Origin of the sequence: Curtobacterium sp. ME26, from assembly GCF_903970945.1 — a bacterium.
GTDB classification, from domain to species: domain Bacteria; phylum Actinomycetota; class Actinomycetes; order Actinomycetales; family Microbacteriaceae; genus Curtobacterium; species Curtobacterium citri.
Genome location: NZ_CAJCKG010000008.1, coordinates 56820 through 110285 on the forward strand (window position 1 = coordinate 56820; position 53466 = coordinate 110285).

General features: G+C 73.2%; 46 protein-coding genes (1 of these 46 cut by a window edge). 15 read left to right on the plus strand and 31 right to left on the minus strand.

Annotated elements, in window-relative coordinates; genetic code table 11:
• Positions 1–3653, minus strand: the 5' portion of a protein-coding gene (locus H7A69_RS05085) for a S8 family serine peptidase (protein WP_182046073.1). 31 nt of this gene lie to the left of the window's left edge; 3653 of the gene's 3684 nt are visible here — the first part of the coding sequence; its start codon is at positions 3651–3653; its stop codon lies beyond the left edge, outside the window.
• 148 nt (positions 3654–3801) lie between these two features.
• Between H7A69_RS05085 and H7A69_RS05090 the strand changes: the two genes are divergently transcribed.
• The 4 genes from H7A69_RS05090 to H7A69_RS05105 all read left to right on the plus strand — a co-directional run bounded on the left by H7A69_RS05090 (position 3802) and on the right by H7A69_RS05105 (position 8490).
• Entirely contained in the window at positions 3802–4479 is a 678-nt protein-coding gene (locus H7A69_RS05090) for a TetR/AcrR family transcriptional regulator (protein ID WP_182046074.1), read from the plus strand.
• Entirely contained in the window at positions 4476–5183 is a 708-nt protein-coding gene (locus H7A69_RS05095; protein WP_182046075.1) for a hypothetical protein, read from the plus strand. The genes H7A69_RS05090 and H7A69_RS05095 overlap by 4 nt, the downstream gene beginning before the upstream one ends.
• A complete protein-coding gene (locus H7A69_RS05100) occupies positions 5180–7249 on the plus strand; it encodes a YhgE/Pip domain-containing protein (RefSeq protein ID WP_182046076.1) in 2070 nt (689 codons plus the stop codon). Before H7A69_RS05095 ends, H7A69_RS05100 begins: the two co-directional genes overlap by 4 nt.
• A gap of 221 nt (positions 7250–7470) precedes the next feature.
• Positions 7471–8490, plus strand: coding sequence for a LacI family DNA-binding transcriptional regulator (locus H7A69_RS05105; protein ID WP_182046077.1), 1020 nt, complete (start codon positions 7471–7473; stop codon positions 8488–8490).
• 117 nt (positions 8491–8607) lie between these two features.
• On the opposite strand, the gene H7A69_RS05110 is transcribed toward H7A69_RS05105, so the two are convergent.
• The 3 genes from H7A69_RS05110 to H7A69_RS05120 form a co-directional block, all read right to left on the minus strand.
• Positions 8608–9288 carry a TrmH family RNA methyltransferase gene (locus H7A69_RS05110; protein WP_220456193.1) on the minus strand — a complete coding sequence of 227 codons (681 nt, stop codon included), beginning with the start codon at positions 9286–9288 and terminating at the stop codon, positions 8608–8610.
• A 116-nt stretch (positions 9289–9404) separates the two neighbouring features.
• The gene (locus H7A69_RS05115; RefSeq protein WP_182046078.1) at positions 9405–10061 is read right to left on the minus strand and encodes a hypothetical protein; all 657 of its coding nucleotides are present in this window, start codon (positions 10059–10061) and stop codon (positions 9405–9407) included.
• 39 nt (positions 10062–10100) lie between these two features.
• Positions 10101–10757: a TetR/AcrR family transcriptional regulator gene (locus tag H7A69_RS05120; RefSeq protein ID WP_182046079.1), complete on the minus strand. Its 657-nt coding sequence runs from the start codon at positions 10755–10757 to the stop codon at positions 10101–10103.
• Positions 10758–10891: 134 nt separating this feature from the next.
• On the opposite strand from H7A69_RS05120, the gene H7A69_RS05125 reads away from it, so the two are divergent.
• Positions 10892–11689 carry an HAD-IIA family hydrolase gene (locus tag H7A69_RS05125; RefSeq protein WP_069712381.1) on the plus strand — a complete coding sequence of 266 codons (798 nt, stop codon included), beginning with the start codon at positions 10892–10894 and terminating at the stop codon, positions 11687–11689.
• Between the two features lie 94 nt (positions 11690–11783).
• Here H7A69_RS05125 and H7A69_RS05130 read toward each other — a convergent pair whose 3' ends face one another.
• Together H7A69_RS05130 and H7A69_RS05135 are read right to left on the minus strand one after the other, a co-directional pair.
• Positions 11784–13595, minus strand: coding sequence for a phosphatase PAP2 family protein (locus H7A69_RS05130; RefSeq protein ID WP_182046080.1), 1812 nt, complete (start codon positions 13593–13595; stop codon positions 11784–11786).
• A gap of 162 nt (positions 13596–13757) precedes the next feature.
• Entirely contained in the window at positions 13758–14639 is an 882-nt protein-coding gene (locus H7A69_RS05135) for a CPBP family intramembrane glutamic endopeptidase (protein ID WP_182046081.1), read from the minus strand.
• Positions 14640–14661: 22 nt separating this feature from the next.
• On the opposite strand from H7A69_RS05135, the gene H7A69_RS05140 reads away from it, so the two are divergent.
• Complete coding sequence (locus H7A69_RS05140; protein WP_182046082.1) at positions 14662–15351, plus strand: metal-dependent transcriptional regulator; 690 nt, start codon at positions 14662–14664, stop codon at positions 15349–15351.
• A gap of 214 nt (positions 15352–15565) precedes the next feature.
• Here H7A69_RS05140 and H7A69_RS05145 read toward each other — a convergent pair whose 3' ends face one another.
• The gene (locus H7A69_RS05145; protein WP_259346092.1) at positions 15566–16843 is read right to left on the minus strand and encodes a sodium:proton exchanger; all 1278 of its coding nucleotides are present in this window, start codon (positions 16841–16843) and stop codon (positions 15566–15568) included.
• A 351-nt stretch (positions 16844–17194) separates the two neighbouring features.
• Positions 17195–17839 carry a HEAT repeat domain-containing protein gene (locus tag H7A69_RS05150; RefSeq protein ID WP_182046083.1) on the minus strand — a complete coding sequence of 215 codons (645 nt, stop codon included), beginning with the start codon at positions 17837–17839 and terminating at the stop codon, positions 17195–17197.
• A gap of 82 nt (positions 17840–17921) precedes the next feature.
• Between H7A69_RS05150 and H7A69_RS05155 the strand changes: the two genes are divergently transcribed.
• Complete coding sequence (locus tag H7A69_RS05155; RefSeq protein WP_182046084.1) at positions 17922–18875, plus strand: aldo/keto reductase; 954 nt, start codon at positions 17922–17924, stop codon at positions 18873–18875.
• 57 nt (positions 18876–18932) lie between these two features.
• Here the strand turns inward: H7A69_RS05155 and H7A69_RS05160 are convergent, their stop codons facing one another.
• Both H7A69_RS05160 and pyrE read right to left on the minus strand, forming a co-directional pair.
• Positions 18933–21056 (minus strand): hypothetical protein, encoded by a 2124-nt coding sequence (locus H7A69_RS05160; protein WP_182046085.1) that lies wholly within the window; start codon positions 21054–21056, stop codon positions 18933–18935.
• Positions 21053–21604 carry an orotate phosphoribosyltransferase gene (gene pyrE, locus H7A69_RS05165; protein WP_069712374.1) on the minus strand — a complete coding sequence of 184 codons (552 nt, stop codon included), beginning with the start codon at positions 21602–21604 and terminating at the stop codon, positions 21053–21055. Before pyrE ends, H7A69_RS05160 begins: the two co-directional genes overlap by 4 nt.
• 96 nt (positions 21605–21700) lie before the next feature.
• Here pyrE and H7A69_RS05170 point away from each other — a divergent pair, with 96 nt between their 5' ends.
• The 3 genes from H7A69_RS05170 (at position 21701) to H7A69_RS05180 (ending at position 25797) form a co-directional block, all read left to right on the plus strand.
• Entirely contained in the window at positions 21701–23377 is a 1677-nt protein-coding gene (locus tag H7A69_RS05170) for a hypothetical protein (RefSeq protein WP_182046086.1), read from the plus strand.
• 73 nt (positions 23378–23450) lie between these two features.
• Complete coding sequence (locus H7A69_RS05175; RefSeq protein WP_182046087.1) at positions 23451–24812, plus strand: peptidoglycan DD-metalloendopeptidase family protein; 1362 nt, start codon at positions 23451–23453, stop codon at positions 24810–24812.
• A gap of 148 nt (positions 24813–24960) precedes the next feature.
• On the plus strand, positions 24961–25797 hold the full coding sequence (locus tag H7A69_RS05180; RefSeq protein WP_069712372.1) for an exodeoxyribonuclease III: 837 nt from the start codon (positions 24961–24963) through the stop codon (positions 25795–25797).
• A 183-nt stretch (positions 25798–25980) separates the two neighbouring features.
• On the opposite strand, the gene H7A69_RS05185 is transcribed toward H7A69_RS05180, so the two are convergent.
• Entirely contained in the window at positions 25981–26904 is a 924-nt protein-coding gene (locus H7A69_RS05185) for an AEC family transporter (RefSeq protein WP_069712371.1), read from the minus strand.
• A gap of 107 nt (positions 26905–27011) precedes the next feature.
• Between H7A69_RS05185 and H7A69_RS05190 the strand changes: the two genes are divergently transcribed.
• Together H7A69_RS05190 and H7A69_RS05195 are read left to right on the plus strand one after the other, a co-directional pair.
• On the plus strand, positions 27012–27596 hold the full coding sequence (locus H7A69_RS05190) for a nitroreductase family protein (RefSeq protein ID WP_259346093.1): 585 nt from the start codon (positions 27012–27014) through the stop codon (positions 27594–27596).
• A 93-nt stretch (positions 27597–27689) separates the two neighbouring features.
• On the plus strand, positions 27690–28448 hold the full coding sequence (locus tag H7A69_RS05195) for an HAD-IIB family hydrolase (RefSeq protein ID WP_182046089.1): 759 nt from the start codon (positions 27690–27692) through the stop codon (positions 28446–28448).
• A 79-nt stretch (positions 28449–28527) separates the two neighbouring features.
• Here the strand turns inward: H7A69_RS05195 and H7A69_RS05200 are convergent, their stop codons facing one another.
• Both H7A69_RS05200 and H7A69_RS05205 read right to left on the minus strand, forming a co-directional pair.
• The gene (locus tag H7A69_RS05200; protein ID WP_182046090.1) at positions 28528–29151 is read right to left on the minus strand and encodes a phosphoribosylanthranilate isomerase; all 624 of its coding nucleotides are present in this window, start codon (positions 29149–29151) and stop codon (positions 28528–28530) included.
• 61 nt (positions 29152–29212) lie between these two features.
• A complete protein-coding gene (locus tag H7A69_RS05205) occupies positions 29213–30265 on the minus strand; it encodes a serine/threonine-protein kinase (protein WP_182046091.1) in 1053 nt (350 codons plus the stop codon).
• 199 nt (positions 30266–30464) lie between these two features.
• On the opposite strand from H7A69_RS05205, the gene H7A69_RS05210 reads away from it, so the two are divergent.
• The gene (locus tag H7A69_RS05210; RefSeq protein WP_069712366.1) at positions 30465–30668 is read left to right on the plus strand and encodes a DUF2945 domain-containing protein; all 204 of its coding nucleotides are present in this window, start codon (positions 30465–30467) and stop codon (positions 30666–30668) included.
• Between the two features lie 3 nt (positions 30669–30671).
• Here the strand turns inward: H7A69_RS05210 and H7A69_RS05215 are convergent, their stop codons facing one another.
• The 15 genes from H7A69_RS05215 to H7A69_RS05280 all read right to left on the minus strand — a co-directional run bounded on the left by H7A69_RS05215 (position 30672) and on the right by H7A69_RS05280 (position 46295).
• The gene (locus H7A69_RS05215) at positions 30672–31430 is read right to left on the minus strand and encodes a DedA family protein (protein ID WP_182046092.1); all 759 of its coding nucleotides are present in this window, start codon (positions 31428–31430) and stop codon (positions 30672–30674) included.
• 309 nt (positions 31431–31739) lie between these two features.
• Positions 31740–33866: a fructose-specific PTS transporter subunit EIIC gene (locus tag H7A69_RS05220; protein ID WP_182046093.1), complete on the minus strand. Its 2127-nt coding sequence runs from the start codon at positions 33864–33866 to the stop codon at positions 31740–31742.
• A gap of 74 nt (positions 33867–33940) precedes the next feature.
• Positions 33941–34966, minus strand: a complete 1026-nt coding sequence (locus H7A69_RS05225; RefSeq protein WP_182046094.1) for a 1-phosphofructokinase family hexose kinase — start codon at positions 34964–34966, stop codon at positions 33941–33943.
• Positions 34963–35751 (minus strand): DeoR/GlpR family DNA-binding transcription regulator, encoded by a 789-nt coding sequence (locus tag H7A69_RS05230; protein ID WP_182046095.1) that lies wholly within the window; start codon positions 35749–35751, stop codon positions 34963–34965. Before H7A69_RS05230 ends, H7A69_RS05225 begins: the two co-directional genes overlap by 4 nt.
• A gap of 140 nt (positions 35752–35891) precedes the next feature.
• Positions 35892–36446 carry a DUF2231 domain-containing protein gene (locus tag H7A69_RS05235; protein WP_069712039.1) on the minus strand — a complete coding sequence of 185 codons (555 nt, stop codon included), beginning with the start codon at positions 36444–36446 and terminating at the stop codon, positions 35892–35894.
• Between the two features lie 93 nt (positions 36447–36539).
• Complete coding sequence (locus tag H7A69_RS05240) at positions 36540–37754, minus strand: ABC transporter permease (protein WP_259346094.1); 1215 nt, start codon at positions 37752–37754, stop codon at positions 36540–36542.
• Positions 37751–38458, minus strand: coding sequence for an ABC transporter ATP-binding protein (locus H7A69_RS05245; RefSeq protein ID WP_182046116.1), 708 nt, complete (start codon positions 38456–38458; stop codon positions 37751–37753). The genes H7A69_RS05240 and H7A69_RS05245 overlap by 4 nt, the downstream gene beginning before the upstream one ends.
• A 77-nt stretch (positions 38459–38535) precedes the next feature.
• Complete coding sequence (locus H7A69_RS05250) at positions 38536–39582, minus strand: efflux RND transporter periplasmic adaptor subunit (RefSeq protein WP_182046096.1); 1047 nt, start codon at positions 39580–39582, stop codon at positions 38536–38538.
• Complete coding sequence (locus tag H7A69_RS05255) at positions 39579–40058, minus strand: hypothetical protein (RefSeq protein WP_182046097.1); 480 nt, start codon at positions 40056–40058, stop codon at positions 39579–39581. The genes H7A69_RS05250 and H7A69_RS05255 overlap by 4 nt, the downstream gene beginning before the upstream one ends.
• A gap of 60 nt (positions 40059–40118) precedes the next feature.
• Positions 40119–40625 (minus strand): hypothetical protein, encoded by a 507-nt coding sequence (locus H7A69_RS05260; RefSeq protein WP_182046098.1) that lies wholly within the window; start codon positions 40623–40625, stop codon positions 40119–40121.
• Between the two features lie 48 nt (positions 40626–40673).
• Positions 40674–41843, minus strand: a complete 1170-nt coding sequence (locus tag H7A69_RS05265; protein WP_182046099.1) for a sensor histidine kinase — start codon at positions 41841–41843, stop codon at positions 40674–40676.
• Positions 41825–42478, minus strand: a complete 654-nt coding sequence (locus H7A69_RS05270) for a response regulator transcription factor (protein WP_220456194.1) — start codon at positions 42476–42478, stop codon at positions 41825–41827. The genes H7A69_RS05265 and H7A69_RS05270 overlap by 19 nt, the downstream gene beginning before the upstream one ends.
• A gap of 23 nt (positions 42479–42501) precedes the next feature.
• Entirely contained in the window at positions 42502–42624 is a 123-nt protein-coding gene (locus H7A69_RS17410; RefSeq protein WP_259346095.1) for a hypothetical protein, read from the minus strand.
• Positions 42625–42678: 54 nt separating this feature from the next.
• Positions 42679–44847, minus strand: a complete 2169-nt coding sequence (locus H7A69_RS05275; RefSeq protein WP_182046101.1) for an ATP-dependent Clp protease ATP-binding subunit — start codon at positions 44845–44847, stop codon at positions 42679–42681.
• 53 nt (positions 44848–44900) lie between these two features.
• Complete coding sequence (locus H7A69_RS05280) at positions 44901–46295, minus strand: MFS transporter (protein WP_182046102.1); 1395 nt, start codon at positions 46293–46295, stop codon at positions 44901–44903.
• A gap of 76 nt (positions 46296–46371) precedes the next feature.
• Between H7A69_RS05280 and H7A69_RS05285 the strand changes: the two genes are divergently transcribed.
• Positions 46372–47589: a heparan-alpha-glucosaminide N-acetyltransferase domain-containing protein gene (locus H7A69_RS05285; protein WP_182046103.1), complete on the plus strand. Its 1218-nt coding sequence runs from the start codon at positions 46372–46374 to the stop codon at positions 47587–47589.
• A 107-nt stretch (positions 47590–47696) separates the two neighbouring features.
• Here H7A69_RS05285 and tatA read toward each other — a convergent pair whose 3' ends face one another.
• From tatA to H7A69_RS05300, 3 genes are all read right to left on the minus strand, one after another.
• Positions 47697–47981 carry a twin-arginine translocase TatA/TatE family subunit gene (gene tatA, locus H7A69_RS05290; protein ID WP_069712031.1) on the minus strand — a complete coding sequence of 95 codons (285 nt, stop codon included), beginning with the start codon at positions 47979–47981 and terminating at the stop codon, positions 47697–47699.
• 220 nt (positions 47982–48201) lie between these two features.
• Positions 48202–49668: a sugar transferase gene (locus H7A69_RS05295; protein WP_182046104.1), complete on the minus strand. Its 1467-nt coding sequence runs from the start codon at positions 49666–49668 to the stop codon at positions 48202–48204.
• A gap of 72 nt (positions 49669–49740) precedes the next feature.
• Entirely contained in the window at positions 49741–52500 is a 2760-nt protein-coding gene (locus H7A69_RS05300) for a glycoside hydrolase family 2 protein (protein ID WP_182046105.1), read from the minus strand.
• A gap of 279 nt (positions 52501–52779) precedes the next feature.
• Here H7A69_RS05300 and H7A69_RS05305 point away from each other — a divergent pair, with 279 nt between their 5' ends.
• On the plus strand, positions 52780–53178 hold the full coding sequence (locus H7A69_RS05305; RefSeq protein ID WP_182046106.1) for a pilus assembly protein CpaE: 399 nt from the start codon (positions 52780–52782) through the stop codon (positions 53176–53178).
• The last annotated feature ends 288 nt before the right edge of the window (positions 53179–53466 follow it).

Consider the following 53466-nt stretch of genomic DNA (forward strand, 5'->3'; position numbering starts at 1 on the left):
GTGACCGAGGTGCTCTCGTACCCCGACTTCTTCGCGGTCACGACGACGGACAGCTTGTGGCCGATGTCCGACTTGGACGTCTTGTAGGTCGCGGCCGTGGAGCCGACCTTCTTGCCGTCACGGAGCCACTGGTACGAGAACGTGATGCCGTCCGTGTTCCAGGTGCCCACGTGCGACCGCAGGTTCGTGCCGACCTTCGTCGAGCCCGTGACCGTGACGTTGCCCGACACCAGCGCGAGCTTCGGGGTCACCGAGGTCGTGCTGAGCACGTCCGCCTGGTCGCCCGGGGCGTTGTGCAGGTGCAGGAGGAGGACCTTCGCGGCCGTCGAGGTCGCCGAGGAGCGGATGACCTTGATCGCCGTGTCCGGGTAGGTCAGGGCCGAGGCCCCGTTCTGCGTGAAGGACACCGCGGGCTGGAAGGCGTTGAACGTCGCCGTCTTCGTGTCGTCCACCACCGAGGAGGCGGCGGTCGGCAGCGTCGGCGAGTAGGCCGACTCGGTCACGACCGCGTAGTCGAAGACGCCCGAGGTCGACTTCGCCGTGTACCCGAGGGCACCGAGCGAGACCGGGAGCACCTTGACGGTGGAGTCGAAGGTGTTCGTGTCGACACCGGCGGCGGCGCCACCGAGGAGCTGCGTGTCGACGAGCTGCTTCTTCGGGTCCGTCTGGTTCAGGTCGATCGTGCGGACGAGGGTCACGTCGGCCGTCGTCGACTTGACGTCGTACGTCAGGAAGTCGGGCTCGCCGTCACGGTTCGTGTCGATGAGCACCTCGACGTTGTTCGAGACGCCGGGGTTCGCGTCCGGGCCGTCCGTCTGGACACCGAAGGACACGAGGCCCTTCGACTTGTCCTTGAGGCCGAGCGCCGTGGAGTTCGCCCCGAAGGCACGGATGTCCGCGGCCGCCAGGGTCTGCTTCGCGGTGCCGTCCGGGAACGACTCCTTCGGGTCGGTGCCGCCGAGCTGGAACGGTGCGACGAGCGCCTGGTACGCGGTCGAGCCGGTCCCCTGCGAGACGCCGGTGCCCTCGGGCGTGATCGTTGCGGTGCGGGCGCTGCCACCGAAGACGACGTCGTCGGCGTGCAGCGTGCTGACCGGCTCCGGTGCGGCGTAGACGCCGAGTCGGAGCGGCGAGACACCCTCGGTGGCCGGGGTGAACGTGACCAGACCGGTGGCCGCCGGCACGAACTCACGCTGCGTGCCGCCCTCGACCGCGGCCTGCGTCGGGTCGATGACCTTCCGGAGGAGCGTCGGGTCGGCGATCGTCATGGTGACGGTGACCGTGGCGGTCCCGCCGGCCGTGACGGTCACGGTGTCCGAGCTGAGGCCGAACACGACACCCGGCTGCGCGATCCGCGACTCGTACGCCACCTTGTAGGTCTGCGTCTGCGCCGTGGTGTTGCGCACCAGGAGCGTGCGCTTCTCGGTCGTCGGGGCGCTGACCTCCACGACACCGAACGAGGCGGTGACGAGCTGGTCGTTCTCCTGGCTGCGGACGGTGGTGCCGTCCTGCACGGCCTGCAGGGCGTCGACACGGCCGGTGCCCTGTCGGAGCTGCGTCGCCAGCTGGTCGCTGCCGGCCTGCTGCTTCACGTCGTGGGTGGCCGTGTTCATGAGCAGGGCCTTGATCTCCGGCGCGCTCCAACCCGGGTGGGTCTCGAACGCCAGGGCGGCGATGCCCGCGGTGTGCGGGGTGGCCATCGACGTGCCGCTGAGCGAGAGGCGACCGTTGCCGGTGCCGTTGTAGGCGGAGATGACGTTGACGCCCGGTGCGGCGATGTCCGGCTTGACGACGTCGCCGTACGCACCGTGGTCGCCGCGGCTGGTGAACGGCGCCAGGGTGTTCGTGGTCTCGGCGTCCGTCGCGAGCTCGACGCCCTTCAGCTCGTTCGCGAAGCGCACGTGCAGGGTCCCGGCGGTGGCAGCGGCCTGGAGGCCCGTCACGCTGTCCCGGGTCAGCTCGGCACCCGGGATGGCCGCGTTCCCGGCGATGCCCGAGTCGAAGGTGTTGACCGTGCCCGCGAGGAGCACGCCGATGCCGCCGGCTGCCTGGACGTTGTTGAACCGGACACCGGAGCCGCACTCGAGCGCGCCGTCCGTCCACTTCAGCCAGGCCACCTTGCCCTTGAGCGCGGCGGCCTCGTCGCCGGTGAACGGCGTGCAGCCGTCCACGTCGACCGTCGGCACGAACACGTCGCCCTCGACCGGGAGCGTGCCCTGGAAGTTCTGCGAGTACTGCGCGCGCCAGTTCTTCGCGACGTCCGCCGGGGCGGTCGCCTCGACGGCGTCGAACAGGCTCTGACCGGTCGACGCGGCGGCGACGGTGAGGGCGCCCTCCGCGTTGCCCGGCGAGCCACCGACGTCGGTGAAGTCGTCGGCGTTGCCCGCGGCGATCACCGGGAGCACCCCGCGTGCCGTGAGCGCGTCGATCTTGGCGTTGTCGGGGTCGTCGGCCGCGCCGTAGTCGGAGCCGAGCGACAGGTTGATGACGTTGATGCTCCTGCCCTCGGTCAGGGACTGCCCGACCCAGTCGAGCGCGGCGCCGGTCAGGTCGGTCGAGCCGCCGCCGTCACCGAACACCTTGAGGGCGTAGAGCCCGGCCTGCGGGGCGCTGCCCGGGCCGACCCACATGTCCTGGACCTGCTGCGGGGTGAGCTTCGTGTAGTCGCCGCGGAAGGTGCTCTTGTCGGCGTTCAGGCCGAACCCGGCGGCGGTGCCGGCCACGTGCGTGCCGTGGTCACCGCCCTTGCCGTCGATCGGGTTCGCGTCCGGCTCGGGGACGGGCTGGTAGGCGTCCGGGTCGCTCGGGTCCGCGTTGTACGTGGGACCGGCGAAGTCGTAGCCGCCGAGGAACTTCGACGGGTCGTACGAGCCCGCGGTGGGCGTCCCGGTGCTGGCGAGGGCGTCCTGGTAGGCGGACGTGGTGCCCGGGCCGCCGAAGTCGGCCTGCGTGTAGTCGAGGCCGGTGTCGATGACGGCGACGTTGATGCCCTTGCCGGTGTGCCCGGTCTGGGTCCAGGCGTCGTAGGCCTTGGTGTAGAGGTCGCTCGCGGCGTTCTTGGGCGCGACGCCGTCGGCACCCGCCTTCGCCAGGCTGGGGTCGACGCCGGAGGGGGCCGCATCGGCCGAGGCGTTCCGCTGCGGCTCGACGACCTTCTTCGGTCGGAGCGGCACGATGCTCTCGACGTCCGAGCGCTTCGCGATCTCGGCGAACGCCGCGGCGTCGGCGACGACCGCGACGCCGGGGACGGTGTACTCGGTCGCGTAGAGCTCGGCGGCCTTGCCGTCGACGCCCTTGACGGCGTTCAGGACCTTCGCGTTGGTCGACCGGATCGTCGCGATCCGGCTCTTCGCGGCGGACGAGGGCGCCTTGGAGCGGTTGAGGTTCCCGCCCTTCGCCTGCGCGTCCACCTCGAGCGCGCCGGCACCGGTCGTCCGGACGAAGGCGCTGACCTTCTTGTCCGGCGAGGCCTTCCGCAACGATGCGGAGAGCTTCGAGTCGGCCGAGGCCGAGGTGCTGGCGGGTGCTGCGGAGGCGGTGCCGCCGACGGCGAGTCCGCCGCAGGCGAGGGCCGCGACGGCGACGATCGAGGTCAGCACGCGCTGGGCGCGGTACCGACGTGGTGGGTTGTTGGGCGGTGTTGCACGGGTCACGCAGCACACTCCTGGCTCGGTCAGACTTCCGGTGAAGTTCTGATGAAGCTATGTGGTCCTTCTCAGGGCACGTAGTCGGCACTTCTGCGGACAGACAGCCTCGCCGTCCGATCTTGCACAGCGGTGTGCAAGTTATTACGATGGTGGCGTGAGCAACTCTGCACCCCCCGTCCGAGCGCCACGACGGGACGCCACCGCCAACCGCGCCGCGCTCGTCGAGGCCGCGAAGACCCTCCTGCAGCGCGACCAAGACGCCTCGCTCGAGGCGATCGCCGCCGCCGCGGGGCTCTCGCGGCGTGCGGTCTACGGACATTTCCCCTCCCGCGACGACCTCGTGCGCGAGGTCGTGACCGCCGGAGCGCAGCGGATCCTCGGCGCGATGCCGAGCACCGCGGACCTCGTCGACCTGCCGCCGGCCTCGCGGCTCGCCGTCATCGCGGTGACGCTGTGGTCGGAGGTCACCCACGTCCGCTCCATGGCGCGCATCGCGGTGCACGAGCCGTTCGTCGCCACCGTCGCCGCCGTGTTCGAACCCCTGCGCGCCCAGGTGCGCGAGGCGTGCGCGCTCGGGATCGCCGACGGGTCGATGCGCGACGACGTCGACGCAGCGACGCTCGGGCGACTCGTCGAGGGGGCCTGCCTGGCCGTGCTCGACGAGGCGACCCGCTCCGGCACGCCCGACGACGCCGGCCACCGCATGGTCGTCGTGTCCGCACTCGGCATGGCCGGCGTGGACTGGCGGACGGCACTGCTCGCCGAGCCCACCGTCACCACCACCGACACTGCTCCCGCGGCGCACCGCACCGGACCGGAGGACCGCGCATGACCCTCGAACTCGACCACGTCGGCATCGGCGAGGAGCCCGGCGCCGCGCTGCCCGTCGTCTCCGCCGTCGCCGCACCGGGACACCCTGGTGTCCTCGCCGTGGAGACCGAACAGGCACCGGTGCTCGCGTCGCTCGTCGCCGGCGGCCGGATGCGGCCCGACACCGGACGGGTGCTGCTCGACGGGCACGAGGACGCCGCGGCGGTCCGCGCGTCCGTCGCGCTCGTGGACACCCCGGGCGTCGCCGAGCCGTTCCCGGTGACGACCGTGCGACGGATCGTGCGCGAGGAGCTCGCGTTCGCCTCGCGCCGGCCCTCCCGTGCCCACGTCGACACCGTGCTCGACGAGCTCGGTCTCCGACAGTGGGCCGACACGGCCGTGCAGCGGGTCCCGACCGACGTGCGGGTCCGACTGCTCGTGGAGCTCGCGCTGCTGCGGGACGGGGTCACGGGCGTCGTGCTCACCTCGCCCGAGCGGCACGGGGGCGCCGTGGGCGACTGGTTCGCGGTGGTGCGCGAGGTCGCCCGACGCGGGGTCACCGTCGTCCTGGTGACGTCGAAGGCCGCCGCCGAGACCGTCGAGCAGCTGCTCGACACCATCCGGACCGAGGGTCCCGAGGACGCGACCCGGACGGACGGCGGCGACCCGCGCCTCCCGTCCGACCCCGAAGCACCAGCAACCGTCCCGACGGAGGCACCCGCATGACCGTCCCCTCGCTCGTCCGCGCCGAACTGGCGCGCCTCACCGCCACGCCGCTCACCCGGCTGGCGTTCATCGCCCTCATGATCGTGCCGCTGCTCTACGGCGGTGCGTACCTCTGGGCGAACCGCGACCCGTACGCCAAGCTCGACCAGGTGCCCGCGGCGATCGTCGACCAGGACGCCGGCGCGACGCTCGACGGCGACCGGGTCGACTACGGCAAGGACGTCGCGAAGGAGGCGATCGACGGCGGCGACTTCGCGTGGAAGGAGACGACCGCCGCCGACGCGCGCTCCGGCGTCCGGAACGGCACCTACGACTTCGTCGTGACCATCCCGCACGACTTCTCCGAGTCGCTCGTCTCGGCGCAGTCGGACGACCCGAAGCGCGCCGAACTCGTCATGACGACCGCGGACACCAACTCGTACCTGGCGTCGACGATCGCCGAGCAGGCGGGCAAGACCATGCGGACCGCGGTCGCCGAGCGGGTCGGCAAGCAGGCCGCGTCGACGCTGCTCCTCGGGCTCGCCGACGTGCGGGACAGCCTCGGCGACGCCGTCGACGGGGCCGGACAGCTGGCGTCGGGGGCGACCTCGGCGGCGGACGGTGCGGCATCGCTCGCCGACGGCACCGCGAAGCTGTCCGCCGGGGCGTCGGAGCTCGCATCGGGTACGGCGTCGCTGCCGTCGCAGACCGCGCAGCTCGACAGCGGCGCGCAGCAGGTCGCGTCCGGGGCGTCGACCCTGGCATCCGGGCTGCAGACGGCACAGCAGCAGACGGCGGCGCTGCCGGAGCAGACGGCGCAGCTGGCCGACGGTGCATCGCGAGTGGCTGCGGGCAACGCCACGATCGCGGGCATCGTCGACTCGGCGAACCAGCAGGCATCGGCCGTGCAGCCGATCGACGCCGCCGCCCTGCTCGCGCAGATCAAGGCGAACCTGCCCGAGGGCGTCACCCTGACGCAGGAACAGCAGGACGCCATCACGGCCGAGGTCGGCAAGGCCAACGCGCTCGGTGCGCAGACGAAGGCCACGCTGGGCGACGCGCAGACGAAGGTCGACGAACTCGCCACCGGGTCGCAGCAGGTCTCCGACGGTGCAGCGCAGCTCGCCGCGGCAGCGCCGACGCTGTCGAACGGCATCGCGTCGGCGTCCACCGGGGCGTCGAAGCTGGCCTCGGGCTCGTCGCAGGTCGCGGCCGGCACGTCGAAGCTCGCCGCGGCAGCGCCCACGCTGTCCTCCGGCGCCGCGTCCCTCGCGGACGGGTCGGCGTCGGCGGCGTCGGGGGCGGCCCGGCTGTCGACCGGGCTCGACGAGGTCGAGGACGGGTCCAAGCAGCTCGCGACGAAGCTCGACCAGGGCCGCACGAAGATCCCGGCGTCCACCGCGTCGCAGCGGAACGACCAGGCGTCCGTCATCTCCGATCCGGTGAAGGTCGGCGACGACAACATCGCCGCGGCCTCGAACTACGGAGCGGGCCTCGCGCCGTTCTTCATCTCGCTGGCGGCCTGGATCGGCATGTACGCGCTGTTCCTCATCCTCAAGCCGATCTCGAAGCGCGCGATCACCGCGGTGCGGAAGCCGCTCCGCGTGGTGCTCGGCGGGTGGCTGACGCCCGCGCTGCTCGGGGTCGTGCAGATGGCGGCGCTGTTCCTGATCGTGCGGTTCGCGCTCGACCTCGACGTCGTGCACGCCGGCTCGACGGTGGCGGTGATGGTGCTCGCGTCGGCGACCTTCGCGGCGATCATCATGGCGCTCAACGTGCTGCTCGGGTCGGTCGGGCAGTTCCTCGGCCTGGTGCTCATGCTCGTTCAGCTCGTCACCGCGGGCGGGACGTTCCCGTGGCAGACGCTGCCGGGACCGTTGGCGGCACTGCACTTCGCGCTCCCGATGACGTACTCGGTCGACGCCCTGCGGCAGACGATGTACGGCGGGTCGTTCGCGGCGGTGTGGTCGGACGCCGGGGTGCTCGCGTGCTGGCTGCTCGGCGCGCTGCTCGTGTCGTACGTCGTCACGTCGCGGCAGACCCGCTCGCGGACGCTGCGCGACCTGCGGCCGAGCCTGATCGGGTAGGGCGGGGCGGCCGGGCGGGCCGGCTGCGTCGCACAACCGAAGGCACGTCGCGCCACGAGAACACGTGGCGCGGCGTGCCTTCGGTTGTTCGCGAGCACGCTGCACCGTCGAACCGCCGCCGGACCGCACCGCCGCCGCGCGCCTCGCACGCGCCACCGCCGACGCGACCGCCAGGCGGGCCGACTACGATCGACGTACGCCACGACAGGTCGAGGGAGATCATGGGGAACGGCACGCCCGCCACCGCCGACGGCAAGCCCGCGACCATCTACGACGTCGCCGCCCGCGCCGGGGTGTCGAAGTCCCTCGTCTCCCTCGTGCTCCAACGCTCACCCAAGGTCAGCGAGCAGCGCCGCGAGGCCGTCCTCCGCGCCATCCAGGAGCTCGACTACCGCCCCTCGACCGCGGCCGTCTCCCTGGCCGGCACCCGCAGCCGCACGATCGGCGTCGTGCTCGACGACTTCCGCAACCAGTGGTTCGTCGACCTGCTGACCGGCCTCCGCGAGGCGCTGCAGGACCAGGGCCACCGCCTCGTCGTCGCCGACCGGTTCCTCAACACCGGCCTCGACGCCTCCCCCGTCGAGGGCTTCCTGTCCATGCGCGTCGAGGGCATCGTCATCGCCGGCGAGCCCGACACCGACCTCGCGATCCCGGCGAGCATGCCCGTCGTCGTCGCGGGCGGGCGCGCCGTGCTCCCCCGCGCCGACACGGTCGCCAACGACGACCGTGCCGGTGGCCGGATGGCGGCCGAGCACCTGCTCGCGCTCGGGCACACCCGCATCGGCTTCGTGGGCGGGCGCTCGGCGGCGTCCGCGGAACGGCTCGCCGGCCTGGAGGCACGGGTCGCCTCCGCCCCGTCGCCCGCCTCGCTCGTCACCCACGTCATGCCCGTGGAGCCCACCGAGGAGGCCGGTGCCGAGGCCGTCGGGCACCTGCTCGACGCCCACCCCGACGTGACGGCGGTGTTCGCCGCGAACGACGTCATGGCGCTCGGCGCGATGTCCGGCCTCGCCGCACGGGGGCTGCGCATCCCCGAGGACGTCTCGGTGATGGGCTACGACGACACCCCGCTCGCCGCGTCGTCGTACGTGGGGCTGACGAGCATCGACGACCGCAGCGTCGACATCGGCCGAGGCGCCGGCGAGCGGCTGCTCGCCCGCATCGCCGATCCCTCGGCCCCGGCCCACGAGACCCTGGTCGAACCACGGCTCGTGACCCGACGGACGACCGCCCCGCGCTGACCCGCGCCCGCGCCCCGTGGCGCGCGAGGCTCGCGCTGGCGGACACTTTCGCGGCTGCTGCCCCGCGAAAGTGTCCGCGGAGCCGAGGCTCGCGCCCGCACCACCGCCCCGGCGGGCTCAGGCGCCCGGCAGCTCCGCGTGCTGCACGACCCACGCGTGCATGACGATCGCTGCGGCGGCCGACGCGTTGATGCTCCGCGTCGACCCGAACTGCGTGATCTCGAGGTGCGCGTCCGCGCCGGCGACGGCCTCGTCGGTGAGCCCGGGTCCCTCCTGCCCGAACAGGAACACGCACCGCTCCGGGATCGCCGCGGTCTCGATCCGCTCGGCACCCGGGGTGTTGTCGACCGCGACGACCGGCCGGCCGTCCTCCCGCATCGCCGCGAGGAACGCGGCGACGTCGGGGTGGTACCGGACGTGCTGGTAGCGGTCGGTGACCATCGCCCCGCGCTTGTTCCACCGCCGCCGACCGATCACGTGCACCGTCCCCGCGAGGAAGGCGTTGGCGCTCCGCACGATCGACCCGATGTTGAGGTCGTGCTGCCAGTTCTCGATCGCGACGTCGAACGCGTGCCGGCGGGTGTCGAGCTCGGCGACGATCGCGTCCATCGACCAGTACCGGAAGCGGTCGACCACGTTGCGGGTGTCCCCGACCGCGAGGAGCTCGGGGTCGAGCCGCGGGTCGTCCGGCCACGGCTCGGGGTGCGGTCCGACGCCGTTCGTGGTGGCCTCGTGGGTCGGTGGCAGGGCCGGAGCGGAGCCGTCCGGCTGCGCCGGCGCGGTGCCGGGCTCGGACACCGGTCGGGCCGCGCCCGGTCCCGACGGCTCGGCCACGGGGTCGGACGGGAGGCGCTCGGTCACGTGACCAGCGTAGGGCGCGTGCCCCGCGCCTCCCGTCCGGAGCACGTGACCGCTCAGCCGAAGGGCAGCTGCCTGGTCGGGTCGGTTTGCGCGAGCACGACGACGGCGGCGGTGACCGCGACGGCGAGCAGCACGGCGACGACCCACCGCCGTCGGAGCAGCACGGGCACGATCGCGAGCACGCCGAGGAACACGACGGCGCCGAGGCCCGCGGCGACCGTGATCTGCGCGGCCTCGTGCGCCCGGCCGCCGGCGAACGCCTCGACCATCGTCACGAGGACGCCGACCGCGAGCCCGACCACGGCGAGGCACCCGACCAGCGCGAGCGCGGGGTCGAACGCCGACGCGATGCGCTCGGCGCGACGACGGCTCCGCTCCCGTGCCGAGGGCAGGAGCGCGACGAGCTCGGCGGGGACGGTGCGCAGCGCGAGGTGACTCCGCAGTGCGCCTTCGCCGTCACTCCGTCGGGCGATGCGGGCGAGGAGCACGCGTTCGCGGTCGGTCAGGACCTCCGGGACCGACGCGCCCCACCGCGCAGCCTGGTCCGGGTGGCCCGCCGCGCGGTAGGTCTCGACGAGCGCGAGCCGGTACGCGGGCTCGTCCGGGTCGCGGACGGCGTGCGTGCGGAGCGAGTCCCACGCAGCGCGACGGTCGCCGCGGGCGGAGGCCGCACGGGCGTCCGCGACGACCTGCTCCGGACTGCGACCCACGGGACGATCATGGCAGCAGTCCGTCGGGGCGCGAGGCCGTCAGCCGCCCGTGCCGCTCGCAACGGCCACCCGGGCCGCGAGTCCGTCGACGATGATGTCGAGGCCGATCGCGAACCGCTCGTCGTAGGAGTGCTCGCCGAGGACGTCGGCGACGACCCGGTGCCGCTCCGGTCGCGCCGCGTCGGAGTCCCCGCGGCCGACCTGCACGCCGGCGTGCCCGACGACGAAGTCGTAGACGACGAAGAACGCGTACATGGCCTCGCGTTCGGGCAGGCCCGCCCGGTGCAGCGCGCCGACGACCTTCGCCACGACCGCGTCCGACTCGGTGGACGTCAGCGGACCCCGCCGGCTGTGCGACTCGAGCACCAGGGGGTGGGTGCGCATGAGGTCACGGAAGGTGCGGGCGAAGACCCGGACGACCGAGCGCCAGTCGTCCGGCCAGACGAAGGTGGCGGTGAACTCGTCGACGGTGCGCCGCACGAGTTCGGCGTGCAGGTCGTCGAGACCACCGATGGTCCGGTGCACGGTCATCGGGGCGACGCCGAGCCGGGCGCCCAGGGCACGGAAGGACAGGCGGTCGAGGCCGTCCTCGTTCGCGATGGTCGTCGCGGCGTCGATGACCTGCTGGCGGTCGAGCACCCGCGGCCGTCCACGACGGCGGGGTGCGGCGGACGGGGTGCCAGGGTCGACGAGCACGGGGAGGCCTCCTTGATCCGGTACGTGTCCCGAAAACCGTAGCCGAATCCCGAGTGTCGTTCGGTGTCCGGTCGGCCAGACCGCCCTGGCCACCCGGCCAGCGGTGCCCCGAGACCCCCCGGTACGCTGTGGCCATGGCGACCCGTGACGACGTCGAGTGCTGGCTGACCGACATGGACGGCGTGCTCGTCCACGAGAACCAGGCGCTACCGGGCGCCCCCGAGCTCATCCAGCAGTGGCTCGACGAGGGCACCGAGTTCCTCGTCCTGACGAACAACTCGATCTTCACGCCGCGTGACCTCAGCGCCCGGCTCCGCGGCTCGGGGCTGCACGTGCCCGAGGAGCGGATCTGGACGTCGGCGCTCGCGACGGCGGACTTCTGCCGCTCGCAGATGCCCGGCGGCTCGGCGTTCGTGATCGGCGAGGCGGGCATGACGACGGCGCTGCACGAGGCCGGGTTCATCATGACCGAGACCGCACCCGACTACGTCGTCGTCGGCGAGACGCGGAACTACTCGTTCGAGGCGATCACGAAGGCCGTCCGGCTGATCCGCGACGGTGCCCGGTTCATCGTGACGAACCCCGACGCGACGGGCCCGAGCGCCGAGGGCGTGCTGCCGGCGACCGGTGCGATCGCCGCGATGATCGAGAAGGCCACGGGCAAGCAGCCGTACGTCGTCGGCAAGCCGAACCCGATGATGTTCCGGTCGGCGATGAACCGCATCGGGGCGCACTCCGAGAACACGGGCATGATCGGCGACCGCATGGACACCGACGTGCAGGCCGGCATCGAGGCGGGGCTCCACACCGTGCTCGTGCTGACCGGCATCAGCGACCAGGCCGAGATCGACCGCTACCCGTTCCGCCCGAGCGAGGTCATCCAGGGCGTGCACGAGCTCGTCCGGCCCGAGCCGATCGAGGTCGAGCTCTAGCGGACCCGCCGCGGAGACGCCGGACGGGAGGCGCGTGGCGGCCTGGCCACGCGCCTCCCGTCCGGCGGGGTGTCCCGTCAGGACGTCGCGACGATCAGCCGCTGACGACGGGCAGGTGCACGCCGGCCGGTACGGTGCCGGTGCTGCCGGTCCCGGTGCCGGTCCCGCCGGTGCCGCCGGTCCCGGTCCCGGTGCCTCCCGTGGCGGGCGCGGCCGTCACGGTGATCGCGAGCGGCGACACGAGCACCGAGGCGCCCGACGCGTCGACCAGGTCGAGCGTGTGCGCGCCCGCGGTGGTGCTCGCGGGGACCGTGACCGAGCCGGTCGCGGTGCCGTCGGCCCCGACGGTCAGCGTGCCGACCACGACCGGGTCGGAGCGCAGCACGACCTGCAGGGTCGAACCGGCGGGCAGACCGGTGCCGGCGAGGGCGATCGGCTTCCCCGCCTCGACGGAGGTGCCCTCGGGGGCGGTCAGCACACCCGAGACGACGCGGGCGTCACCACCGGTGGACACCACGGTGGCGGTGCCGTCCGCGGCGACCGCGACGGTCGCGCTCGTGGCGGCGGCCAGGTCGAGACGCTCCCACGAGCCGCTCGCGGTGCCGGACTGGTCGAGGGGGTACCCCGACGCGATCTCGGTCTGCGCGAGCACCGCGGTGCGCTGCGCGTCGGTCAGGGTCGGGAAGGTCGAGAGCAGCAGGTTCGACGCGCCGGTCGGGACCGACGGGGCCAGGCCGGCGGTGCCGGTCTTCGCGAAGCCGTAGGTCATGCGCTCGCGGTAGACCTTCGCGGCCGAGGCGCGGTCGGTGACGACCTGGGCCGTGCCCCCGGGCATCGCCTGGCCGCCGTACGGGTCGTCCGTGTAGGGCTTCTCCGCCGCGATGCAGTCAGCGAGGGTGCCACCGCACTTCGCCTCGAGGTACCCCGTCAGCTCGGCGCGGGCCGGCTCGAGGACCTCGGTGCGGTACTGGGTGTCGGACCACCGGGCAGCCAGGGCCGCCTCGCCGTCGATGCGGCCGCCCATGATGTCGAGCGGGTAGTGCACGCCGAGGACGATCCGGTCGTTGCCGGCCTCGGAGGCACGCGCGAGGATCTCCGGCGCGAGCTCCGGCACGAGCGTGGCGAGGGTGATGCCCGCCTGGTAGGCCGTCGTCGTGTGGCCCGAGGGGTACGAGCCGCCGGTGCAGATGCCCTTCTGGCCGTAGCCGGCGTCGAGCACGACGTCGTTCGGCGAGAACTGGTGCGTGGTGTCGGTCACCGCGGGCACGCGCGTGATCGTGAGGTTGCCCTTCGCGTCCGCCCAGGCCTTGCCGGTGCGGTTCGCGGCGAGCGACGACGCGTTCACGGTCGCCGGGTTGCAGCTGGCCGTGTCGTCACCGGCGGGCAGCGTCGCCGCGGTGTCGGTCGGCAGGTACGGCCGCGGGTAGCTGTAGTGGGCCTTCGCGTCGCCGGTGCCGACGTAGGCGCCGCTCGTGCCGTTCGACGAGTTGATGAGCGCGTTGACGAGCGGCAGGTCGCCGTCGTTGCGTCCCTGCACGAACAGCTTGCTGAGCGCGTCACCGAGGCCCTCGGAGACCGTGAAGGACTGGTCGTAGGCGGTGTTCGTCGCGTTGTCGTACTCGGCGTCCTGCAGGGCCGTGAACTGCTGCGCCTTCGTCGCGTGCTGGTTGATCCAGGACGTGAGCCGGTCGTTCGTCGCCAGGGTCGCCGGGTCGTTCACGGTGCCGTGCAGGTCGTTCTTCCCGGTCGACGTCCAGTACTGGTCGTAGCCGTTCAGCAGCGACACGAGGTCGGGCTTGGTGGAGTCGCTCGGGTACGTCGCGGCCTGTGCGGCGAGCGGCGACCCGACGACGAGTGCGGTCGCGACGGCGGCGACGGTCACTCCGCGGAGGGCGGATCTGCGCATGTGTGGTGGTCGCCCGGCGGGCGACGCCCCTTCCTGTAGTTCCGGTCTGGAAACAGGCTGAACCTAGGGAGGGGTGGTTGCCGGACGGCGAACAGTCCCCCACGCGGGGGTGAACCGGGACGCAGGCTGTGGGCATTCGCAGCGCCGTCGGCGCCTGCGCGGTCAGACGGCGGACGGGAGGCGCGGCTCGCTCGCCGACACCGCGACCGCCCCCATGGGCGGGACCGTCCGCCACCGGCGTCGCAGGCGACGGGGCCGGTCGTCCCGCCAGGCGACCACGCCGCCGGCGACGACCCCGAGCGCGAGCACCGCGAAGGCGAACAGCCCGATGACACCGGCGGGCACCAGGCGCGCCAGGTCCTGCGTCTGCACGGTGCCCGAGACCGCGATGGACCCGAAGTCCCAGAACGCGTGGAGCAGCACCGGCGCGAGCAGGTTCCCGGTGAGGCGTCGGGCCAGGTACAGCGTCGAGCCGAACGAGGCCGCGAAGACCACCTGCACGACCGTGACGCCGACACCCGCCCCGGCCAGGACGTTGAGGAAGTGCAGGAGCCCGAACAGCACGCACGAGGCGATCCACACCCCGAACTCGGGCAGCCGGCGCCGGAGCCCGACGACGAGGACCCCGCGGGTCAGCAGCTCCTCGAACACCCCGACGAACAGCACCCCGACGGCGAGCAGCAGGAAGTAGCGGACCGGCTGCGCTCCCCAGTCGACGAGCGGCAGCCGCGCGACGCAGACGACGGCGATGAGGACCGGCGCGGTCAGCGTCCACCGCAGCGCCGTGCGGCCGCGGTCGACGGTCGCGATCGGCCACCAGCCCAGCGCGGTCACGTAGGCGCAGAGCACGAGGACCGCGATCCCCTCCGGCAGCACGAGCGCCCGGACGACGCTGTCGACGGTCTGCCCGAGCGTGCCGTAGTCGTCGCTCGGCCGGGAGCGCCAGGCGCTGACGGCGGCGAAGGCGACGAGCGGGGCGAGGCCGAGCAGGAGCGACGGCGGCACCGGCCAGCGGCGACGCCGGACGGGGGCTGTCGTGGTCACGTGCCGTTTGTACCATTGACGCATGCGCCTGCCCTCCCTGTCCGTGATGGCGGAGGACTACGTGAAGCTCGTCTGGAAGTCGACCGAGCGCGGCGGGCAGGGGCTCGCGACGCGGGACATCGCCGCAGCCCTCGGTGTCTCGGCGTCCACGGTGTCGGGCAACCTGCGGAAGCTCGACCGCGACGGCCTCATCGAGCACACCCCGTACTACGGCGTGGTGCTCACCCCGCTCGGGCAGCAGGTCGCCGTGGCGATGGTCCGACGGCACCGGCTCATCGAGACGTTCCTGGTGCAGCGCCTCGGGTACTCGTGGGACGAGGTGCACACCGAGGCCGAGGCGCTCGAGCACACCGTGTCGGAGACGTTCCTCGACCGGGTCGACGCCGACCTCGGCCACCCGACGCACGACCCGCACGGCGATCCGATCCCGGCCGCCGACGGCACCGTGCCCGCGTCACCGGGGACCCTGCTCGCGGCGATCGAGCCCGGCGCCTGCGGGGTCGTCGACCGGGTGTCCGACGACGACCCGGCGCTCCTGCGCTACTTCGACGAGCTCGGGGTCGGGCTGGGGACGCACCTGCGCGTCGAGCGGGTCCGCGACTACGCCGGGGTGGTCGCCGTCGCCCGGCGGGACCCGGCCGGCGAGGAGTCCCTCGTCGACCTGCCCGCCGCCGCGGCCGCCGCCATCTGGCTCGCCCCCGACGACGACTGACCCGGGTCCGGAGACGCTCCACGCCGCGCGCCCGCCGGCAGCACCGCACCCGCCGCTGCGCTCGTCCTCACCCACTCGCCGAGGTCCCACGACTTGCCGCGCGCGTTGCGTCCGGGTTCCACATCGTGCCCGTGGTGACGCCGAGGATGCAGAATTGTGCGACCTCGGCGCAGTCCAACCGCGCGCGCCGAGTCCCGCCGCCGTCAGCCCGCCGTCAGACGGCCTGCCGGCGGAACGGCGCCCGGAGCGTCGGCACGATGTCCCGGCGGTGGACCCAGGCCACGACGACGGCGACGACGAGGTGCACGATGCTGAGCACCCACCGCCCGCTCGTGTCGGTCACGACGAACTGCACGGCGAACAGCGCCACGAGCGCGATCGCCGACCACCGGTGGAACCGCAGCGCGATGATGATCGCCACGCCGAGCACGGTCTGCGACGCGGTGAGCACGAACTCCTCGACCTGCCGACCGTCGAGCGGCAGGCCGCCCGTGGTCCCGCCGCCGAGCACGTGTGCGATCGGCAGCGAGCCGACGAGCAGCGACCACTGGTTGACCTTCGACGCGATGAGCGTCCCGATCGCGGCACCGCCCATCCCCCGCAGCGCGAACAGCGCGGCGACGATGAACTCGGGGGCCTCGGTCGCGAGCGGCGCGAGCCACTGCACGAGGAAGTAGCTGTCGATGCCGAGCGCGCTGCCGGACTCGACGAGCGCGTCGGCGAACGGCTCCGCCGACGACAGGATGACCGCGGCCGCCACGACGAAGAGCGCGACGATCGTCCAGCGGCGCGCACGCTGCGGCATCGAGGCGATGTTCCCCGCCATGCCGACCATGTCCTCGTCCTCACCGTCGTCGTCCGACACCTTCGACGCACGCCACAGGTACGCCACGAACGCGGCGAGCAGCACGAACCCGAACCAGAGCGGGATCGAGCCCATCAGCGGGATGAGGAACGCGACGACCGCGAGCAGGGCGAGGAAGCCGATGTCCAGCCGCGAGGACTGCTCGAGCTGCAGCACCTTCGTCGCCGATGCCGGCAGGGAACCGGCACGGACGTACCGACGGGCGACGAGCAGCGAGATGACCACGACGAGCGGCCAGCCGAACCCGAGCAGCAACCGGTTCGAGCCGGTCATGTTGGCGGCGGCGAACTGCTCGTACGCCGGGTCGGAGCCGGATCGGAACGCGTAGTACAGGTCGACCGCGTACTCGGGCAGCACCGCGATGAGCGCGAGGATCGCGATGGCGAGCGCACCGGAGATGTCCTTCTGCGCGGCCTCGGCCGCCCAGGCGAGCAGGAACGAGGCGGCGACGACCGCGCCGCCGAACACGAGCAGGTCGACGAGCGGGTCCGGCGCGAAGCCGCCGATCCGGAAGACGACGGCGGGCAGCGCGAGCACGATGCAGATCGCGATGCGGCCCCAGGCACTGCGGCCCATGCGGGCCGGCGGCGCCGTCACGGCGGTGGGGGTGGATGGGGTGTCGATCACGGGTTGGTCCCTTGGTCGGGGCCGCACCGATCGCGCAGGGGTGGGGAGCGCTTCGGCACGGCAGGACGGCCGAAGGTCTCGCTCGCCCGGCGGGTGGGACCGCACGGGTGGTGCACCGGGCCGATCGTCGTGATGGCCAGTGTGTCGATGCACGCGCTGGGAGCTACTCCCCTTCGGCACCCACCCTGCCGTGCCACGATCCGCGCACGCAAGCCGATCCGGCCTGTTCGGCGGCCCGAATCCGGGTCTTCCGCGGCCCGCCCCGGAACCGTCCGCGCGTGGTCGGCGTGACCCACCGACGGACGGGAGGCCCGTGGCGGCGTCGCCACGGGCCTCCCGTCCGTCGGGTGGTCACCCGGAGGCGCGCTTCCCGCGTCCCAGCGCCATCTCGCGTCGTGCGCGTTCCAGCGCGAGCGCCGATCCGGCGTCCGGGTCGGCGAGGAGCCGCTCGGTCTCGGCGACGTGCTCGCGGACGGCCTCGCCGCGACGGTCCGACGCGTCGGTCAGGACCGGGGCGACCACGTCCTCGCCGAGGGTGACGAGTGCGCGGCTCAGCGCCAGCCGGGTCTCGCGGTCCCCCTGCCCGAGCTCGCGGGCCAACCGTCGGGCGAGGGCGGGACGCTCCTCGTCGGGTGCGAGCAGCACCGCGGCGCGCCAGGCGGTCCGGCGGACGCCCGGGTCGTCGTCACCGAGCCGGTCCGCGACCTCCGGGTACACGGACCCGTCGCGGATCTTCGACAGCGTGTGGAGGGCCTGCGACCGCGCCTGCGCCTCCGGTCGCCCGAGCTCGCCGACCAGGCGCGGGACGACGACCTCGGCGGGCAGGCGGACGAGGGACCACGTCAGTGCCTCGCGCACCTGCAGGTCCGGCTCGACCGCGCACCGTTCGACGAGCACGTCGAGGTCGGACGGGTCCGCCTCGGTGCCGGCGGCCATCACGGCACGGAGTCGGGCGGACGAGCGGGGGTCGGTGAGGGCGTCGGCGAGGGCGGTCATCCGTCCATCGAAACCCCTCAGCCTGCACGGCACCCGCAGGCATAGCGTGGACGGGATCCGTACCGCAGTGAAAGGAATCGCCATGCCCCGCATCGGAACCAGCGACCTGCACGTGTTCCCCCTCGCCCTCGGCGGCAACGTCTTCGGCTGGACCGCCGACGAGCAGACCTCGCACCGGGTGCTCGACGCGTACGCCGGTGCCGGCGGCGACTTCGTCGACACCGCCGACGTGTACTCCGCCTGGGCCCCCGGCAACGAGGGCGGCGAGTCCGAGCGCGTCATCGGCTCGTGGCTCCGGGCGTCGGGCAAGCGCGACGACGTCGTGGTCGCGACGAAGGTCTCGCAGCACCCGCAGTACAGCGGCCTGTCCGCCGCGAACGTCGCCGCGGCGGCCCGCGCGAGCCTGGAGCGTCTCGGCACCGACCGGATCGACCTGTACTACGCGCACTTCGACGACCAGGACACCCCGCTCGAGGAGACCGTGCGCGCGTTCGACCAGCTCGTGCAGGAGGGCCTCGTCCGCTACACGGCGATCTCGAACTACTCGCGCGCCCGGGCCGAGGAGTGGATCCGCATCGCGAAGGAGGCCGGCCTGGCGCTGCCCGTCGCGATCCAGCCGCACTACAACCTCGTCACCCGCGAGCCGTACGAGTCGGACATCGCCCCGCTCGCCGCGTCCGAGGGGCTCGGGGTCGTGCCGTACTTCGCCCTGGCCGCCGGGTTCCTCACCGGCAAGTACCGCACGAAGGAGGACTTCGCCGGCAAGGACCGCGAGGGACAGGTGTCGGGGTACTTCTCGGACGAGGGCCTCGCGGTCGTCGACTCCCTCTCCCGCATCGCCGAGGCGCACGAGGCCGAGATCGCCTCGGTCGCCCTCGCGTGGCTCCAGGCGCAGCCGGACGTCGTGGCGCCGATCGCCAGCGCCCGGAACACCGAGCAGCTCCCGGCGCTCCTGGCGTCGGCCGACCTCGAGCTCAGCGCCGAGGAGCTCCGCACGCTCGACGAGGCCTCCGCCGCGGTCCCCGCCGCGTCCTGACCCGCGCGGGCCTCGCGCGGGTCAGGCTCGCGCGGGGCTCGGAGGGAGGGAGCCCGGTCAGGTGCCGGTCGGGGCGAGGGAGCCCGTCAGGGGCTGCCCCGACGAGCGGGTGGCGAAGCACGAGATGAAGGTGTTGCCGCGGTCCCACGTGCTCTGGTCCGGCGCGTACGAGCCCTGCACCTGCACGTCGCCGAACCCGGCAGCGGCAGCGGTGTCGATCGCCTGCGAGCTCTGGCACAGCTGGGAGGCCTGGGCGGCGAGCGCCTCCGGGCCGGGCCACTGCCCCGCCTCCACCTGCACCCGGGCCGTCAGCTGCGCGGCGTGCGCGGCCGAGCAGTCGACGACCGTGAAGGTCTGCGCCCAGGCGTCCGTGAAGGGCGACAGGCACTCCCCGCCGGCCAGCTCGGTCCACGCGTGCTCGCCGGGCGTCGCCGGGGTCGTCGCGAACTGCAGTGTCTGCGACGGCGCCGACGGTGCCGCGGCCTCCTGCGTCGGAGACGGGGTCGTCGACTCGGCGGGAGCGGACGCGGCCGAGGTCGCGGTCGCGGTCGGTGCGGCAGCGCGCTCCTCGCTGATCGAGCTGCCGAGGATCCACTTCGTCAGGCCGAAGACGGCGACGAGCAGGACGACGATGAGCACGACCGCCGCGACGACGAGCAGCTGCTTGCCGCGCCTGCCCTCGTTCCGCAGACGGCCGAAGCCCTCGTTGATGAAGTTGTCGCGGTCCGGGCCGGGAGTCGAGCCGCTGGAGGCGCCGTCCGGGTCCGCAACGCGGGCGACGGCCGGGTCACGGTGCTGGTCGGCACCGACGGCGGGCATCATGCGCGTCCCGGAGTCGTGCGGGTCGTAGCCGGTCTCGCCGAGCTGCCCGACGGCCTCGGTGCCGAACAGGTCCTTGATCGCGCTCGTGTCGCTCGTCTCGCGCCCGTCCCACTCGGACTGGTCGAGGTCCTCCGGCGCCGCGGCCGGCAGTCGCTCGGCGGCCGGTCCCTCGGCGGTGGCGCCCGCGGCAGCAGTGGGCTCGACGGACGGCGGTGCGGCGGTCGGCGGCACGGCGGCGGTGGCAGGCTCGGCCCACCACGGGGTCGCCGCTGCCGAGACGGGGGCGGGGGTCGCCTGGTCGGTCACCGAGGACGACGGCGACTCGGACGTCCGGGCCGCAGCGACAGCTGTGTCAGCAGCGTCGGCGGTCTCCCCGGGAACGACGTCGTCCTCCGGATCCGCCTCCGCGGACAGCGACCACGACCCGGCCCCGCCGGCCGCAGCCCCGGCGGCCGCAGCCCCGAGGGCCGTCGTGTCGAAGCGATCGGTGGTGAGCGCCGTGGGGACCTCGCCGGCCTCGTCGTCCCGGACCGCCCAGTCGAACGGCCGATCCGTCCCGCCCGCCGCGGCGGGGTCGTCCTCGCCCTGCAGTCGCAGCAGCTCGGTGAAGCTCGGCGGCTCGTTCGTCGGCGCGGCGGGCGTCGGCGGCAGCACGTTCCCGACGCCGATCGGCTGCGCCACCGGTCCGGTCGGGGTGGGGGTCGGCGCCGCCGGCCGCGGTCCGGTCGCCCGGCCGAGCCAGTCGACGTCCGTGCGTCCCTGCCCGAACGGGTCGAGGCGGCGGCGTTCCTCGTCGACCGCGCGGTTCTCCGCGGCGCGCTGGTCGCGGCTGTGCATCGCGGTCGGCAGCGAGATCGACGACGGGTGCGACGCCGTGGTCGACGGCGGCACGGGGGCGGCGGGCGGGATGCGCTCGCCGAGGGTCTCGCGCTCGTGCTCGGCCGCGGCCTGCGGGTTGAGCGAGGCCTCGCGGAGCTCGTCGCTCATCGGGATCGCCTGGGTGGCACCGGCGTCCTCGGGGTCGGACGCACCCGGGGCGACCGGCGCAACCCCGACCCCGGCCGCAGCCCCGTCGTCAGCGGCAGGCGCAGCGGCGGCTTCGTCGGCCACCGGCTCGAACGGCTCCGGCAGCGGTGCGCCCGTCTCGCGGGCGGCCCGCTCCGCCTCGCGCCGCTCGCGGCGCGAGGGCCACTCGTCGGCACCGCGCGGCGCACCGAAGATGTCGGCTGCGCTGCGCAGTCCGCGGAACGGAGCGTCCGGGGCGGACGCGCCACGGGCCTCCCGGCCGTCGTCGGACCCGTCTGCCGGTCCGGCGCCGTCCTCGGGCCCGCGCGCGTCCTCCGGACGCTCCCCGGTCACGCGCTCAGCCCCAGGTCGGCCAGTCCGATCGCTGCGAAGTAGGGGTAGCCGGCCGCCTCGATGCGCTCCTTCGCGCCCGTGTCGCGGTCCACGACGACGGCGACGGCCGCGATGACCGCCCCCTCGCGCTCGAGCGCCTCGGCGGCCTTGAGCGGCGAGCCGCCGGTGGTGGAGGTGTCCTCGAGCACGACGACGCGCTTGCCGCGGACGTCCGGGCCCTCGACCTGCCGACCGCGGCCGTGGTCCTTCGGCTCCTTGCGCACGACGAAGGCGTCGTAGGACAGGCCCCGCGCGGCGGCCTGGTGCAGCACGGCGCTCGCGATCGGGTCCGCGCCCATGGTCAGCCCGCCGACGGCGTCGACGTCGGGGACCTGCTGGAGCAGGTCCGTCATGACCTGGCCGATGAGCGGTGCGACGCGGTGGTCGAGGCTCACCTTGCGGAGGTCGATGTAGTACGACGCCTGCTTGCCACTGGTCAGCGTGAAGTCGCCGTGGAACACCGCATCGTCGGAGATGTGCTGGATCAGCTGGTCGCGCGTGTCGGTCACAGCGCACAAGGGTAGTCGGTCGGCCTCGGATCGCAGCCGAGGGCCCCGCAGCGCCACCCGCAGGCGGCGCTCCGGCACGCTCGGTACGCTCCGGGCATGCCACCAGTCGTGCCCGGAGCGACCGGCCACGACACCGCCGTGGTCCCGTCGGACGGCCGGCCCGCGCACCGTGCGTGGCCCGCGATCGGACGGGAGGCACTGGGCGCCGCCGTCGCGCTGGCCCTGTCCGTCATCGCCCTCGGACACGTCATGGCCACCGACCGGGTCGCCCTGCTCTGGTACGACGGCGACTCGGTGCTGCTGCCGCTCGTTGAACGCTCGATCCGGCTCGGGCAGCCGTTCGAGTGGGCGATGTCCCCGGCCCTGTTCTTCTTCCCGGAACTGCCGGTCTACCTGCTCTGCTCCCTGGTGACGGGGACGCCGCAGCAGGCCCTGGCACTCAACGGCGTCCTCGTGCTGCTCGCCGTCTACGCCCTGGTCCGCGCCGCCGCGAACGAGCTCATGCCGGCCGCCCGACGGTCCGCCCGGATCACGGTGTCCGCCCTCGCGCTCGGGTTCGTGACGGCGCTCGTGCTCACGGAGTACACCGCGACCGCGACCTCGCTCGAGCTCGGGTCGCTGCTGCTCACCACGACCTACTACTACGGCGCCCTGCTCGCGATGCTCGGCACGGCCGTGCTCGTGCTGCGGACGGTGCGGACCGGTCGCGCGACGGTGACCGTCCTCGTCGTCCTCGGACTCGTCGCGGCGTGCACGACGGCGTCGAACCCGCTGTACGTCCCGTGGTCGGCGGCCCCGGTGGTCGTGACCCTCGCGCTGCTCTCCCTCGCCCGTCGGGTGCCGTGGCGGCCGGCGGCGTGGACCTCCGGCGTGCTCGTCGCCGGCGCCGTCGTCGGCTACCTGCTCCGGATCCCGCTCGCCCCGTTCGTCTCGCTGGACCCGTCGACGTACGTGCACCCCGACCAGGCCGGGCGGACGCTGGCGTTCTTCGCGGCGCTCACCGACGACAGGGCGGGGTCGGCCCGGGGCGACGCCGAACTGCTGCTGCTCTTCGCGGGCCTGGTGCTCGCGGTGGGCGGGACGGTCTGGGCCTGGCGGGTCCGGACCGCGCGGACCGTCCTCGTGGCGACCGTGCTGCCGCTCGTGACGGTCGTGGCGGTGTCGGTCGGCGTGGTCGTCGCCGGGTCGCAGACGCCGCGCTACCTCGAGCCGATCGTGACCGCGCCGCTGCTCGCGCTCGTCGCGGTCGCCGAGCTCGTCCGCTCGGCCGTCCGCCGGACCCGGGTGCACCGACCGCGACGGGGCGTGCGGCTCGTCGTGGCGGTCGCGGCCGCCGTCGTCCTGGTCGCCGGGGTCGCGGTCGCCCCGGGCACCGTCGCGGCCGTCGCGAGCGCCCGGTACGCGCCCGCCGCGTGCCTGGACCGTTGGGCCGACGGACGGCACGTCACCGGGGTCGGGCAGTTCTGGACCGTCCGCCCCCTGGCCGCCTACGCCGAGAGCGACGTCGACCTGCTGCAGGTGCGGGACACCTTCGAGACGTACCCGTGGCTCGTCGACCTCGGTGCCTACCGGGACGCGACGCCGACCTTCGTCGTGATCGGCGCGAACGACCTCTGGACCACCGCGGTGGAGGACTCCCTCGGCGCCCCCGCGTCGATCACCCACTGCACGGGCTTCGACGTCTACGACTACGCCGGGACCGCCGGTGCCGCCGTCCTGCAGCGCGACGTGGTGGGCAGCGCCGACCGGATCCGGCGCGAGCGCGGCTTCTGAGTCGGACGGGAGTTCTCCACAGTCGGCGCGGCGGCGTGTCGGACCGCCTGTACGGATGTATAGGCTCGTGCCCGTGACTCGTCCCACAAGCCACAGCGCCCCGCATCCGACCGTCCGTCTCCGTCTGCTCGCCACCGGGCTCGCCCTGACCGGTCTGCTCGCGACGGTGCTCGTCGACGCCCCGAGCGCGAGCGCCGCGAAGTACCCCTCGTGGGACGACGTCATGGCCGCTCGCGGTCAGGAGTCGGCGAAGCAGGAGCAGATCACCGAGATCCGGGGCATCATCTCCGGACTCGAGGACGAGGTCGCAGCGGCCGAGGCCGAGGCGAAGCGCCTCGGCGACGAGTTCTTCGCCGCCCAGAGCGAGGCACAGGACGCCGCCGCGAAGGAGCAGCGCCTCCGCTCCGACGCCGACGAGCACGCCGAGGTCGCCGAGCGCAGTGCCGCCCAGGCCGGGCAGTTCGCCGCGCAGATGGCACGGCACGGCGGCGCGGACGTCACCGCGTCCGTGCTGGCCGAGGGCGAGGACGCCCGTGACCTGCTGTACGACCTCGGCGCCCTCAGCAAGCTCTCCGAGCAGGCCGAGCGCGTGGAGACGGCGGCGACGGCCGACGCGGCGGTGGCCCGCTCCCTGACGGCGCAGGCGGACCGGGCGAGCGTGGCGCTCAAGGACCTCGCCGCCGAGGCCCAGGAGAAGATGCAGGCGTCCCAGGCGGCTGCCGACCAGGTGCAGGACGCCTACGCCGAGCAGCAGGCCAACAAGGCGCGGCTCGACGCCCAGCTCGCGACGCTGACCTCGGGTCGGGTCCGGACCGAGGCCGAGTTCGCCAAGGGCGAGGCCGAGCGCAAGGCGGCGGAGGAGAAGCAGCGGCGCGAGGCCGAGGCGGCCCGGCAGCGTGAGCTCGAGCGGCAGCGCCAGGTGGCGGCCGCGGCGAACTCCGGCGGTGGCGGCGGTGGCGGGGGCGGCACGAGCGCCCCGGTCGGTGGCACGGGCGGCGGTGGCGGCGGCGTCGGGTCCGGTTCGGGCACCGGCTGGGTCCGTCCCGGCGGCGGCTACGTCATCAGCCCGTACGGCTACCGCATCCACCCCATCACCGGCGTCGGGACGAAGCACGACGGCCTCGACCTGACGAGCGGCTGCTCGACGGCGATCGTCGCAGCGTCTGCCGGCACGGTCGAGTACGTCGGCTGGTACGGCGGCTACGGCAACTACGTGCGGATCAACCACGGCGGCGGTGTCGCGACGGCCTACGGGCACATCGTCAGCGGCGGCTTCCGCGTGACGCCCGGGCAGCGCGTGTCGGCGGGGCAGCTGATCGCGCTGGTCGGCTCGACCGGCAACTCGACCGGCTGCCACCTGCACTACGAGGTGCACATCAACGGTGCGACCACCGACCCGGCGCCGTTCATGGCGGCGCGCGGCGTCCGCTTCTAGCCCGCGCGGTCCGCGCGGGAGCGGCGGCGGGGCGCGGTCGCTCCGCGATCACGACACCCCGCCCGCCGATCGACACGTGCGGTGTCGCACGACGCCACGGGCCACCGCGCCGACCCCCGTGCCAGCCGCCACCGGTAGGTTCGATCCCATGCGCGTGGCGACCTGGAACGTGAACTCCGTCCGCACCCGAGTGGGCCGGATCGTCGACTGGCTGGTGCGCGAGGACGTCGACGTCCTCGGCATGCAGGAGATCAAGTGCAAGCCGGAGCAGTTCCCGGTCGACGCCTTCGAGGCCGCCGGCTACCAGGTCGAGGCCCACGGGCTGAACCAGTGGAACGGCGTCGCCTTCGCCAGCCGGCTGCCGATGGAGGACGTCACCCGCGACTTCCCCGGTCAGCCGGGCTTCCTCAAGGGCCACGAGGGCCCGGACCTGCCGGTCGAGGCCCGCGCGATGGGCGTCACCGTCGACGGCGTCCGGCTGTGGAGCCTCTACGTGCCGAACGGCCGCGAGCTCGGTGACCCGCACTACACGTACAAGCTCGACTGGCTGGCCGAGCTGGCCGACCGTACGACGGAGTGGCTCGACGCGGAGCCGGAGACGCCGCTCGCGCTCATGGGCGACTGGAACGTCGCGCCGCTCGACCGCGACGTGTGGGACGTCCGGGCGTTCGAGGGTTCGACGCACGTCAGCGAGCCCGAGCGTGCGGCCTTCCGCGAGTTCGAGGCCCGCGGGCTGCAGGACGTCGTCCGTCCGATCGTCCCCGAGGGCTACACGTACTGGGACTACAAGCAGCTCCGCTTCCCCCGCAACGAGGGCATGCGGATCGACTTCGTCCTCGGGTCCCAGGCCTTCGCCGACGTCACCGTGGCGGCGACGATCCACCGCGACGAGCGGAAGGGCGACGCGCCGAGCGACCACGTGCCGGTGTCGGTCGACCTCGACCTCGAGACCTCGCTCGACGACGACCGCCCGATGATCTTCTGACCCGGCGGCCGGTCACACGGCCGCCGGTCGCACGACCGCCGCGAACGAGCACGACGTGCCGTGCGTCGACCGCCGAGCGGGCTCGATCCGTCGCGTGGGGTTGTCGAACGTTGCAGATCTGGCCCGCTCGGTCAGCCCACCAGCCAGCCCGCCCGGCCCCGGCCAGCCCTGGGCCACGCGCCGCTACGGGTGCAGCAGCGCCGCGACGAGCACCAGCACGGGCACCGACCCCACGGTGGTGATGAGGACCACGTCCCGCGCCACCGGCACCGCCGCCCGGTACCGCTGCGCGTAGTTGAAGACGTTCTGTGCCGCCGGCAGCGCCCCGAGCGTCGTGAGCACGAGGACGTCCTCGTCGTCGAGCCCGAAGACGAACCGGGCGAACACGTACGCCACTGCGGGCATCAGGATCAGCTTGAGCCCCGAGGCGACGAGCACGTCCGGCCGGGTCGAACGGTCCCGCAGCGGTGCGGCGCCGTGCAGGCTCATGCCGAAGGACAGCAGCACGAGGGGCACCGCCGCTGCGCCGACGAGCGCGAACGGCTCGAGCACCGGGGTCGGGATCTCGAGGCGGAGCGCCGAGCAGACGAGCCCCACGAGCGAGGCGATGATGATCGGGTTGCGGAACGGTCCGACCACACGCGCCCGCCACCCACCACCGTTCGCCGTCGCCGCGTCGAGCACGGTGAGCGCGAGCGGTGCCAGCACGACGAGCTGCAGCAGGATCACCGGCACGACGGCCGTCGCCTGGCCGAGCACGTAGACGGCGACCGGCAGACCGATGTTATTCGCGTTCACGTAGCCGGACGCCAGGGCACCGACCGTCGTCGTGGCCAGGGACCGGCGCAGCACCAGGCGGAAGACCAGCACCGCGACGACCGCCACGGTCACGGCGCTGACGAGCGAGACCCAGAGCATCGGTGACAGCAGCGTCTCGATGTGCGCCGTCGCGATGGTGTGGAACAGCAGGCACGGCATGAGGACGAAGAACGCCAGGCGGCTCATCACGAACTGCGCGTGCGGGCCGAGCAGGCCGGTGCGCCCGACGACGTACCCGGCGGCGATGATCGCGCCGATGATCGCGAACCCGGTCAACACGCCACCCATCGGGTCCATCCTCGCACCCCGGCCGCGGACCCGAGGCCGTTTCATGTGAACGCACTCAGCCCCGAAATGCGTTCGCATCGAACACCGTTGCAAGCACCATGACCTCGATGCCTGCCACGCTCAGCCGTTCGACCGATTCCAGCCAGCCGCTCGTGCCGCTGCTCGAGGAGCGCTGGAGCCCGCGTTCCTACGACGAGTCCGCGACGATCTCTGACGCGCAGTTCGACGCCGTCCTCGAGGCCGCTCGCTGGGCGGCGTCCGCCATGAACCACCAGCCGCGCCGCTTCATCGCCGGCCGCCGTGGCACCGAGACCTTCGCCAAGATCAACGAACACCTGCTCGGCTTCAACGCCGCGTGGGCCTTCCGCGCCAGCGCGCTGGTCGTCGGGATCCTCGAGATCGCGACCGAGGACGGCGACGAGCGCCCCTTCGCGCAGTACGACCTCGGTCAGTCGCTGACGGCGCTCACCGTGCAGGCGCACGCCGAGGGCCTCCACGTGCACCAGATGGCCGGCATCGACGCCCAGGGCCTCCGCGCCGCGTTCGACCTGCCCGAGCGGTTCGTGCCCTACACCGTGACCGCGATCGGCACCGTGGCGGACCCGTCGCAGCTCGACGAGAAGGCCGCCGAGCGCGAGGTCGCCCCGCGCACCCGCCTCCCCCTCGACGAGGTCGTGCTCGTCAAGGAGTAGTCCCCTGCAGCGAGGAGTCTCCCGCAGCAGCACGACGGCCGGGTCCCGACGGGGCCCGGCCGCCTCTGCACGGGCGTCTGGCAGGATCGACCCATGACCACGCCCCGCCTCGTCGCCTTCGACCTCGACGACACGCTCGCGCCGTCGAAGTCCCCGCTCGACCCGCGCATGCTCGAGACCTTCGCCGCCCTGCTCGCCACCGTGCCGGTCGCGGTGATCTCGGGCGGCAACTTCCAGCAGTTCGAGCAGCAGCTCGTCCACCCGCTGCGCGACCGCGACGGACTCCCGCTCGACGACCTGCACCTGCTGCCGACCTGCGGCACCGCGTACTACCGCTGGTCCGGGTCGGACTGGGCGCTGCAGTACGCCGAGGACCTCACCGACGACGAGAAGACCCGCGCGCTCGCCGCCGTGGAGACGCAGGCGAAGGCCGCCGGCTACTGGGAGTCCGAGACCTGGGGCCCGATCCTCGAGGACCGTGGCTCGCAGGTGACCTTCTCCGCGCTCGGGCAGTCCGCCCCCGTCGACGTCAAGAAGCGCTGGGACCCGACCGGCGAGAAGAAGGACCACCTGCGCCGGCTCGTGCAGGCGGAGCTCCCCGACCTCGAGGTGCGCTCGGGCGGCTCGACCAGCGTCGACATCACCCGGAAGGGCATCGACAAGGCGTACGGCATGCGCCGCCTCGCCGAGCTCACGGGCATCGACCTCGACGACATGCTGTTCGTCGGCGACCGCCTCGACCCCGAGGGCAACGACTACCCGGTGAAGGCCCTCGGCGTGCCCTGCCACGCGGTGGAGGGCTGGGAGGACACCGACGCGTTCCTGACGGAGCTCATCCCCACCCTGCGCTGACGCACACCTGACGGACGGGAGGCGCGTGGCGGGCTCGACACGCGCCTCCCGTTCGTCGTGTTGTGCGTCGCGTCGTCCGTCAGGGGATGCTGCGGACCGCCTCGACGAACGACCGGATGCGTGCGACGTCCTTGACCCCGCGCTCGGACTCCACCCCGCTCGACACGTCGACCCCGTCGGGGTCGAGCGCCTGCACCGCGGCGACGACGTTGGCGGGCGTCAGCCCGCCCGCGAGGATCCATGCCTCGTCGATCCTGCCCGCGATCGTCGCCGGGTCGACGAGCTGTCCGCTCCCCGGCACGGCGGCGTCGAGCAGGAGCAGGTCGTGGTCGAAGGCCGCCCGCTGCTCCGGGGTCTCGCGGAGGTAGTCGTCGGTCGAGACGGCACGGATGGTGAAGAACCCGGCGTCCCGCGCGCGGGCGAAGTCGCTCGCGGACTCGCGGCCGTGCAGCTGGAGGGTGGTGAGCCCGACCTCGGACGCGATGCCGACCACCTCGTCGATCTGCTGGTCCCGGAACACCCCGACGGCGTCGATCCCCTCGGGGATGCGCTCGACGAGCTCCTTCGCGAGGTCCGCGGTCACGGTGCGGGGGCTGCCGGCGGCGAAGACGAAGCCGACCGCGTCCGCGCCGGCGTCCACGGCGGCGTCCACGGTCTCGGGCGTCGACAGGCCGCAGATCTTGATCCAGCGCTGATCGCTCATGCGTCCATCCTGCCAGGGCCGGCGGCCGCTCGGACCCGGTCCGCGCACGGCGGGACCGACGTCAGTGCAGGGTGCCCGCGACGTACGCGGCGGCGCAGGCAGCCAGCACACCGAAGGTCGCGAAGGACCCCACCAGGACGTTCCGTCGACGCCAGCGGCGGACCGCGCTGAACGTGCCGCGCTTGGCGTGCCGGTGCGCGGCGCGGTGCATCTTCGTGTCCCGCTTGTGCTTCGTGCGCTCGGGACCGAGCGGCACCGGACCGGTGACCTGCGTCGACCCGCCGCGGAGCGCGCTCGCGACCGCCACCGCCGTCGGCCGCTTGGCCGGGTCGCGGTGCGTCATCTTGGCGAGCAGGTCCTTCCAGTCCGGACCGACCTCCTCGGGGACGTGCGGGTCGTTGCGGAGCCGCGCGAGCGCCGCCTCGATCAGGGTGCCGGAGTACTCCTGCTTGCCGGTCAGCGACTCGAGCAGCACCAGGCCGAGCGAGTACACGTCGGTGGCGAAGCCGATCGGTTCGCCGGCGACCTGCTCGGGGCTGAGGTAGGCGGCGGTGCCGATGATCGTGCCGTCGTTGGTCAGGCGCGAGCCGTCGACGAAGTGGGCGACGCCGAAGTCCGTCAGCTTGACCGACCGGGCGAACCCGGAGGCACCCTCGTCGTTGATGAGGATGTTCGCCGGCTTGACGTCCCGGTGCACGATGCCGCGGGAGTGCACGTAGGCCAGGGCGTCGGCCAGCTGGGCGCCGAGGTCGGCCACCTCGTAGTTGTGCAGGGCCCCACCGGCGAGACGACGCAGCAGCGTGGTGTCGGCGATGAGCTCCATCACGATGAAGCGGTGCGGGCCGTCCTCGAACTCGTGGGTGCCCGCGTCGTAGAGCGGCACGAGGCCGGGGTGCGAGAGCATGCTCAGCAGCCGGATCTCGCGCTCCTGGCGGACGCGGTCGGCCGTCGTCATCGAGTCCGGCGTCGCGAAGAGCTTCACGGCGACGGCGCGGTAGGTGTGCTCGTCCCGGGCCTCGTACACGGACCCCATCCCACCGGTTCCGATGAGCTTGACGAGGCGGTACCGGGCCGCGAGGACCGTGTCCGCTCGTGCGCCGTCGACCAGGGTCATGGGGTACATCGTTCCGTCCGGAGCCATCGGGACCGCGGCAGGCGCCTGCGTGGTGACTCACGGGCAACGGTACGCGTCCCACCTCGATCCCGCAGGGGCGTTACGACATCGTGATGGGGGACAGATCGCCTGAGATCCGCGGATGCGTGCGGGTAGCGTCCGGACTCCGCGATCTCGAGGACTACGCAAGGAGGACATCATGGCGCTGTCGAAGGGCGACGAGGTGCACTGGAACACCTCGCAGGGCAAGACGACCGGGACCGTCGTCGAGAAGAAGACGAAGGACTTCACGTTCGACGGGCAGCACTTCAAGCCCACCGATGACGACCCGTACTGGATCGTCGAGTCGGAGAAGTCCGGCAACAAGGCCGCCCACAAGGAGTCGGCCCTCACGAAGAAGTGACCGTCAGTCGTTCGCGGGTGTCGCACGTCGGCGCCCGCGAGCGGCCTCGGCCGGTGCCTCGCTCCGCCGCTGCGCACGGTCGGCTCGCGCACGGCGGACCCGGCGGACGACGAACGTCACGACGACCACGGCGATCGCGACGTAGAGCACCCGGTCGATCCACTCCGTGTACTGCTCGACCTTGTCGTACTGCGTGCCGAACGCCGCTCCCAGCAGGATGAGCGCGCTGTTCCAGATGCCGCTCGCGATGATCGTGAAGAGCGAGAACGTCGCCAGGTGCATCCGGTCCGCCCCGGCCGGCAGCGAGATGAGGCTCCGGACGATCGGCACGAACCGGCCGAAGAACACCGCGCTCTTCCCGTGCCGGTGGAACCAGTCCGCGGCCTTCCGGAAGTCGTCCTCGTCGACGAGCGGCAGCCGGCCGAGCCAGCGCACGGTCCGCTCGAAGCCGATGGCCGCCCCGAGCCAGTAGAGCACGAGCGCCCCGAGGTACGACCCGAGGGTGGCGAGCAGCAGCACGAGCACGAGGTTCATCCGCCCGGCACCGGCGAGGAAGCCCGCGAGCGGCAGGATCACCTCGGACGGGATCGGCGGGAACACGGTCTCGACGAAGAGCATGAGTGCGACGCCCCACTCCCCCAGGGCGTCGATGAGCTGGAGCACGAGGCCGGACAGGCCGCCGAGGTCCTCCGTCCCCTCCGTCCGGGACCCCGCCGTGATCGTGGCGGGCAGGGTCGGCGGCAGCGTCAGGGCGGTCGTCATGCCGCCAGTGTCCCTGAGTGTCCTGACAGACCGCGGTGCGTGCGCCCGACCGTCTCCAGGTGCCGACGTCGCCTCGAGACGCCGGTGTCGACCCGAGACGCCTCCGACGTGCCCGGCCGTGGGTCGCCGAGGTTCCGAGACTCGCCGTTCCAGGGCCGTCGAGGTTGCACGGGTGGGTGTGCAGGCGCTCGAGGTTCCGACATTGCGGAACCTCGACGACCAGTCACGGGCGCTGCGCGCGCACACGACGGACGGGAGGCCCGTGGCGGATCCGCCACGGGCCTCCCGTCCGTCAGGTGGTGACGACCGCTACACGGCGGCCGGCGCGCGCTGGCCGACCGTCTCGCCGGCCACGGCGGCCTGCTCGGCCGACGCCGCCTCGGCGGCGGGCGCCCGACGCACCCACTTCTTCAGCCCGACCAGGACGAGCGCGGAGACGACCGTGCCGGCCAGGATCGCGACGATGAACATCGCGATGTCCCCGATCGCGAAGAACACGAAGATGCCACCGTGCGGAGCGCGCGACGTGACGCCGGCACCCATCGAGATCGCACCCGTCACCGCGGCACCGATCATCGAGGCGGGGATGACGCGCAGCGGGTCGGCCGCCGCGAACGGGATCGCCCCCTCGGAGATGAAGGACGCACCGAGCAGCCAGGCGGCCTTGCCGTTCTCGCGCTCCGGCTTCGTGAAGCCGTTGCGGTACAGCACGGTCGAGGCGAGCGCCAGGGCCAGCGGCGGGACCATGCCCGCGGCCATCACGGCCGCCATGATCTCGAACGGCACCACGTTCGTGGCGGTGCCCGCACCGAGGCCGGCGACGGCGAACGCGTAGGCGACCTTGTTGACCGGGCCACCGAGGTCGAACGCCATCATCAGGCCGAGGATGATGCCGAGCAGGATCGCCGAGGCACCGGAGAGCGAGTTGAGGAACCCGGTCAGCTGGGTCATCAGCCAGGCGATCGGGCCGCCGAGCACGAGGAGCATGAGGCCCGAGGCGATGATCGACGCGAACAGCGGCATGATCACGACCGGCATGAGACCACGGAGCCAGCGCCAGGTGGGGATGCGGCCGATCCAGTAGGCGGCGGCGCCGGCGATGAGACCGCCGACGAGCCCGCCGAGGAAGCCGGCGTTCATGAAGACGGCGATCGACCCGGCGACGAAGCCCGGCGCGATGCCCGGTCGGTCGGCGATCGCGTAGGCGATGTACCCGGCGAGGGCGGCGACGAGGAACCCGAGGGACACCCCGCCGATCTGGAACGCGGCGGCGCCGAGGTAGTAGCCGAGGCCCTCCGGCGGCAGGTTGAGCAACGTGTAGTTCGTCAGCGTGTAGACGGCGTTGTTCTGCCCGGAGTCGCCGTGCGGCAGCGCGATCGCGTACCCGGAGAGCAGGAAGCCGAGCGCGATGAGCAGCCCGCCGCCCGCGACGAACGGGATCATGTAGCTCACACCCGTGAGCAGCCAGCGCTTGAGCGCCTGGCCGAAGTGCTCGTCGGTCTTGGTGGACTCCGACGTGCTCGCGGCGCCGCCCTGCACGCGTGCGGCGTGCGGGTCGTCGGATGCGCGGATGGCCTCGGCGATCATCGCGTCGGGCTCGTCGACGCCGCGCTTGACCGGTCCGGAGACGAGCGGCTTGCCGGCGAAGCGCCCGCGGTCGCGGACGTCCACGTCGACCGCGAAGACGACGGCGTCGGCACGGGCGATGATCGCCGGGTCGAGGGGCTCGACCTGCGAGGACCCCTGCGTCTCGACGTGCATCTCGGCACCGGCGCGCTCGGCCGCGGCGACGAGGGCGTCGGCGGCCATGTAGGTGTGCGCGATGCCGGTCGGGCACGCGGTGACGCCGACGATGACCTTGCGCGCACCGGTGGTGCCGCTGGTCGCGCCGCCGGCTGCGGCTGCCTGCGCGGGCTGCGTGGTCGGACGGGAGGCACTGCTCGCGTTCCCGACGCCGGCTGCGGCGACCTCGCCACCCACCTCGCGCTGGACGAGGTCGACGACCTCCTGCGGGGTGGACGCGGCACGCAGCGCGGCGGTGAAGTCCTCGCGGATGAGCGCTCGGGCCAGGGTCGACAGGACCGTGAGGTGGTCCTTGTCGGCCCCCTCGGGCACGGCGATCATGAAGACGACGTCGGCGTCGCCGTCCGGGGCGCCGAACGGCACCTTCCGGGCGAGGCGCGAGAACGCCAGCGTCGGGCTCGACACCGAGGCCGACCGGGCGTGCGGGATCGCGATGCCGCCGGGCACGCCGGTGCCCACGCTCGCCTCGCGCTTGATGGCGTCCTCGGCCAGGGTGGCGCCGTCGGCCGCGCGGCCGGTCGCGGCGACGCGGTCGGCGAGCACGCGGATGACGTCGGAGGACGTCCCGCCGAGGTCCTCGTCGAGGCCGACGAGCTCGGCGCTGATGAGGCGCTGCGTCGTGTCTGCGGACATGGGGTTGCTCCTTTGCAAGGGCGCCGTGGCGCGGGCAGTACGGGTGGTGGGGTGGCGCAGGGTTGGGTGTCCGGTCAGGCGATCGGTGCCGGGACCTGCGTCGTGTGCAGGGTCCGGACGGTCACGCTGCCGGGGTCGGTGTGGTCGAGTGCGGGGACGTCGCTGCCGGGGAGGGCCGCGGCGGCAGCTCCCGTGGCGACGGCCTGGGCGAGGCGGTCGGCGGCGGACGCCCCGGCGACCTCGGCCAGCAGGTAGCCGGCGAGGGAGGAGTCCCCCGCGCCGACCGTCGAACGGGCGACGATCCGGGGTGCCGCGGCGGCGAAGGCGCCCTCGTCCGACACCAGGACGGCGCCGGCGCTGCCGAGCGTCAGCAGCACCGTGTCGACGTGCTTGTCGCGAAGCCGGTGCGCCGCGGCGACGGCGGCCTCGAGGTCCCGCTCGTAGACCTCCGGGTCACCACCGACGACCTCGGCGAGCTCCTCGGCGTTCGGCTTCACCAGGTCGATCCGCTCCCCGGACTGCAGCAGCGCGGTGAACGGGACGCCCGACGAGTCGACCGCGATCCGGACGTCGTCGCCGTGCCGCCGGCGGACCGCGCGGACGAGCACGGCGAGGGCGTCGTCGGGCAGCCCGGGCGGGAGCGAACCGGCGAGGACGACCCAGCGGGCGGCCGGTCCGGTCGGCGTCGGGCCCGCGGCGTCGGCCACGAGCGCGGCGAGGTCGTCGAGCCGTCCGGCCAGCGAGGGGCCGGGCTCGTTGAGCTTCGTCGTCGTGCCGGTCGGCTCGGTGACGGTCACGTTCGACCGCAGCGGCGCACCGATCGGCAGCGCGAGGGTGGGGATGCCCCGGGTCGCCAGGCCGAGCAGGACGGGGTCGAGCTCGTCGCCCGGCAGGACGGCGAGGGTGTCACCACCGCTCGCGACGACCACGCGGGACACGTTGACGCCCTTGCCGCCGGGCTCGGCCGTGGTGCGCACGGCACGCTGGACGGCGCCGCGCTGCAGCTCGCCGCCGAGCTCGATCGTGCGGTCGAGGGACGGGTTGGGCGTCACGGTGACGATGCGGGTGCTGTGCTGGACGGTGCCGTTCTCGGGCCTCATGCGACCACGACCTCCACGTCGGCGTCGGCGAGCGCGACGGCGAGGTCCGCCGGGGGCTCCTGGTCGGTGACGAGCGTGTCGATCTCGTCGAGGCGTGCGAAGCGCATGAGCGCCTCCACCCCGTGCTTCGCGGCGTCGGCGAGCACGACGCTCCGGCGCGCGGCGAGGACGTACGCGCCCTTCACGCCGGCCTCGTACTCGTCGGGAGTGCTCAGCCCGAAGCCCGCGGACAGACCGTTCGTGCCGACGAAGGCGACGTCGGGGCGCAGACCGGCGATCTGCTCGACGGTCGCGGTGCCGACGGCGGCGCTCGTCACCCCGCGGACCCGGCCGCCGAGCAGGTGGAGCTCGACGTGGGCGCTGTGCTGCAGGACCGCGGCGATCGGCACGGAGTTGGTGACGACGGTCAGGGTCGCCCCGGGCGTCGCCGGCTCCCACCGTGCGAGCTCGGCGGCGACGGCGGCGCAGGTCGTACCCGCGTCGAGGGCGATCGAGCCGGTGAAGGTCGACGGCACGAGCCGCATCGCGGCGCGCGCGATCGCGGTCTTCGCGGTGCCGTGCTGTCCCTCGCGCTCGGCGACGCTGAGCTCGACGACGCTCGACCGACCGACGGGGACCGCTCCCCCGTGCACCCGGCGCAGGACACCGGCGGTCTCGAGGGCGTCGAGGTCGCGCCGGACGGTCTCGGTGGTCACGTCGAAGTGCTCGGCGAGGTCGGCGACCGACACCCGCCCGGCCGACTGCAGCGCGGCGGCGATGGCGTCCTGCCGCTCCGTTGCGTACATGCCCGAACTCCTTCGTTCCCGTTGGTTTCAGGAACTGTACGTCCAGAAGCAACACGAATGCAACTGTTCCGCAGGTGAACCAACACGAACGCAATGAACGCCCGATCCGCAGCAGCGGATCGGGCGTCCAGGACGGCGGGTCAGGCGTCGAACGGCACGCGGTCGCTCGACCCGACACCGGCGCGCTGGCGGTACGACAGGTGGCCGCCGAGGTACCCGCCGACGCCGACGACGGTCAGCCCGACGAAGCCGAGCGCCTTGCCCGCGGCGGTGTTGCCCTTCCGGCGCTGCCACCACGACAGGCCGAAGAACGTGATGCCGACCCAGTTCACGGCCTGGTGCACCCACCCGGTCCGACGCTGCTCGAGGGACAGTTCCGCCCAGTCGACGTACCCGGCGATCGAGGCACTACCGGCCGAGGCGATCCCGACCCCGGTCAGCGTCTGCGCGGCCCGCGCGTTGCCCTTCCCGCCGATCGTGTCGAGGACCGCCGCCGAGATCCAGGCACCCAGCGGCACCTGCACCATCAGCGGGTGCAGGGGGTGACCGAACGGCACGCCGTGCAGCAGCTGCCGCAGGGCCTTCGGCTTCGCGACGGCACGGACGACGCGCGTGTCGAGGTCGACGGCCTTGTCGAGCACGCTCGCGTGCTCGATGGAGTCGGTCAGGCGGCGGATGATCGGCAGCTCAGGCATGCCCTGGACGCTAGGCCGGGAGGCCCGGTGCCGGTTCCAGGAACCGGCACCGGGCCTCCAGACCGGTGCGCTGCGCGGATCACGCGCCGCCGCTCAGACGGCCGCCAGTGCCGACGTGGGCGGGATGCGCGCAGCGCGCGCAGCGGGGTAGAGCCCGGAGACGCCGCCGATCACCACGGTCGCCGCGAGGCCACCACCGACCGCCCAGAGCGGGATCGCCACCGGCCAGCCCTGGCCGACCGCGAAGGTGATGGTCACCGCGAGCCCGATGACGACGCCGGCCACGCCGCCGAGGAACGACAGCAACAGCGACTCCACCAGGAACTGGTCGCGGATGTTCCGTCGACGGGCACCGAGCGCGCGGCGGACGCCGACCTCGGCCCGGCGTTCGAGGACGGTGATCACCATCGTGTTCGCCACGCCGATGCCCCCGACCAGCAGGGCGACCCCGCCGATGCCGACGAGGAGGCCCGTGAAGGAGTCGTCCGTCGCGTTCTTCGCCGCGAGGGCGTCGGACGGACGGGTCACGCCGACCTCCTGCGGCCGATCGGGCCGGACCGCGTTCGCGAGGACGTCGCGCGCCGCCGCCACGCGCTCCGGGTCCACGCGGGTGTAGACCGCCGTCGGGTGCCCGTCGAAGCCGAGGGACGCCGCGAACCCCCGCGGGACGAAGACCTGGTTGTCCAGGTCCTCCGCGAGCTGCATCGGCGCGAGGATCCCGACGACCTGCACCCGCTGCCCGCCGATCCACACCGCGGTGTCCGGGCGGAGCCGGTCGATCCCGAGGTTCTCGGCCGCCGCCGCACCGAGTACCGCCTGCGCGGGAGCGTCCGGTGACGGGTCGACCCAGCGGCCGGCCGCGAGCGACCCGCCGAGCACCGCGGGGACGTCGCCCCACGTCGTCATCACGCCGACGCCCTTCGTCTCCGCGGCCGGCACGAAGGGGCTGCGGTAGACCCGGCCGTCCTCCGCCTCTCCGACGCCCGCGGCGGCCTGCACGTCGGGCTGGCGGAGGACGGACTCGACGGCGGTCGTGGGCAGGGGCGCGACCTCCCCGAACCCCTGCGCCTTCGTCACGGTCAGGACGTTCGTCCCGAGCGCGTCGAGCACCCGGTCGAGCGCCGCCTTGCTCGACGACGAGATCCCGACGACGGCGATCATCGCGGCGATGCCGATCGCGATGCCGAGCGCCGACAGCACGACCCGGCCCGGCCGCGTCCGGAGGCCGAAGACCCCGAGCCGGAGGAGGTCACCCGGACCGACCGTCCGTGTCCGCGGCCCCGCTGGGCGCACCGTGTGCGCGCTCACCGGGCGACCCCGGCGATCGCGTCAGCGAGCGCCCCGGCGTCCGACGTGCTGGAGTCCTCCTCGACGGCGCCGTCGCGCATGCGCACCTGCCGCGGCAGCGACGCCGCCAGGGCGAGGTCGTGCGTGATGACGAGCACCGTCGTCCCGCCGTCGTTCAGCTCGCGGAGCAGTGCCAGGATCCGCTGCCCGCTCGCGCTGTCCAGCGCTCCGGTGGGTTCGTCGGCCAGCAGGATCGTGGGGTCGCCGACGATGGCGCGGGCGATCGCGACGCGCTGCTTCTCGCCGCCGGACAGCTCGGTCGGGCGGTGACCGACACGGTGGCCGAGGCCGACCCGTCCGAGGGCGTCCTCCGCGCGCTCCAGGCGGGCGCGCCGCGGGACCCCGGCGTAGAGGAGCCCGTCGGCGACGTTCTCCGCCGCCGTCGCGCCCGCCTGCAGGTGGAAGTGCTGGAAGACGAACCCGATGTGCTCGGCGCGGAGCCGCGAGAGGTCGTCGTCGCGCATCGACCCGACGTCGTGCCCGGCGATCCGCACGGTGCCGGACGTCGGTCGGTCGAGCGTGCCCACCGTGTTGAGCATCGTGGACTTGCCCGACCCGGAGGGGCCGACGACCGCCACGAGCTCCCCCGCGGTGACGTCCAGCGAGACGCCGCGGAGTGCCTGGACGTCGCCGTAGGTCTTCACGACGTCACGGAGGTGGACCACCGTCGCCGCCGCGGTCGGCCCGGCGGTCGGCCCGGCGGTGGGCCCGGCGGCTGTTCCCTCGGCGAGGGACGCGACGCTCACGAGGGCACCACGACCTCGTCGCCCTCGTGCACGGCACCGGTGACCGCCGCGCGTCCGTCGGCGACGAGTCCGACCTCGACGCGGACGCGCTTCGTGGTGCCGTCACGTCGGACGACCTCGACGCTGTACTCGCCGCCGCGGCCGCCGGCGGCGAGCGCCTGCACCGGCACGGACAGCACGTCCGTCGCGGTCTGACCGGGCGCCTCGACCTGCACGGACGCCGCAGCCGGCAGCTGTCGGTCGCCGGCGTCGAACGCGATCGTGGTGACCACGGTCTTCCCATCGCCGTCCGCCTCGCTCGTCTCGGCGTCGACCACCTCGCCGTCGACCGGGGCACCGCCACCGTTGATCCGGACGCGCACCTTCGCCCCGACGGGCAGGCGCTCCGCGTCGGTCTGCGACACCGAGGCGTTCACGACCCGCTTGGTGCTGGTCACCTCGAGGACGTCGCCGGCGGCCGGCTGCCCGAGCTTCGCGACCACCGAGTCGACCCGCACGGCCCCGTCGACGAACACGACGTCGTTCGCCGTGATCGTCCCCGTGCGCTCCAGGCCCCGGTCCCGCTGCCACCGCTTCACGGCGGCGAGCGTGCGCTTCCCGAAGACCTCGTCGACGGAGACGTCGTACCCGAGCGCAGCGAGGTCCTCGTTGAGCTGCCGGACGTCGGCACCCTTGTCGCCGTACTCGAGCGTCCGCCAGAGCGGCGTCGTGCCGTACATCGCGCGGACGGGCCGCTCGTCGACCGCGTAGAGCGGCTGGTCCTGCTCGACGACCTGCCCGGGTTCCGGCAACCAGGTCACGGTGCCGGATGCTGCGCCGGGCACACCGGTCGGGGCGCCGTACCCGAGGGTGCCGGCGAACACCTTCGAGTCGGTGAGGTCGCCCTTCGTGACGGGGGCCGTGGCGTGGTGCGTCCGGCCCTGGGCGGCGGACGACTCCTGCGGCGCACCGCCGACGACCGCCCACGTGCCGAGGCCAGCGGCCAGCACGGCGACCAGGCATGCCGAGAGGACGGCCGTGCGCTTCGTCGTGGTGCTGTTCACTGCGTCACCACGCTCGCGCCGGCCCCTTCGTAGCACTTCCGGAGCACCTCCCCGAACTCTGGGTCACCCGCGGGCGGGGAGTACGCGTCGGCGTCGCGGGAATCGTCCGGGTAGTCGGCGTACCCCGCCTTCCGCATGCACTTCCCGACCTTCGTCTGGATCGCCAGGAACTCCGGATCGTTCTGGGCCTCCTCGGCCTGACGCGCGGTCTCGGGATCGTGCTCCTTCGTGCACTTCTCCAACACCTCCTGCCGATCGGAGATGTCCCCGTCGGTCGGGAAGCGCTGGTAGTCGTCGTCGGTCACGTCGTAGCCCGCGTCGCGCATGCAGGACGCGACGGCGTGAGCGACGCTCGACCGGGCAGGTCCGGACGACGACGATGCGGGATCCGGTCCGGCTGCGGAACAGCCGGCGAGGACGCCGGCGAGGACGAGGAACGCCGCGGCGATCCCGGTGCGGGTGGCGATGGTGGTCATGGTGGTGTCTCCGATGCTCGTCGTGCTGGTGGTCAGGTGCCGGTGGTCAGGTGCCGACGATCACCGGCCCAGCTGCTGGGTGTCCGGGGCGTGCTTGCTCAGGCAGGACGAGAGGGTGTCCTGGAACTCCGGCTCCTGTGCGCGCGGGTAGTCGCCGTAGTTGATGACGCCCGGTTCCTGCTCCGGCGCATCCGGGTACTGCTCACGGACGCAGGAGTCCACCGCTGCGTACTGGCGCTTCCACTTGTCCTTCTGCGCCGAGTCGGCACCCGTGATGCCGAGGTCCGATGCGCACTTGCCGGACGCCTCGGTGAAGCGCTCCGCATCCACGCCGGCCGGCGAGGTCACCGCCCCGCTCCGGACCTGGTCGTCCGACGGGTCCTCGACCTGGAAGCCGGCGGTACGCATGCAGTCGCCCCACTTCGCGCCGACCGATGCCGCAGCGTTTCCGGTGGACGGCGAGGTCGGCGTCGAGGAGCAGGCGGCGAGGGCGGTCGGCCCGACGAGCGCGAGGGCGAGGACGGCGGCGGCGCGGACCAGTCGGGGGGTTCGTGTGGTGTCGTTCATGTGCTCCAGCACATCGCAGACGGTGTTTCGCCAGCGTGTGGCGGAGGGTTACACCGACGAAACAGCGGGCGGGCGGACGAGCACGGCGACACGCAGCCCGCCACCGGGACGCGGTTCGATGCGGACGTCCCAGCCGTGCGCATCGGCGATCGCGACGACGATCGACAGCCCCAGACCGCTGTGCCGCTTCGATCCGGCGTGCCCACCGCGGTGGAACGGCTCGGTCAGCGTCGCGACGTCTGCCGACGGGACGAGCGGCCCGGTGTTCTCCACGGTGACACCGCACGGCCCGGTCCGGACCAGCACCGCGCCGCCGTCGTGGTTGTACTCGACGGCGTTGTCGACGAGGTTGGCGACGAGCTGCCGCGCCAGGAGCGCCTCGCCGGTCAGCCCGACCGGAGCGGAGGCGCTCTCGGTGTGGATCGTCACCCCGACACCCTCGGCCTGGGGTCGGGCCTGGGCGACGACGTCGCGGACGATCGTGTCGAGGTCCACCGGCGCGCCGCGGTCCTCCAGCCCGCGTTCGGCCTCGGCGAGCACGAGCAGCGACTCGACGAGGTGCTCGGTCCGCCGGTTCTGCTCCAGCAGCTCGCTCCGGACCGACGCGACCTCCCCCGGCGAGGCGTCGTCGGGCAGGCCGATCTGCAGGGAGGCCCGCTGGACCGCGAGCGGGGTCCGGAGCTCGTGCGCCGCCTGCGCCACGAACCGCCGCTGGCTCGCGAACGCCGCCTCGAGCCGGTCGAGCAGGGCGTCGATCGTCGCCGAGAGCCGTCGGAGCTCGTCGTCGGGTCCGTCCAGGGCGACCCGCTCGTGCAGCGTCGACGCCGAGATGCGGTTCGTGGTGGCCGTGATGCGGTCGATCGGGCGCAGCACCCTGCGGCTGAGGACCCATCCGAGCACGCCGGCGAGCACGCCGGCCGCGACGATGCCGACGGCGGACCACTGCCACTGCTGGGCGGCGACCACGCGGACGAACGCGGCACTGCCGCTCACGCCGGTGGACACGCGTGCGGTCGCGTCCGGGTCGGGCGCGATGGACGCGACGTGCGACCACGTCGAGGTCGGACCGGAAGCGTCGGCGGTGACGCTCAGCGATCGCTGCGACGCGAGGTTCACGAAGGCCAGGACACCCGCGGTGAGCACCATCGACGACACCGCGAACCCGACGGCCGTCCGGGTGCCGATGCTCCAGATCCGCGTCACAACGCGTACCCGCACCCGGGCACGGTCCGGATCGGGTCCGGGGTCCCGAGCTTCTTGCGGAGCTTCGACACCGTCACCCGGACGGCCGCGGTGAACGGGTCGATGTTCATGTCCCAGACCTTCTCGAGCAGCTCCTCGGACGACACGATCCGGCCGTCCGCGCGGAGCAGCACCTCGAGCACCCCGAGCTCCTTGGAGGTCAGGTCGAGCGGGCGGCCGTCCCGCGTCGCCACCCGCCGGTTCGAGTCGAGGACGAGACCGGCCCGCTCCAGCACCGGCGCCACCGGCGGCACGCTCCGCCGCCCCAGGGCACGCACCCGGGCGACGAGCTCCGGGTACTCGAACGGCTTCGCGAGGTAGTCGTCCGCGCCGAGCTCGAGCCCGTGCACGCGGTCTGCGAGTGCGGTCGCGGCGGTGAGCATGAGGATGCGGGTGAGCGAGCCGCGGGCGGCGAGCCGACGGGCGACCTCGTCCCCGTGCAGCCCCGGCAGGTCGCGGTCGAGCACCACCACGTCGTAGTCGTTCACCGCGAGGAGCTCGTCCGCATCGTCGCCCCGGTAGGCGACGTCGACGGCCATGTCCTGGCGGCAGAGCCCCTTCGCGACGAGGTCGGCCAGGGAGGTCTCATCGTCCACCACGAGTACACGCACGCGTGACATTTCACATGCATTGCTTAGGAGTCGGCTGAGTCGAGGTGCACCGTCCCCCGCCGTTCGTCGACCCGCACGACGTACTCGGTCGCACCCGCGGACCGGGCGATGAACAGGGGGACGGTGTCGACGGTGTGTGGTTCCATGCGCCCACCGTCCCGCCTGCGCTGTTTCGCCGCCGTAACGCTCCCGGGGTCGACCTACTCCTCGACGATCTCCGCCAGCTCGAACGGCTCCACCGTGAGTGCGTCGCCACCCGCGGCGACGTCGACCCGGACGGTGTCGCCGTCGCGCACGTCGCCCGACAGGATCGCCCGCGCCAGCCGGTCGTCGATCTGCCGCTGCATCAGGCGGCGGAGCGGGCGGGCCCCGTACACCGGGTCGTACCCGCGCTCCGCCAGCCACCCGCGGGCGGAGGGCGTGACGGCGAGGTCGAGTCGTCGGTCGGTGAGGCGACGTGCCAGCCGGTCGACGTCCAGCGAGACGATCTGACCGAGGTCCTCGGTGGTGAGCGCTTGGAACACGACGATGTCGTCGAGCCGGTTCACGAACTCGGGTCGGAACGCCTGCTGCACGAGCTCCCGCACGGCCTCCTCGCGCTGGACCTCGGTCAGCGTCAGGTCGGTCATGAACTGCGAGCCGAGGTTCGACGTCAGGATCACGATCGTGTTCCGGAAGTCGACCGTCCGACCCTGCCCGTCCGTGAGCCGGCCGTCGTCGAGCACCTGGAGCAGGACGTCGAAGACCTCGGGGTGCGCCTTCTCGACCTCGTCGAGCAGCACCACGGAGTACGGGCGCCGACGGACGGTCTCGGTGAGCTGCCCGCCGGCCTCGTACCCGACGTACCCGGGCGGGGCGCCGATGAGCCGCGCGACCGAGTGCTTCTCGCCGTACTCGCTCATGTCGATGCGGACGAGGGCCTTCTCGTCGTCGAACAGGAACTCGGCGAGCGCCTTGGCCAGCTCGGTCTTGCCGACGCCGGTCGGGCCGAGGAACAGGAACGAGCCCGTCGGACGGTCCGGGTCCGAGATCCCGGCGCGGGTGCGACGGACCGCCTCGGACACGGTCGACACCGCGGCGCGCTGCCCGATGATCCGGCGACCGAGCTCGGTCTCCAGGTGCAGGAGCTTCTCGGTCTCGCCCTGCAGCAGGCGGCCCATCGGGATGCCCGTCCACTGTGCGATCACGGCGGCGATGTCCTCGTCCGCGACGCTGTCGTTCACCATGCGGTCCGCGCTCTCGGCTTGCTCGGCGGCGGCCAGCTCGGCCTCGATGCGCGGCTTCTCGCCGTACTCGAGCCGCGAGACCGTCTCGTAGTCGGCCTCGCGCTGGGCACGCTGGCTGCGCATGTTGAGCTCGTCGAGCTGCTGCTTGAGCTCACCGATGCGGTTGAGGCTCGCGCGCTCGGCCTGCCAGCGCTGCTCGAGCTCGTCGAGCCGCGCCTGCCGGCTGTCGAGCTCAGCGCGCAGGGTCGCGAGCCGCGCCTTCGACGCGTCGTCCCGCTCCTGCTTCAGCGCGAACTCCTCGACCCGCAGGCGGTCGACGCTGCGCTTGAGCTCGTCGATCTCGACCGGGCTCGAGTCGATCTCCATGCGGAGTCGGCTCGCCGCCTCGTCGATGAGGTCGATCGCCTTGTCCGGCAGCTGTCGACCGGAGATGTACCGGTTCGACAGGCTCGCGGCGGCCACCAGCGCGGAGTCGTTGATCGTCACCTTGTGGTGCGCCTCGTACCGCTCCTTGAGTCCGCGGAGGATCGCCACGGTGTCCTCGACGCTCGGCTCCCCCACGAACACCTGCTGGAAGCGCCGCTCGAGGGCGGCGTCCTTCTCGATGTACTCGCGGTACTCGTCGAGGGTCGTCGCGCCGATCAGCCGCAGCTCTCCGCGTGCGAGCATCGGCTTGAGCATGTTCGATGCCGCGACGGAGCCCTCGCCGCCGCCGGCACCCATGAGTGTGTGCAGCTCGTCGATGAAGGTGATGACCTGGCCGTCGGAGTCGTCGATCTCCTTGAGGACGGCCTTGAGCCGCTCCTCGAACTCGCCGCGGTACTTCGCCCCGGCGATGAGCGCGGACATGTCGAGCGACACGAGTCGCTTGTCCTTCAACGAGTCGGCGACGTCGCCGGCGACGATGCGCTGCGCCAGGCCCTCGACCACGGCGGTCTTGCCGACACCCGGCTCGCCGATGAGGACCGGGTTGTTCTTGGTCCGGCGCGTCAGCACCTGGGAGACGCGGCGGATCTCTGCGTCACGGCCGATCACCGGGTCGAGCTTGCCGCTCCGCGCGATCGCGGTCAGGTCGACGCCGTACTGCTCGAGGGCGGTCTTCTGCCGTTCCTGCGAGTCGGGGGCGCCCTGGAGGTTCGCCATGCGGTCCGTCCTTTCCGTGCGGTGGTGGTGTACTTGAGTCTACTGCACTCAACTTACGAGCGCAGCGGTGCATTCCGGATCCCGACCGCGCTGACGACGGCCCCGGCTGCCAGCAGCAGCGCCATCACGACCATCGCGCGGTGCAGTCCGTCGACGCTCACCCCGCCGCCCAGGACGACGCCTGCCAGGGCCACCGTCACCAGCCCGGCGATGCGGGCGACCGCGTTGTTCACGGCGGATCCGGCACCGGCCTCCGCCTGCGGCACCGATCCGAGCACGGCACTCGTCAGCGGCGTCACCATGGTCGCGATCCCCGCGCCGATCAGCACCAGCCCGGGCAGCACCGACCACCAGTAGCCCGCCGGGTCGTCGCCGGCGAGCAGCATGAGCAGCGCGCCGACCGCGGCCACGGCCGGCCCGGCAGCCATGAACCACCGCGGACCGTACCGGCCGGCGAACGAACCGACCGTGGTGGACAGCGCCAGGAGCATCAGCGTGGGCGGCAACGTCGCGAGTCCGGCCACCCAGGCGGGGAAGCCCCACACCTCCTGCAGGAACAGGGTCACGACGAAGAACACCATCCCGAGCGCCCCGTAGATCGAGAGCGTCGCCAGGTTGCCGACCGTGAAGTTGCGTGCCCGGAAGAGCTCGAGCGGCACCAGGGGCGGACCGGCGGTGCGGGTCACGCGGAGCTCCCACGGCACGAACGCCACGAGGGACGCGGCGCCGAGCACGAGCGCGGCGACCACCACCGGGGCGCCCCACCCGAGGCGCTCCTGCTCGATCAGGCCGAGGACGACACCGCCGACCCCGACCACGGCGAGCACCGCGCCGACGACGTCCACCCGCGGACGGTCACCGGTGACCACGTCGCCGGAGATCCGCCGGACCAGGGGGATCGTCACCGCGATCGGCACGGCCGTCACGACGAAGATCCAGCGCCAGCCGATGCCGTCGACGATCAGCCCGCCGACGACCGGCCCGAGGATGGACGCCGCACTCGACCAGGCCGTCCACGACCCGATCGCCTTCGCCTGCGCCGCACCCCGGAACGCCGCGACGATGAGCGCCAGGGCACTCGGGGTCACCAGCGCTCCACCGACGCCCTGGAACGCCCGGGCGACGACCAGGACCTCGCCGGTCGGTGCGATCGCGCACACCACCGAGGCGACGCCGAAGACGACCAGGCCCCACCGGATGATCCGGACGCGGCCGAACAGGTCGGAGAGGGAGCCGGCGACCAGGATCAACGAGCCGAGCGTGACCAGGTAGGCGTCCACGGTCCACTGCTGCACGACGAGACCACCGCCGAGCTCCCGGCGGATCGCCGGCAGGGCGACGTTGACGACGCTCGAGTCGAGCCCGACGACGAACGACGCCAGGATCGCGACCACGAGGACCACTCGGCGGTCGTCGCGGAGCGGAGCCGTTGCGGCCGGAGCGGTCATGCGCCCATCATCCTCGCCGGCGACACCCGGCGACCGGTTGCACCGACGAAACAGCGCGCTCGCGAGCATCGTCGACATGCAACATGTCATCGCCCCCACCCGTCCACGTCTCGCCGGTCTCGACGCCGCTCGCGGGCTCGCCGTCCTCGGCATGTTCGCGGCCCACGTCGGGGCAGCGGACCGGCTCTTCGACTGGACGGATCCGTCGAGCTGGCCCGACCTCGTGAACGGCCGGTCCTCGGTCCTGTTCGCCCTGTGCGCCGGCGTCTCGCTCGTCCTGCTCACCACCGGACCGCGTGCCGATCCCGAGACCACCGGACGCGCGACGACCGGCCGTCCCGGAGGCGGTCTCCTGCGCGACCGTCGGCACGTGCTGGCCCGCGCCGCGGTGCTCCTGGCGATCGGCGCGCTCCTCACGCTCGTCCCAGGGGGCGTCCTCGTCATCCTGCCGACCTACGCGGTCCTGTTCGTGGCCGCGCTGCCCTTCCTCCGGCTCCGGCTCCGCTGGGTCGTCCTCGCGACCGCGCTCTCCCTGGGCGTCGGACCCGTGCTCGCACTCGCCGGTCAGGCCGTCGTCGAGATGAGCGGGAGCGGCATCGCCGACCTGCTGTTCGTCGGTTACCCGGCGGTGTCCTGGTTCGGCGTCGTGCTCGCCGGGGTGCTCGTCGCACGACTCGGCCTCGACCGCGCAGCGGTGCTCCGCCGGATGCTGGTCATCGGCACCGCGATGGCCGTCGTGGGGTACGGCGGCGGTGCCCTCCTCGGATCGGCGCTCGGCGTCGTCGGCCCGGTCGGGATGCTGGTCCCCGCGACGTCGGGCGGCGGGGCAGGACCCGTGTCGAAGACCGTGCCGAGCGGCGGCCCCGACGTGGTGCAGCTCCGACCGGAGTTCCCGCCGTTCCCGCAGATCCAGTGGGCGCGGCTGCTCGACGTCACGCCGCACTCGGGGTCGTCGTTCGAGCTCGTCGGAGCGCTCGGAGTCGCGCTGGCCGTCCTCGCCGCACTCTGCCTCGTCGCCGTCCGGCTCGCGTCGGTCCTCCTGCCGCTGCGCGCGGTCGGCCGCCTCGCCCTGACGCTCTACTGCGGGCACGTCCTGGCGATCGGTGCCTGGTTCGCCGCGGGCAACCCGGACCCGGTGCCCGCGCTCCACGGGTGGTTCCCGTTCACCGTGCTCGCCGTCGTGGCGGTCGTCACCGCGCTGCTCGTGGACCGGTCGGGTCGACGGGGGCCGCTCGAGGCTCTGACCCGCCGCGCGTCCCGAGCGCTCGACGATCCCCGGCCTGCGACCGCCTGACCGCTCCGCACCGACCCCGACCGCGCGACAGCCGGAACCCTGCGAACGCCGAAGCCCCCGCGACCGAGGTGGTCGCGGGGGCTGCCGACAGGACGGGGCTGGGTGTCCTAGTTCTTGGGCTCGGCGCTCGAGTGCGCGTTGGGCTGCACCGAGGGGCCGGGGTTGACGACGGGCTGCGCGGTCGGCTGCGCCGTGTGCTGGGCGGCGGGGTCGGTCACGACGGTGTTCACCGTGCCGTCGTCGTTCTTCTTGTCGTCGCCCATCTCCTTCTTGAAGATGTTGATCGACTGGCCGAGGCCCTTGGCGAGCGCCGGCAGCTTGGTCGCACCGAACAGCAGGATGACGATCCCGAGGATGATCAGCAGGTGGAGCCCTGTGAGGCCTGCGAACATGTTGACTCCTTGTCCTGGTTCTGGCGTCACTGGCCTGATCGTCGTCGATCGGGCCAGCGGAAGAGCGTGTCCAGACATGGTAACTCCCCCATCGCACCGAAGCCCAGGCCGGAGCAGGAACGGACACCGTTCACACAGGCAGCACCCCCGGAGGCCGTTGCTCTCCGGGGGTGCGCCGTTCCGGCCGCGGGTCAAGGCACGGCCGGGGTCGGTGGGGCGGCTAGTAGGCGCCGCGGGACCGCAGGACGGACGGGATCGTCCTGGCGAGGATGACGAGGTCGTGGAGGAACGACCAGTTCTCGACGTAGTGCAGGTCGAGCCGGACCCCTTCTGCCCAGTCGAGGTCCGAGCGGCCGCTGACCTGCCACAACCCGGTCATGCCGGGGGTCACGAGCAACCGTCGATCGGCGAAGTCCTCGTAGACGGCAACCTCGCTCGGCAGTGCGGGACGGGGACCGACGAGGCTCATCGACCCGGTGAGGACGTTCCACAGCTGCGGGAGCTCGTCGAGCGACGTCCGACGGAGGAACGCGCCGACCCGGGTCACCCGGGGGTCGCGCTGCAGCTTGAAGAGGGGCCCCGAGCCCTCGTTCTCGGCGGCGAGCTCGGCGATCCGCGCCTCGGCGTCGACGCACATCGTCCGGAACTTGAGGATCGAGAACTCCTGCGACCCCCGTCCGACGCGGCGCTGCCGGAAGAACACCGGCCCGCCGTCGTCGAGTCGGATGACCAGGGCGATGGCCGCGAGCAGCGGTGCGAGCACGACCAGACCGGCGGTGGCGCCGACCACGTCGAGCAGCCGCTTGCCCCGGCGGCAGCGGTAGTCGGGGGTCTCGACGTGCATGAGCGGCAACCCGTCGACCGGTCGCTCGTGCACCCGCCCAGCAGCGATGTCGGCGAGCGGCGAGGAGACGACGAGCTCGACGCCCCGCTCCTCGAGCTGCCACCCGAGTCGGCGCAGCCGTTCGTGGCCGCCGCGCACGGCACCGGCCACCACCACGGCCGCCACGCCCGTGTCCGACGCAACGTCGAGCACGTCGTCGATGCCGCCGATGACCTCGGCCTCGGCCGTGCCGAGGTCGACCCCGGTGCCCACCTCGGCGCAGTCGGACACGACCGCAGCGACGCGGTACCCGGCAGCCGGCGTGGCAGCGATGCGCCGCCCGACGTACCGGACGTCGTCGAGGTCGCCGACGAGCAGGACGTCGAGCAGCTGCTGCCCCAGGGCGCGGCGGTGGGCGAGGACCGTCCTGACGCCCTTCCGCCCGAGGGCGAGCAGGACGAGACCGAGTGGGAGCGCGATGGCGACGTAGCCCCGGGCGATGTCGAGTCGTGCGGCGTACGCGACCACGGCGACCGTCGCGCCGGCGACGAGACTCGCGGTGACGAGCCGGCGGTACTCCTCGCTGCCGATCCCGGCGATGCGCGGGTCGCGCGTCCGGAAGCCCGAGAGCAGGAGCATCCAGAGCAGCATGATCGCCGGAGCCGTCACGACCTCGGTCCAGCCGGGACCGGCGGCGAGGCCGGAGACCTCCCACGGGAACCGGAGGGCGTGAGCGACCCCGAACGCGACGACGAGCATCCCGAGGTCGAGCATGCCGACGGAGAAGGAGAACCCGGACGTGGCCCCGGCGGGAGCGGCCCGTCGCGGCGTGGTCGACGACGGCTGACGCACTGCGAGCGACATCGAGCACCTCCGGACGGTGACCGGCAGGCGGGTTCCGTGCCGGGCCCGGAAGCACCGGACCCGGCCAGTATATCAGTACGGTGTGCGATCTTCCAGCGTGTGGAGGACGTCCGCGAGCGACCACAGCACCGGCCCCTCGACCAGGCGCGCGGCCTCCGCGTCGGACAGCCCACGGACCCGGAAGCCGACGCGCTCACCCGGCAGCAGCGTCATGAACCCGCGGTCCACCGTGCCGGTCGACGCCACGCGGTCGGGCTGCACGAGCAGGTCCCGCACGAGCGACTCCGCCTCGACGACCAGGTCGTGCCCGTCGCCGTCGGCAGCGGGTGTCACCGTCGTGCGGTACCGCGCCGGCTCCCAGTGCACGTCCTGGTCCGGCGCCGCGGTCCAGACCGCACGGCGCCAGTCCATGTCCGCCACCACGAGCTCGCGGGTCGGGTCGTCGACGACGCCGACGGACTCCGGCAGCGGGACGACGGCGACGCCGGCCTCGGACAGCCGGACGGGCAGCGTCGCCTCGGCGAGGATCGTGCCCGAGACGTGCATGCGACGGACCCGGACCACGCTGTCGCGCCCAGCACGCGCGGAGCGGACGGCGACCTCGACGGGCGAACCGCCGAAGGACCCCGGCGAGACCCCGAGCGACAGGGTGTCCACCAGACCGCCGGGCTCGCCGGTCCCGTCCGCGGCACCGGCGGGGGTGGTCCCGGCCGCCCCGTCGGCGGGAGCCGACCTACCGTCGCGGTCCGTGCCTCCCGACCGGTCGTCGGACGGAGTCGGTGCCGCACCGTCGTCGGTGGCCGCACCGTCGGCGGTGGACGGACGCGCGACGGGACGGATCGCCAGCAGGACGTCGTCGTACAGCCGACGCAGCTCGTGCGCGAGCGGCTTGAGCCGCCCCGCGGAGTCGACCGCAGACCACGAGGCCACCGGCCACAGGTCGTTGAGCTGCCAGACGACCACGCCGGTGTTGCGCGGCCAGTGCGTCCGCCAGTGCTCGACGGCCGTCGCGATCGCGCGCGTCTGCTGGAGCTGCGTCAGGTAGTGCCAGCGGTCGAACTCCCCCGGGTCGACGGTACCGAACCTCGGCGCGATGCCGCGCGCGAGCTTGCCCATCCCGTCGTCGGCCTTCTGGTGGTGCACGACGCCGGGTGAGTCGACGCGCAGCGGCTCGTCCGTCACGGCCTCGCGCAGGGTGCGCCACGCGGGCGGCGCCTGCCAGCCGAACTCCGAGACGAAGCGCGGCACCGAGTCGCGGTAGTGGTCGTCGGAGAGGCGGTTCCAGACGTCCCACGAGTGGTGCGTCTCGTGGTCGACGTCGTTCGCGGGCAGGCTCTCGGAACCCGACCAGGGCGACGCGACCGTGTAGAAGCGCGACGGGTCGACGGCGTCGACGATCGTCGGGAGCAGGTCGAGGTAGTAGTCGAGTCCCCAGCCGCGGTCGCCGAGCTCGTCGGCCCAGCCGTCGGCGTCGTGCAGCCAGATGTTCTCGTTGTTGCCGTTCCAGACGACGAGCGAGGGGTGGCCGGCCAGGCGTGCGACGTTGTCGCGGGCCTCGGCGACGACCTCGCTGCGGATCGGCTCGATCTCGGGGTAGGCCGCGCACGCGAAGGCGAAGTCCTGCCAGACGAGCAGGCCGGCCTCGTCGCACACGTCGTAGAAGTCGTCGGACTCGTAGACGCCACCGCCCCAGACCCGGACGAGGTTCACGCCGATGTCCGCGGCGACCCGGAGCCGGTCGGCCACCCGCTGCCGGTCGACCCGGGACACGATGACGTCGTCCGGGATCCAGTTCACCCCGCGCACGTCGATCACGGTGCCGTTCACCACGACGGTGAAGGGCTTGCCGACGGCGTCGTCGGCGGTGTCGATGCGGGCCGAGCGGAAGCCCGTCCTCGCCGTCCGACGGTCGAGGACCTCGCCGTCGACGGTCTGCAGCTCGACGGTCACGTCGTACCGGGGCTGCTCCCCGTAGCCGCGCGGCCACCAGCGCCGCACCTCGGGCACGCGCACCGTGACGACCGTCTCGTCGTCCTTCGGCGTCAGCTGTGCCCGCGAACGCTGCCGGGTCGTCCCGCCGTCGGCCGTGGGGCCGGCGACCGTGACGACGAGCACGAGGTCGTCGTCCTCGCCGTCCTGGTCGAGGTCGTTCATCCCGGAGCGCTCGACGCGGACGTGGGCGTCGAGGACGCCCTCGCCGGCCTCGACGTCGACCAGCGGCTTCACCTCGGCGAGGCGGGCCGTCGACCAGCGCTCGATCGCGACGGGACGCCACGGTCCGCTCGTCACTGCGGTGAGTCCCCAGTCCCAGCCGAAGTTCGACGCCTGCTTGCGGACGTAGGGGAACGGCTCGTCGTACGGCCCGGGCATCGACCCGGCGCGGGCGGCGACACGGCCGGCCTCGCGGTACGGCGACTCGAAGAGCATCTCGAGCTCGCGGTCGCCCGCAGCACCCGGCACGTCGTTGAGGTCGAACCGGTACCGCCGGTGCATGTTCCGGGTGGTGCCGATGACCACGCCGTCGAGGCTCAGCTCCGCGACGGTGTCCAGCCCCTCGCAGACGAGGTCGACGCGCTCGTGGCCCCGCGGTGCGACGTCCACGGTGCGCCGGTAGACCCAGTCGGCCCGTCCGACCCACTTCGCGCCGTCCTCGTTGCGGTCGAACGTCGGGTCGGCGACGAGTCCCTCGCGTTCGAGGTCCGTGTGCACCTGCCCCGGCACCGTGGCGGGGATCGTGCGACCCGCGATCCCGGCCGGCGCTCCGGCCGGCACCTGGTCGCCGGCGATCGCCACGGTCCAGTCGTCGCGGAGTTCCTCGCGCTCGAGGGTCATGCGGGTCCTTTGCTGGGCGGACGGGGTGGGGCGGACGGGACCCGGACCGGCTGGTCGCCGACCCGGACCGGGACGCCGGCCGGCGGTCGTGCCCGTGGTCGCGGCAGCGGCCGGGAGGCGCGGCACCGGTCGCCCGGGCGTCGTCGCGTCCGCGCGCGCGGACGACTGCTCGCCGCGCGCGGGGGTGCTCGGCGATGCTAGTACGGCGACCTTGCCGGCACCTACGCCGCCGCCCGGGTCCGCGCGACGCGCACCGTCGGTGCGTGGCAGGGTGGTGCCGTGATCACCGTCGAACTCGCCCGGTCGCTCCGCGACGCCGGACTCCGCTGGCACCCGGCGACCGGCGACCGCTTCGTCATCGACAAGCCCGGGGTCGACGACGACGTCTACACCGTCTCCGAGATGACGGTCGAACGGCACGACTACCCGAGCGGCACCGTGCTCGGCTTCAACGGGACGACCGAGTGGGCGCTCGACTCGGTCGAGGCGTCCGAGTCGCTGTGGCTCCCGCGCGAGGACCAGCTGCGCGACCTGCTCGGCCCGGCGTTCGTGTCGCTGACCGCCGGGTTCGTCGTGACGGCGACGATCGGCGGGACGCCCCGGGAGTTCCGGAGTGACGACGCGGCCGAGGCCTACGCCGCCGCACTGCTGGAGTACGTCACCGCCGCCCTGGCGTGACGAGACCGCCCCCGTCCGGCTGGTGGGCCGGGCGGGGGCGGTCGTCCGGGCGGCTCGGTCCTCCGCGGGGTGGGACGCGTCCGCTCCGTCACGGCGGCGCTGTGCCCGGACCAGGAGGATCACGCCTCCGAGCAGGAGCACGGCAGCGGCAGGGAGCGCGACCCGCAGGACCGTGGAGCCGGTGAAGGCGAGCTCCGACGGCACCGGCTCGGCCTCGGGCTCCGTCGGCACCGACGGCACCGACGCAGCGCGGAGCACCGTCCGCAGCTGCTCCGACGACACCGCAGC

What these genes read in the sequence shown, in the direction of transcription:
- H7A69_RS05095 (WP_182046075.1), top strand. Translation starts at nt 4,476, where the DNA reads ATGACCCTCGAACTCGACCACGTCGGCATCGGCGAGGAGCCCGGCGCC.
- H7A69_RS05100 (WP_182046076.1), top strand. Translation starts at nt 5,180, where the DNA reads ATGACCGTCCCCTCGCTCGTCCGCGCCGAACTGGCGCGCCTCACCGCC.
- H7A69_RS05105 (WP_182046077.1), top strand. Translation starts at nt 7,471, where the DNA reads ATGGGGAACGGCACGCCCGCCACCGCCGACGGCAAGCCCGCGACCATC.
- H7A69_RS05125 (WP_069712381.1), top strand. Translation starts at nt 10,892, where the DNA reads ATGGCGACCCGTGACGACGTCGAGTGCTGGCTGACCGACATGGACGGC.
- H7A69_RS05130 (WP_182046080.1), bottom strand. Translation starts at nt 13,595, where the DNA reads ATGCGCAGATCCGCCCTCCGCGGAGTGACCGTCGCCGCCGTCGCGACC.
- H7A69_RS05140 (WP_182046082.1), top strand. Translation starts at nt 14,662, where the DNA reads ATGCGCCTGCCCTCCCTGTCCGTGATGGCGGAGGACTACGTGAAGCTC.
- H7A69_RS05150 (WP_182046083.1), bottom strand. Translation starts at nt 17,839, where the DNA reads ATGACCGCCCTCGCCGACGCCCTCACCGACCCCCGCTCGTCCGCCCGA.
- H7A69_RS05155 (WP_182046084.1), top strand. Translation starts at nt 17,922, where the DNA reads ATGCCCCGCATCGGAACCAGCGACCTGCACGTGTTCCCCCTCGCCCTC.
- H7A69_RS05170 (WP_182046086.1), top strand. Translation starts at nt 21,701, where the DNA reads ATGCCACCAGTCGTGCCCGGAGCGACCGGCCACGACACCGCCGTGGTC.
- H7A69_RS05180 (WP_069712372.1), top strand. Translation starts at nt 24,961, where the DNA reads ATGCGCGTGGCGACCTGGAACGTGAACTCCGTCCGCACCCGAGTGGGC.
- H7A69_RS05185 (WP_069712371.1), bottom strand. Translation starts at nt 26,904, where the DNA reads ATGGGTGGCGTGTTGACCGGGTTCGCGATCATCGGCGCGATCATCGCC.
- H7A69_RS05190 (WP_259346093.1), top strand. Translation starts at nt 27,012, where the DNA reads ATGCCTGCCACGCTCAGCCGTTCGACCGATTCCAGCCAGCCGCTCGTG.
- H7A69_RS05195 (WP_182046089.1), top strand. Translation starts at nt 27,690, where the DNA reads ATGACCACGCCCCGCCTCGTCGCCTTCGACCTCGACGACACGCTCGCG.
- H7A69_RS05200 (WP_182046090.1), bottom strand. Translation starts at nt 29,151, where the DNA reads ATGAGCGATCAGCGCTGGATCAAGATCTGCGGCCTGTCGACGCCCGAG.
- H7A69_RS05205 (WP_182046091.1), bottom strand. Translation starts at nt 30,265, where the DNA reads ATGACCCTGGTCGACGGCGCACGAGCGGACACGGTCCTCGCGGCCCGG.
- H7A69_RS05210 (WP_069712366.1), top strand. Translation starts at nt 30,465, where the DNA reads ATGGCGCTGTCGAAGGGCGACGAGGTGCACTGGAACACCTCGCAGGGC.
- H7A69_RS05215 (WP_182046092.1), bottom strand. Translation starts at nt 31,430, where the DNA reads ATGACGACCGCCCTGACGCTGCCGCCGACCCTGCCCGCCACGATCACG.
- H7A69_RS05220 (WP_182046093.1), bottom strand. Translation starts at nt 33,866, where the DNA reads ATGTCCGCAGACACGACGCAGCGCCTCATCAGCGCCGAGCTCGTCGGC.
- H7A69_RS05225 (WP_182046094.1), bottom strand. Translation starts at nt 34,966, where the DNA reads ATGAGGCCCGAGAACGGCACCGTCCAGCACAGCACCCGCATCGTCACC.
- H7A69_RS05230 (WP_182046095.1), bottom strand. Translation starts at nt 35,751, where the DNA reads ATGTACGCAACGGAGCGGCAGGACGCCATCGCCGCCGCGCTGCAGTCG.
- H7A69_RS05235 (WP_069712039.1), bottom strand. Translation starts at nt 36,446, where the DNA reads ATGCCTGAGCTGCCGATCATCCGCCGCCTGACCGACTCCATCGAGCAC.
- H7A69_RS05255 (WP_182046097.1), bottom strand. Translation starts at nt 40,058, where the DNA reads ATGACCACCATCGCCACCCGCACCGGGATCGCCGCGGCGTTCCTCGTC.
- H7A69_RS05260 (WP_182046098.1), bottom strand. Translation starts at nt 40,625, where the DNA reads ATGAACGACACCACACGAACCCCCCGACTGGTCCGCGCCGCCGCCGTC.
- H7A69_RS17410 (WP_259346095.1), bottom strand. Translation starts at nt 42,624, where the DNA reads ATGGAACCACACACCGTCGACACCGTCCCCCTGTTCATCGCCCGGTCC.
- H7A69_RS05275 (WP_182046101.1), bottom strand. Translation starts at nt 44,847, where the DNA reads ATGGCGAACCTCCAGGGCGCCCCCGACTCGCAGGAACGGCAGAAGACC.
- H7A69_RS05280 (WP_182046102.1), bottom strand. Translation starts at nt 46,295, where the DNA reads ATGACCGCTCCGGCCGCAACGGCTCCGCTCCGCGACGACCGCCGAGTG.
- H7A69_RS05285 (WP_182046103.1), top strand. Translation starts at nt 46,372, where the DNA reads ATGCAACATGTCATCGCCCCCACCCGTCCACGTCTCGCCGGTCTCGAC.
- tatA (WP_069712031.1), bottom strand. Translation starts at nt 47,981, where the DNA reads ATGTTCGCAGGCCTCACAGGGCTCCACCTGCTGATCATCCTCGGGATC.
- H7A69_RS05295 (WP_182046104.1), bottom strand. Translation starts at nt 49,668, where the DNA reads ATGTCGCTCGCAGTGCGTCAGCCGTCGTCGACCACGCCGCGACGGGCC.
- H7A69_RS05300 (WP_182046105.1), bottom strand. Translation starts at nt 52,500, where the DNA reads ATGACCCTCGAGCGCGAGGAACTCCGCGACGACTGGACCGTGGCGATC.